General features: G+C 68.4%; 49 protein-coding genes, 1 pseudogene and 1 riboswitch (1 of these 51 cut by a window edge). Of the genes and pseudogenes, 29 read left to right on the forward strand and 21 right to left on the reverse strand.

Going from position 1 to position 56,368, the window contains the following annotated elements:
• Window positions 1-141 precede the first annotated feature (141 nt).
• Window positions 142-582, reverse strand: a complete 441-nt coding sequence (locus ACOJUJ_RS10350) for a hypothetical protein (protein ID WP_420126793.1) — start codon at window positions 580-582, stop codon at window positions 142-144.
• A 214-nt stretch (window positions 583-796) separates the two neighbouring features.
• Here ACOJUJ_RS10350 and ACOJUJ_RS10355 point away from each other — a divergent pair, with 214 nt between their 5' ends.
• Entirely contained in the window at window positions 797-1,327 is a 531-nt protein-coding gene (locus ACOJUJ_RS10355; RefSeq protein ID WP_420126794.1) for a phosphoribosyltransferase, read from the forward strand.
• A gap of 77 nt (window positions 1,328-1,404) precedes the next feature.
• On the opposite strand, the gene ACOJUJ_RS10360 is transcribed toward ACOJUJ_RS10355, so the two are convergent.
• From ACOJUJ_RS10360 to ACOJUJ_RS10375, 4 genes are all read right to left on the reverse strand, one after another.
• Window positions 1,405-3,072, reverse strand: a complete 1,668-nt coding sequence (locus ACOJUJ_RS10360; RefSeq protein WP_420126795.1) for a M56 family metallopeptidase — start codon at window positions 3,070-3,072, stop codon at window positions 1,405-1,407.
• Between the two features lie 2 nt (window positions 3,073-3,074).
• On the reverse strand, window positions 3,075-3,467 hold the full coding sequence (locus tag ACOJUJ_RS10365) for a BlaI/MecI/CopY family transcriptional regulator (protein ID WP_420126796.1): 393 nt from the start codon (window positions 3,465-3,467) through the stop codon (window positions 3,075-3,077).
• 166 nt (window positions 3,468-3,633) lie between these two features.
• A complete protein-coding gene (locus tag ACOJUJ_RS10370; protein ID WP_420126797.1) occupies window positions 3,634-3,828 on the reverse strand; it encodes a hypothetical protein in 195 nt (64 codons plus the stop codon).
• Window positions 3,803-4,465: a hypothetical protein gene (locus tag ACOJUJ_RS10375; protein ID WP_420126798.1), complete on the reverse strand. Its 663-nt coding sequence runs from the start codon at window positions 4,463-4,465 to the stop codon at window positions 3,803-3,805. The genes ACOJUJ_RS10370 and ACOJUJ_RS10375 overlap by 26 nt, the downstream gene beginning before the upstream one ends.
• Window positions 4,466-4,549: 84 nt before the next feature.
• Between ACOJUJ_RS10375 and ACOJUJ_RS10380 the strand changes: the two genes are divergently transcribed.
• Window positions 4,550-4,705, forward strand: coding sequence for a hypothetical protein (locus tag ACOJUJ_RS10380; RefSeq protein ID WP_420126799.1), 156 nt, complete (start codon window positions 4,550-4,552; stop codon window positions 4,703-4,705).
• A gap of 75 nt (window positions 4,706-4,780) precedes the next feature.
• On the opposite strand, the gene ACOJUJ_RS10385 is transcribed toward ACOJUJ_RS10380, so the two are convergent.
• Window positions 4,781-5,740 carry a toll/interleukin-1 receptor domain-containing protein gene (locus ACOJUJ_RS10385; protein ID WP_420126800.1) on the reverse strand — a complete coding sequence of 320 codons (960 nt, stop codon included), beginning with the start codon at window positions 5,738-5,740 and terminating at the stop codon, window positions 4,781-4,783.
• A 391-nt stretch (window positions 5,741-6,131) separates the two neighbouring features.
• Between ACOJUJ_RS10385 and ACOJUJ_RS10390 the strand changes: the two genes are divergently transcribed.
• The 10 genes from ACOJUJ_RS10390 to ACOJUJ_RS10435 all read left to right on the forward strand — a co-directional run bounded on the left by ACOJUJ_RS10390 (window position 6,132) and on the right by ACOJUJ_RS10435 (window position 19,438).
• Entirely contained in the window at window positions 6,132-6,914 is a 783-nt protein-coding gene (locus ACOJUJ_RS10390; RefSeq protein WP_420126801.1) for an SDR family oxidoreductase, read from the forward strand.
• A gap of 336 nt (window positions 6,915-7,250) precedes the next feature.
• The gene (fadJ, locus tag ACOJUJ_RS10395; protein ID WP_420126802.1) at window positions 7,251-9,428 is read left to right on the forward strand and encodes a fatty acid oxidation complex subunit alpha FadJ; all 2,178 of its coding nucleotides are present in this window, start codon (window positions 7,251-7,253) and stop codon (window positions 9,426-9,428) included.
• Window positions 9,425-10,414 carry an MBL fold metallo-hydrolase gene (locus tag ACOJUJ_RS10400; RefSeq protein WP_420126803.1) on the forward strand — a complete coding sequence of 330 codons (990 nt, stop codon included), beginning with the start codon at window positions 9,425-9,427 and terminating at the stop codon, window positions 10,412-10,414. Before fadJ ends, ACOJUJ_RS10400 begins: the two co-directional genes overlap by 4 nt.
• A 370-nt stretch (window positions 10,415-10,784) precedes the next feature.
• A complete protein-coding gene (locus ACOJUJ_RS10405; protein ID WP_420126804.1) occupies window positions 10,785-11,228 on the forward strand; it encodes a CoA-binding protein in 444 nt (147 codons plus the stop codon).
• A 312-nt stretch (window positions 11,229-11,540) separates the two neighbouring features.
• Entirely contained in the window at window positions 11,541-12,251 is a 711-nt protein-coding gene (locus ACOJUJ_RS10410; protein ID WP_420126805.1) for a cytochrome c3 family protein, read from the forward strand.
• Window positions 12,252-12,287: 36 nt separating this feature from the next.
• Window positions 12,288-15,470, forward strand: coding sequence for a molybdopterin dinucleotide binding domain-containing protein (locus tag ACOJUJ_RS10415; protein WP_420126806.1), 3,183 nt, complete (start codon window positions 12,288-12,290; stop codon window positions 15,468-15,470).
• A gap of 1 nt (window position 15,471) precedes the next feature.
• The gene (nrfD, locus tag ACOJUJ_RS10420) at window positions 15,472-16,902 is read left to right on the forward strand and encodes an NrfD/PsrC family molybdoenzyme membrane anchor subunit (protein ID WP_420126807.1); all 1,431 of its coding nucleotides are present in this window, start codon (window positions 15,472-15,474) and stop codon (window positions 16,900-16,902) included.
• A complete protein-coding gene (locus ACOJUJ_RS10425) occupies window positions 16,899-17,417 on the forward strand; it encodes a DUF3341 domain-containing protein (protein ID WP_420126808.1) in 519 nt (172 codons plus the stop codon). The genes nrfD and ACOJUJ_RS10425 overlap by 4 nt, the downstream gene beginning before the upstream one ends.
• Window positions 17,404-18,096, forward strand: coding sequence for a c-type cytochrome (locus ACOJUJ_RS10430; RefSeq protein ID WP_420126809.1), 693 nt, complete (start codon window positions 17,404-17,406; stop codon window positions 18,094-18,096). Before ACOJUJ_RS10425 ends, ACOJUJ_RS10430 begins: the two co-directional genes overlap by 14 nt.
• 13 nt (window positions 18,097-18,109) lie before the next feature.
• Window positions 18,110-19,438 carry a hypothetical protein gene (locus ACOJUJ_RS10435; protein ID WP_420126810.1) on the forward strand — a complete coding sequence of 443 codons (1,329 nt, stop codon included), beginning with the start codon at window positions 18,110-18,112 and terminating at the stop codon, window positions 19,436-19,438.
• 285 nt (window positions 19,439-19,723) lie between these two features.
• Here the strand turns inward: ACOJUJ_RS10435 and ACOJUJ_RS10440 are convergent, their stop codons facing one another.
• From ACOJUJ_RS10440 to ACOJUJ_RS10450, 3 genes are read right to left on the reverse strand one after another with little or no spacing between them, the layout of a single operon-like run.
• Window positions 19,724-20,761: a hypothetical protein gene (locus ACOJUJ_RS10440; RefSeq protein WP_420126811.1), complete on the reverse strand. Its 1,038-nt coding sequence runs from the start codon at window positions 20,759-20,761 to the stop codon at window positions 19,724-19,726.
• The gene (locus ACOJUJ_RS10445; RefSeq protein WP_420126812.1) at window positions 20,755-21,732 is read right to left on the reverse strand and encodes a PKD domain-containing protein; all 978 of its coding nucleotides are present in this window, start codon (window positions 21,730-21,732) and stop codon (window positions 20,755-20,757) included. The genes ACOJUJ_RS10440 and ACOJUJ_RS10445 overlap by 7 nt, the downstream gene beginning before the upstream one ends.
• Window positions 21,729-22,652 carry a hypothetical protein gene (locus tag ACOJUJ_RS10450; protein WP_420126813.1) on the reverse strand — a complete coding sequence of 308 codons (924 nt, stop codon included), beginning with the start codon at window positions 22,650-22,652 and terminating at the stop codon, window positions 21,729-21,731. The genes ACOJUJ_RS10445 and ACOJUJ_RS10450 overlap by 4 nt, the downstream gene beginning before the upstream one ends.
• A 345-nt stretch (window positions 22,653-22,997) precedes the next feature.
• Here ACOJUJ_RS10450 and ACOJUJ_RS10455 point away from each other — a divergent pair, with 345 nt between their 5' ends.
• The 4 genes from ACOJUJ_RS10455 (at window position 22,998) to ACOJUJ_RS10470 (ending at window position 26,638) form a co-directional block, all read left to right on the forward strand.
• A complete protein-coding gene (locus ACOJUJ_RS10455; protein ID WP_420126814.1) occupies window positions 22,998-24,161 on the forward strand; it encodes a L,D-transpeptidase family protein in 1,164 nt (387 codons plus the stop codon).
• Window positions 24,161-24,943: a PHP domain-containing protein gene (locus ACOJUJ_RS10460; protein WP_420126815.1), complete on the forward strand. Its 783-nt coding sequence runs from the start codon at window positions 24,161-24,163 to the stop codon at window positions 24,941-24,943. Before ACOJUJ_RS10455 ends, ACOJUJ_RS10460 begins: the two co-directional genes overlap by 1 nt.
• A 69-nt stretch (window positions 24,944-25,012) precedes the next feature.
• Window positions 25,013-25,612 carry a hypothetical protein gene (locus ACOJUJ_RS10465; RefSeq protein ID WP_420126816.1) on the forward strand — a complete coding sequence of 200 codons (600 nt, stop codon included), beginning with the start codon at window positions 25,013-25,015 and terminating at the stop codon, window positions 25,610-25,612.
• A 138-nt stretch (window positions 25,613-25,750) separates the two neighbouring features.
• Entirely contained in the window at window positions 25,751-26,638 is an 888-nt protein-coding gene (locus ACOJUJ_RS10470; protein ID WP_420126817.1) for an RNA methyltransferase, read from the forward strand.
• 304 nt (window positions 26,639-26,942) lie between these two features.
• Here ACOJUJ_RS10470 and ACOJUJ_RS10475 read toward each other — a convergent pair whose 3' ends face one another.
• A complete protein-coding gene (locus ACOJUJ_RS10475) occupies window positions 26,943-28,406 on the reverse strand; it encodes an ATP-binding protein (RefSeq protein ID WP_420126818.1) in 1,464 nt (487 codons plus the stop codon).
• A 189-nt stretch (window positions 28,407-28,595) separates the two neighbouring features.
• Window positions 28,596-29,477, reverse strand: a complete 882-nt coding sequence (locus ACOJUJ_RS10480; protein WP_420126819.1) for an alpha/beta hydrolase — start codon at window positions 29,475-29,477, stop codon at window positions 28,596-28,598.
• Between the two features lie 149 nt (window positions 29,478-29,626).
• Between ACOJUJ_RS10480 and ACOJUJ_RS10485 the strand changes: the two genes are divergently transcribed.
• From ACOJUJ_RS10485 to ACOJUJ_RS10495, 3 genes are all read left to right on the forward strand, one after another.
• Complete coding sequence (locus ACOJUJ_RS10485; RefSeq protein ID WP_420126820.1) at window positions 29,627-30,874, forward strand: exo-beta-N-acetylmuramidase NamZ domain-containing protein; 1,248 nt, start codon at window positions 29,627-29,629, stop codon at window positions 30,872-30,874.
• Entirely contained in the window at window positions 30,871-31,647 is a 777-nt protein-coding gene (locus ACOJUJ_RS10490) for a CTP synthase (protein ID WP_420126821.1), read from the forward strand. Before ACOJUJ_RS10485 ends, ACOJUJ_RS10490 begins: the two co-directional genes overlap by 4 nt.
• Before the next feature lie 443 nt (window positions 31,648-32,090).
• Window positions 32,091-33,323, forward strand: a complete 1,233-nt coding sequence (locus ACOJUJ_RS10495) for a DUF1624 domain-containing protein (RefSeq protein ID WP_420126822.1) — start codon at window positions 32,091-32,093, stop codon at window positions 33,321-33,323.
• Between the two features lie 247 nt (window positions 33,324-33,570).
• On the opposite strand, the gene ACOJUJ_RS10500 is transcribed toward ACOJUJ_RS10495, so the two are convergent.
• From ACOJUJ_RS10500 to ACOJUJ_RS10510, 3 genes are all read right to left on the reverse strand, one after another.
• Complete coding sequence (locus tag ACOJUJ_RS10500; protein ID WP_420126823.1) at window positions 33,571-34,794, reverse strand: type II toxin-antitoxin system HipA family toxin; 1,224 nt, start codon at window positions 34,792-34,794, stop codon at window positions 33,571-33,573.
• Window positions 34,781-35,101, reverse strand: coding sequence for a helix-turn-helix domain-containing protein (locus ACOJUJ_RS10505; protein WP_420126824.1), 321 nt, complete (start codon window positions 35,099-35,101; stop codon window positions 34,781-34,783). The genes ACOJUJ_RS10500 and ACOJUJ_RS10505 overlap by 14 nt, the downstream gene beginning before the upstream one ends.
• A 200-nt stretch (window positions 35,102-35,301) precedes the next feature.
• On the reverse strand, window positions 35,302-37,353 hold the full coding sequence (locus ACOJUJ_RS10510) for a PAS domain S-box protein (RefSeq protein ID WP_420126825.1): 2,052 nt from the start codon (window positions 37,351-37,353) through the stop codon (window positions 35,302-35,304).
• A gap of 339 nt (window positions 37,354-37,692) precedes the next feature.
• Here ACOJUJ_RS10510 and ACOJUJ_RS10515 point away from each other — a divergent pair, with 339 nt between their 5' ends.
• From ACOJUJ_RS10515 to ACOJUJ_RS10525, 3 genes are all read left to right on the forward strand, one after another.
• A complete protein-coding gene (locus ACOJUJ_RS10515) occupies window positions 37,693-38,088 on the forward strand; it encodes a Fur family transcriptional regulator (RefSeq protein ID WP_420126826.1) in 396 nt (131 codons plus the stop codon).
• Window positions 38,089-39,103: 1,015 nt separating this feature from the next.
• The gene (locus tag ACOJUJ_RS10520; protein ID WP_420126827.1) at window positions 39,104-39,703 is read left to right on the forward strand and encodes an SRPBCC family protein; all 600 of its coding nucleotides are present in this window, start codon (window positions 39,104-39,106) and stop codon (window positions 39,701-39,703) included.
• A 637-nt stretch (window positions 39,704-40,340) separates the two neighbouring features.
• Window positions 40,341-40,823, forward strand: a complete 483-nt coding sequence (locus ACOJUJ_RS10525; protein ID WP_420126828.1) for a hypothetical protein — start codon at window positions 40,341-40,343, stop codon at window positions 40,821-40,823.
• Between the two features lie 88 nt (window positions 40,824-40,911).
• Here the strand turns inward: ACOJUJ_RS10525 and ACOJUJ_RS10530 are convergent.
• Window positions 40,912-41,259 (reverse strand): annotated as a pseudogene (locus ACOJUJ_RS10530) (phosphomethylpyrimidine synthase ThiC); the annotation flags it as partial.
• 26 nt (window positions 41,260-41,285) lie between these two features.
• Between ACOJUJ_RS10530 and ACOJUJ_RS10535 the strand changes: the two are divergent.
• Complete coding sequence (locus ACOJUJ_RS10535) at window positions 41,286-41,771, forward strand: hypothetical protein (protein ID WP_420126829.1); 486 nt, start codon at window positions 41,286-41,288, stop codon at window positions 41,769-41,771.
• Window positions 41,758-42,987 carry a M48 family metalloprotease gene (locus ACOJUJ_RS10540; RefSeq protein ID WP_420126830.1) on the forward strand — a complete coding sequence of 410 codons (1,230 nt, stop codon included), beginning with the start codon at window positions 41,758-41,760 and terminating at the stop codon, window positions 42,985-42,987. The genes ACOJUJ_RS10535 and ACOJUJ_RS10540 overlap by 14 nt, the downstream gene beginning before the upstream one ends.
• Before the next feature lie 162 nt (window positions 42,988-43,149).
• On the opposite strand, the gene thiC is transcribed toward ACOJUJ_RS10540, so the two are convergent.
• From thiC to ACOJUJ_RS10560, 4 genes are all read right to left on the reverse strand, one after another.
• Window positions 43,150-44,925: a phosphomethylpyrimidine synthase ThiC gene (gene thiC, locus ACOJUJ_RS10545; RefSeq protein ID WP_420126831.1), complete on the reverse strand. Its 1,776-nt coding sequence runs from the start codon at window positions 44,923-44,925 to the stop codon at window positions 43,150-43,152.
• Window positions 44,926-45,104: 179 nt separating this feature from the next.
• Window positions 45,105-45,204, reverse strand: a riboswitch (TPP riboswitch).
• 76 nt (window positions 45,205-45,280) lie between these two features.
• On the reverse strand, window positions 45,281-45,613 hold the full coding sequence (locus tag ACOJUJ_RS10550) for a hypothetical protein (RefSeq protein ID WP_420126832.1): 333 nt from the start codon (window positions 45,611-45,613) through the stop codon (window positions 45,281-45,283).
• Window positions 45,614-45,727: 114 nt separating this feature from the next.
• Entirely contained in the window at window positions 45,728-46,252 is a 525-nt protein-coding gene (locus ACOJUJ_RS10555; RefSeq protein WP_420126833.1) for a hypothetical protein, read from the reverse strand.
• An 89-nt stretch (window positions 46,253-46,341) separates the two neighbouring features.
• The gene (locus ACOJUJ_RS10560; protein ID WP_420126834.1) at window positions 46,342-47,763 is read right to left on the reverse strand and encodes a thiol-activated cytolysin family protein; all 1,422 of its coding nucleotides are present in this window, start codon (window positions 47,761-47,763) and stop codon (window positions 46,342-46,344) included.
• A gap of 274 nt (window positions 47,764-48,037) precedes the next feature.
• Between ACOJUJ_RS10560 and ACOJUJ_RS10565 the strand changes: the two genes are divergently transcribed.
• Window positions 48,038-49,138, forward strand: coding sequence for a BTAD domain-containing putative transcriptional regulator (locus tag ACOJUJ_RS10565; RefSeq protein WP_420126835.1), 1,101 nt, complete (start codon window positions 48,038-48,040; stop codon window positions 49,136-49,138).
• Window positions 49,139-49,851: 713 nt separating this feature from the next.
• On the opposite strand, the gene ACOJUJ_RS10570 is transcribed toward ACOJUJ_RS10565, so the two are convergent.
• The gene (locus ACOJUJ_RS10570) at window positions 49,852-51,144 is read right to left on the reverse strand and encodes a hypothetical protein (RefSeq protein WP_420126836.1); all 1,293 of its coding nucleotides are present in this window, start codon (window positions 51,142-51,144) and stop codon (window positions 49,852-49,854) included.
• Between the two features lie 317 nt (window positions 51,145-51,461).
• On the opposite strand from ACOJUJ_RS10570, the gene ACOJUJ_RS10575 reads away from it, so the two are divergent.
• The 3 genes from ACOJUJ_RS10575 (at window position 51,462) to ACOJUJ_RS10585 (ending at window position 55,214) form a co-directional block, all read left to right on the forward strand.
• Entirely contained in the window at window positions 51,462-53,072 is a 1,611-nt protein-coding gene (locus ACOJUJ_RS10575; protein ID WP_420126837.1) for a SpoIID/LytB domain-containing protein, read from the forward strand.
• A 692-nt stretch (window positions 53,073-53,764) separates the two neighbouring features.
• Window positions 53,765-54,049, forward strand: a complete 285-nt coding sequence (locus ACOJUJ_RS10580) for a hypothetical protein (RefSeq protein WP_420126838.1) — start codon at window positions 53,765-53,767, stop codon at window positions 54,047-54,049.
• 313 nt (window positions 54,050-54,362) lie between these two features.
• Window positions 54,363-55,214 carry an HNH endonuclease gene (locus ACOJUJ_RS10585; RefSeq protein WP_420126839.1) on the forward strand — a complete coding sequence of 284 codons (852 nt, stop codon included), beginning with the start codon at window positions 54,363-54,365 and terminating at the stop codon, window positions 55,212-55,214.
• A gap of 145 nt (window positions 55,215-55,359) precedes the next feature.
• Here ACOJUJ_RS10585 and ACOJUJ_RS10590 read toward each other — a convergent pair whose 3' ends face one another.
• Window positions 55,360-55,911, reverse strand: coding sequence for a hypothetical protein (locus ACOJUJ_RS10590; RefSeq protein ID WP_420126840.1), 552 nt, complete (start codon window positions 55,909-55,911; stop codon window positions 55,360-55,362).
• Window positions 55,912-56,279: 368 nt separating this feature from the next.
• Here ACOJUJ_RS10590 and ACOJUJ_RS10595 point away from each other — a divergent pair, with 368 nt between their 5' ends.
• Window positions 56,280-56,368, forward strand: the 5' end (the start) of a protein-coding gene (locus tag ACOJUJ_RS10595; RefSeq protein WP_420126841.1) for a hypothetical protein. It continues 532 nt past the right edge of the window; the window shows 89 of its 621 coding nt (coding positions 1-89); the start codon lies at window positions 56,280-56,282; its stop codon lies off the right edge, out of view.

The raw sequence follows: 56,368 nt of genomic DNA on the forward strand, positions 1-56,368 counted from the left end.
ATCCCGCTCGACGACCTTGGCCGCAACACCCCTCCCCCGCAGTTTGGGGCAGGGGTCGCCGGCCGGTGCGAGGAACGAGCAAAAGGCCCGGCGGGGGAGAGGGCCCCGCGTCGCAGACGCGGGGCGGCCCGGGCGCGGCCCCTACGATCCGTTGCTCTGCTTGACCAGCAGGTCGTACGAGGCGCGCTGGGCGGGGGTGAGCTTGGGGGGGATGCCGAGCACCAGCGCGGGGCGCGACGCGTTCTCGGGCAGGTGCAGCACCATGGATTCCAGCGGCACCGGGCGCGCGTAGTCGCGGGCGCGCCCGCCGCCGTCGATCTGCACCGTGCGGCCAGGGACGGTCAGCGACGCCAGCATGCGCCCGTACTCCAGCCATTCCGCCACCGGGTCCGACCCCTCATCCGCCACCGTGGGGATCAGCGTCTCCTCGAAGTAGCGCAGCGCGCGGCGAAACCCGTCGGGGCTGCCGGCCTTGAGTTCCTTGAGCTGGTCGCGGTAAAAGGTGCGCGGGTCACGCGCGCCCGTCTGCTTGAGGGCCTGCTCGAAACGTGCGTCGGCTCGTTTGCGGAGATCGTCGTTCATGGCGCCATTCTACGCCGCGCCCGCCCGCCCCGCCACCGGCGGTTCACGAACTTCGGCTCCGACCCGGACGGCCGGATGCGCAGAGTGCGGTGGGTGGCGAGGGGGAGATGTGCGGGTGCCGCAAATGTTTGCTGTCGCGCCCGGAATGCATCTTGTATCGTGCACCTCCCCCCGCGCAACCGCGCCGTCCGCCGCCTGGGAAGGGACCACCGACATGCCCGGATTGATGTTTCCGCCCGCCTCGCCGCCTCTGGGTGCCACCGCCGGCACCTTTGAGCTGTCGTGGGAGCTTTTCGGCGAATTTTGCCGGGCGCTGGCCGTGCGCGTGTCCCGCGACTACCGGCCGGACCTGGTGATTGGCCTGGCGACGGCGGGGGTGATGCCGGCGGCCACCGTCGCCACCATGCTGCAGGCGGACTTCGAGGCCATGAAGGTGACCCGCCGCGAGCGGGGGCAGGTGGTGCACGCGTTTCCGCGGGTGCTCTCGCCCACGCCCGTATCCGCGCGCGGACGCCGCGTGCTGATCGTGGACGAGATCACCACCAGCGGCGACACCCTGCGCCTGGCGCTGGCCGCCGTGCGCGAGGTGGGACCCGCGGAGGTGCGCACCGCCACCAGCTTTGTGCGCCCCGGCGGCTACCGCCCGGACTTCTTCTCCATGGAGACGGAAGCGCTCATCGTCTTTCCCTGGGACCGCGAGGTCATCCAGGACCACCAGCTGGTCACGCCGCCCATCTACGCCTGACGGCTCTCTGTCCCGGATGGAAAACGATGAAGGCCGCCCCGGGCAACGGGGCGGCCTTCATCATTCAACGGCAGAGGCTACTGGATCATCCCGCCGTGGATGCCGGGGCTCAGCTGGCGGCGGGCGGTGGTGTCATCCTCCATCAGCCCGCCCAGAATGCGCAGCCCCGGATCGACCGGGCCGCCGCCGCCTTCGGGCTCCACGTCGGCGCGCGCGTTGCGCGGGCGCGGGGCCGGCGCGGCCGATCCGGTGGGGACGCGCGGGCGCGTGGGCGCCTCGCACTCCGCGTCCTCGCACGGCCGTGCCGCCACGCGCGCGGCGTTCTGCCGGCCCGCGTACTCGTCCAGCGCCAGCGCCGCGGCGTTGCGGACGCGCGCGTCGGTGTCCGTCATCGACCGCACCAGCGAGCCGACGACCGGGCCGCCGTCCATCTGCCCCAGCGCCGCCACCGCGCTGCGGCGCACGTCGGGATCCACGTCGCGGGTGGCACGGATGAGCGCCGTGATCACCTGCTCGTCCGGCGGTCCAAAGTTGGGAAAGCGCTTGTTCTGCGCCGCAGTGCCGCGGTCCGCCGGCGGAGGCGTGTCATCCTGCACCCGCACGTTCAGGCTCAGCTGGCTGTTGGGGAGCGGAACGCTCACGGTCCCGGGCTCGGCGGCCGGCGCCTCGTGCACCGTCCACTCCAGCCGCGGCGGCGGAGGCGTGGCGGCCACGGGGCCGATCCGCGTCGGCGCGTCGGCCGGCGCCTCGAAGCCTTCGGGCGACGCGGCGGCCAGCGGGAACAGCGCCACCGCCGCGATGCCGCCCGCCACCAGCGCCGCACGGCCGGGAACGGCGCCGCGGTCGCGGGCCGTGTCCAGCACCGCCAGCACGCGGCCTTCCAGCTGGGAGCGGCGCGCCATCGCCACGGCTGCGGCGGCGGTCAGCGGGCGCGGGCGAAAGGACCGGGCCACCTCCAGCAGGTGCCCCGCGTACTCCGACGCGCGCGTCCCCGCGCGCAGCACGCGGTCGTCGCACGCCTGCTCGCGCTCGATGCGCATCTGCCGCGCGGCCCACCACACGCCCGGATGGAACCAGTACGCCGCGCAGCACAGGCTGGCCAGCGTCTGCCACAGGCAGTCGCGGCGCGCCACGTGGGCAAGCTCGTGCAGCAGGACGACGCGCTTGCGCTCCGCCGTCCACCCGTCCGCGTCGGCCGGCACCAGCACGGCGGGCTGCAGGATCCCCCACGTCATGGGCATGGCGGCGCCGTCGGCGCGCAGCAGGTGCACACGGTCGCGCAGCCCCAGCTCGCCCGCGGCGCCGTTCATCCGCTCCAGCCACTCGCCGTCCGTCACCCGCCGCGCGCCGCGCGCCATCACGCGCACGGCCAGCATGGCCAGCCCGTAGCGCCCCAGCGTGGCCACGGCGCCCGCCGTCCACACCAGCAGCACCAGCGTACTCCACGGGATCCCCGCCGGCCCGGTGTCCGCCGCCTGCGCCGCCGCCGCGCCCGCGGGCCCGTCCAGCGACACCACGCGGACGAACGAAAGCTCCCACTCAGGGATGAGCAACGATGCCGCGGGAAGGGCCAGCATGGCGCCCAGCGCCAGCGCCCACACCATGTGCCGCGCCGCGGGCGATCCGCGCCGTAGCGCCAGCGCCACCAGCGCGGCGGCCACCAGCAGCAGCGTGCCGCGGGCCACCAGCCACAGGGCGGGGGCCAGCCAGGGCGCGGCCACGGTCGAGGGAAGCGGCAGGTCCATCGTTACCTCCCCTGGACGCGTGCCTGCTCGATGAGGTCGCTGATGCGGTCCAGCTCGGCGTCGGACAGCTTGTGGTTGTCCGGGTCCAGCAGCGCGGCCACGGCGGCCTCGGTGCTTCCGCCAAAGAAGGTGCGCACCATGTGGGTGAGCGCGTTGGTGCGCGCCGACTCGCGCGGCACCATGGGCAGGTACAGGTAGCGCGGGCCGTCCTGCTCGTGCCGCAGGTGGCCCTTTTCCTCCAGAATGCGCATGAGCGCGCGCACGGCGCTGTAGCTGGGCGGATCGGGGATGCGCTCCAGCACGTCGCTCACGGCGGCCTTTCCGAGGCGGTAGACCACGTCCATGATCTGCCGTTCACGGCGGCTCAGGTCGGTTGCAGCGGGTTTGGTGAGCATGGGGGTGTGATGGATCGTTTTGCTAAGGTTCTAGCACTTGCCGAAGGTTCATACTCCGGCCCCCGCAAGTCAAGGCTGTTGAGATGAACCGCCCGCGGATGCTCATCTCCCCCCAACGAAGAAGCCCCCGTTTGCGCGGGGGCTTGGGCATCGGGAGCCGGCGCACTCAGGCGGCCGAGGCGTTCGCGGCGCGGATTTCCGCCAGGCGCACGCGAAGGCGCCGCTCGTTCTCACGCTTCCTCCGTTCGGCGCCATCGAAAGCCTCGTGGAACCTGCGGATCGTCTCATCATCAATCCGGCAGGCCAGAGCCTCTCGGTGCAGGTCCGCCATCAACTCAGCCCGGGCTTTCTGCTTCGCCATCAGAGTGCACTCCTGTTGCTTTGGCGATCGCCGCAACCCTGGCGGCTAGTCTGTTGTGATCCAGCGTGAGCCGGTCGACCACCTCTCGAAGCCAGGCGATCTGCCGGTCGCGCTCTTCGTCGTTCTCGATGTTCGTGCTCAGCCGCTCTTCCCATTCGACAGCCAGGCTCGTGCCCGCCGCGCCCACCTCGCCCCGCTTGAGCCGTCTCGGAGGCTGGCTCCACTTCATGTGCCGCAGAGAGTGGACCACGCGGATCGCGCTCCAGATTCCGCACATCAGCAGGAACAGGGCGAGCGTCAGAAATACGATAATGAGAGCGAGCCGGGCGGGGAAGAGCACCCAGTCGGCAGCGAACAGCCTTTCTGATACCGATTTGCCCGCTTTCGCGCTGTCGCTCCGTGCGGCCTCGGCTCGCGCTGCGGCGGGTGGAGCGATGGGCGGCGCCGGCGCGGCTTTCTGGGTGGTGGGCGCGGCCTGGGTTTGCGCGGCCGCGGGAGTGGCGGGCGCGATGCAGATCACCAGGCAGGCGAGCAGGGCGGCGAAGCGGGACCGAGGCATGTGAACAGAGCATACATGAATTTCGCCGCATGCGCCAGACTGTCCATTTTCGATTGAGGTGAGCACCGATTGCGCCACAGGCGGATCGTGCGGAATGCTTGTACGCCGTCTCAGCGAGACGCAGTACGATGCGCCTCCGCCGACGTCGCGGAGCGCATCGGAATGGCGCCGGGGCAGAAGAACGTGGTGATGCGAGCCGTCATCCGCGACTTGGTGCGCACCGTCACCGTCACCAGCGCCGAGGCCAACGCCCTGCGCGACGCCGTCTACGCCGCGCTTCACGAGCAGCGCCTGGCAGTGGCCTACCCCTCGGCGTGAGCGGACGGAATCACCCGGAACGCAGACGGGGAGCGGCACGCCACGCCGCTCCCCGTCATTCCTTCGATGGATGGTCTACCGCTTGAGCGCGTCCTCCACCGCCCGGGCGACGTCATCGAGCACCTTTTCACGGTTGGCGCGGCGCATCTGTACGAGCGGCTTCGACGGGTCGTTGACGGACTGGAAGCGCGACAGGCTCTCCATTCTCTCAAACCGCGAGGGGCTGACGATTACGGGCAGGATGATGGTGCCCTCGTCCGCCGCGGCCTTGAGCAGCGGCGGCAACTCGTCCGTGACGATGAAGTCGGAGGCCAGAAAGTCCGCGCTGATCAGCAGGATTGCGATCTTCGCCGCCGCCAGCGCCGCACGAATCTCCTCGCGCCAGGGCTCACCCGGCTTCAGGCGCGTGTCGTCCCACACCTCGATGCCCTCACGCTGCAGCGGCCTGAGATGCTTCTGCAGGCGCTCCAGCCACTCCGCGTCCGCGTGGCTGTAGCTGATGAACACGCCCTTGCGCTGGCTTGCAGCCGCAGCAGCAGTTCTCGCAAGAGGGGTTTGTGCAGACGCTTGCATACGAGCGAGACGCTTTTTCCGACCTCGTCGGAGTTCATCGGCAAGTATCCCCAATAAAGTCGGCTGACTTTTTTCGCGTTTGATCGGCACGGGAGCGGCACTGCCATGTGTGGCTGTTCCCGGGATTTCTTCAGGTGGGATCAAGCGCAGCAAGCGTGCGGCGACGGACTTCAGCTTTTCAGGGTCGCTGTCGCTGATCCACAACTCCGCAGACTCCGGCGCGGTGGTTTGAAAGCCCCGTGCCAGTGCTGCGGCTGCTGGTCCGGGTAAATCATCGGGTCCGGCGCCCAAGATTGGTGCTGAGAATTTCGCGTATCGTTGTAACTTTGCGATCCATCCCAGCTTGCTTCCGATCTCCTCAATGATCGATTCTGGTGATGTATGCCCGGCTATAACGGTGGCATATGCGACAGCTCGATAATTCGGGTTCTCAGAGGGGAGCAGGATGACGGTATCTCTCATCGCTCCTGGTAAGGGGAGTCCGGCCTTCGTGATTTCCTGCCGCATCTCTGGCGTCACCACTCCACTCACGGAGCACGGGATCACAAGCACATCACACTTATCCTCAAAGATGCTTCCCAAGCGGTAATCGACGCGTGCACGCATTTAGATTCGGAAACAGAACAGGATACGGGAGTTCCGGTGAACGCTCCAGTGTCGCCCTGTGACAGCGTGGCACGCAAGGTTCAACGGTTGCTCGAGACGCATGGAACCGGACACCTCATTGATGTAGGTAGTATGCGCGTGCTGAGCGGCGCTCATAATTTCCAGCATTTGCGCGGGTTTTCGCGACGGTTAGATTGCTCGCCACGATCATCCCCATCGCACCGGATCACGCCGAACGAGGGCACGAATGCGCACCGTACGCGAGTTGTTCGACCTTACCGGGAGGGTGGCGCTGGTGACGGGCGGGGGACGCGGACTGGGCGAGCAGATTGCGCGCGGGCTGGCGCAGGCGGGTGCGGCGGTGGCGGTGGCGTCGCGCAGCGAAGAGGCGTGCGCCGAAGTGGCCCGCGAACTGACGGACGAGTACGGCGCCCGCACCCTGGCGCTGCGGATGGACGTCTCGTCGGAAGACGACGTGCGGGCGGCGGTGGAGCGGGTGGAGGCGGAACTGGGCCCCATCGACCTGCTGGTGAACAACTCCGGCACTTCGTGGGGCGCGCCGGCCGCGGAGATGCCGGTGGAGGCGTGGCGCAAGGTGATGGAGGTGAACGCCACCGGCGCCTTTCTCTGCTCGCGCGAGGTGGGAAAGCGGCTGATCGAGCGCGGCGAGCCGGGAGCCATCCTGAACGTGGCCTCCATCGCCGGACTGGCGGGCACGGCGCCCGAGGTGCTGGACGCCGTGGGCTACAGCGCGTCCAAGGGCGCGATCATCGCGTTCACCCGCGACCTGGCGATCAAGTGGGCGCGGTATGGCATCCGCGTGAACGCCGTCGCCCCCGGCTTCTTCCCCACCAAGATGACGAAGGTGGTGCTGGAGCGTGCGGAAAAGCTGGTCGCCCGCAGCGTCCCCCTGGGCCGCACCGGCGGCGAGGACGAGCTGATGGGCGTCGCGCTCTTTCTTCTCTCGCCCGCGTCCGGCTATGTGACGGGCCAGGTTCTGGCGGTGGATGGCGGGCTGATGGCGCAGTAGGGAAGTGCGTTAGTACGTAGTGCGTGAGTGGTTCTGTCATTCCGGAGGGCGGGGTGATGTCGTGCGCGCCGATGCCTGACCTGTAGCGGACGCGCAGTCGCCTGGGATGCCGCACACCGCCACGCCGCCGAGTCCACGAAGGTGGACTTTGTGTAGTTGTTGCAGCGAATTCATTCGCCCTTGCAGTCCCGGCGGCACACAACCCGCCGCAGCGCGTTCTGTTCTCAACGCATGACCCATGCTGGCCGAAGCAGGCTGAGGACTGCCGAGCCACCGGCCCGAGCAGGCGAAAAGACACACCGTGACCAACCCGAAGATCCGCAAGGGGAGAGCGTGATGGCAACGATCCTCGAAGAAGAGCGCCAGACGGCCCAGGGCGCGCCGGTGCGCATGGAGATCAGGGACGGGCTGGCCGTGGTCACCCTGAACGACCCCGCCCGCCCGGTCAACGTCATCTCCGAAGGCATGCTGCGCGAGATGGGGGAGATCCTGGAGCGGCTGGAGAACGGCGAGGGCGGCGTGCGCGCGGCCGTCATCGTCTCCGCAAAGAAGGGGACGTGGATCGCCGGCGCCGACATCGAGGAGTTCAAGAACTTTGCGGCCCCCGCCGACGCCGAGGCCGCCAGCCGCGCCGGCCAGGAGATGCTGGACCGCCTGGAGCAGCTGCGCATCCCCGTGGTCGCCGCCATCGACGGCGCCGCGCTGGGCGGCGGGCTGGAGACGGCGCTGGCCTGCACCTACCGCATCGCCACCGACTCGCCCAAGACCAAGCTGGGCCTTCCCGAGGTGCAGCTGGGCATCATCCCCGGCGCGGGTGGCACGGCGCGGCTGCCGCGGCTCATCGGGCTGCGCGCGGCGCTGGACCTGATGCTCACCGGCAAGCAGCTGGATGCGCGCCGCGCCATGAAGGCCGGCATCGTCGACGAGGTCGTCCCCCAGACCGTGCTGCTGGAGGTCGCCAGCCGCCAGGCGATGGCGCTCGCGGCGAAGAAGCTGCAGCCGCGCGCCGCGCGCCGCTCCGGATCGCCCGAACGGCTGGAGAACCTGCTGCCCATGCGCAAGCTGATCTTCAGCAAGGCGCGGCAGGGGGTGATGGAAAAGACGCACGGCCTGTATCCCGCCCCGCTGCGCCTGCTCAAGGTCATCGAGGCCGGGCTGGACAAGGACGTGCGCGCCGCGCAGGAGATGGAGGCACGGGCCTTCGGCGAGCTGGCGGTGACCCCCGAGGCACGCTCCCTCGTCCACGTCTTCTTCACCAGCACCGAAGCCAAGAACGACGTCGGGCTGGGCGACGACGTCAAGCCGAAGAGCGTGGACCAGATCGCCGTCGTGGGCGCCGGCTTCATGGGGGCGGGGATCGCGGCGGCGTCGGCGGAGAACGGCATCCGCGTGCGGTTGAAGGACGTAAAGCCCGAGGCCGCCGCCAAGGGGCTGCGCACCGCCCGCGAGTCACTGATCAAGCGCGCCAAGCGCAAGAAGATGCGCCGCTTCGAGGTCACCAAGCTCGTTGACCGCGTGCAGCCGACCACGGAGTACAGCGGCTTCCACGCGTCCGACGTCGTGGTCGAGGCCGTGTTCGAGGACCTGAGCCTCAAGCACCGCGTCATCAAGGAGATCGAGGAGCACGCGGGCGAGGGCGTCGTCCTGGGCTCCAACACGTCCACGATTCCGATCACGAAGCTGGCGGAGGCGTCCGCGCGTCCGGACCACGTGATCGGCCTGCACTTCTTTTCCCCCGTGGAAAAGATGCCGTTGGTCGAGATCATCACCCACGAGGGAACGGCGGACTGGGTGACGGCCACGGCGCACGCCTACGCCAAGAAGATCGGCAAGACGCCCATCGTGGTGCACGACTCGCCGGGCTTCTACGTCAACCGCATCCTCAGCCCGTACATGGCCGAGGCCGCGCTCCTGCTGCAGGAAGGTGTGCGGATGGAGGAGCTGGACCGGGCGATGACGGAGTGGGGATTCCCCGTGGGCCCCGTCACCCTCTACGACGAGGTGGGCCTGGACGTGGCGCAGAAGGCCGGGAAGATCATGGCCGAGGCCTTCGCCGACCGCATGGGCAACCCGCCGACGGTGATCGACAAGATGGTCGCGGACGGGCGCCTGGGCCGTAAGAACAGCAAGGGGTTCTACACGTTCGGGGAGGATGGAAAAAAGCAGGGGCCGGACGAGGCCGTCTACGCGCTGATCGGCAACCCGCCGAAAAAGGAGACGCCGCGCGCCGAGCTGCAGGAACGCCTGGGGCTGATCATGGTCAACGAGGCGGTGCGCACGCTGGAGGAAGGCGTCCTTCGCTCCGCCCGCGACGGCGATGTGGGCGCGGTGTTCGGCATCGGATTTCCCCCGTTTCGCGGCGGCCCGTTCTGGTACGTGGACGTGACCGGCGCGCAGACGGTGCTGGACCGCCTGCGCGCGCTGGAGCAGCGGTTCGGCGCGCGGTACCGGCCGGCGAAGCTGCTGGAGGAGATGGCGCGCGACGGCAGGAAGTTCTTTCCGGACGCCGCGTGAACGCCGCCGCGGCCCCGGTGGAGGTGGCGCCGGGCGTCCACCGCATCTCCGTCCCCCTCCCCTTTCCCCCGCGCGAGGTGGCGGCGTGGGTGATCGAAGGGGATGACGGGCACGTGCTGGTGGATACCGGCATCGACACGCCCCCCGCCCGCGGCGCCCTGCTGGACGCCGCGACGGAGATCGGCGTGACGCCGGAGTCGCTGCGGCACGTGATCCTGACGCACGCGCACATCGACCACTACGGCCTGGCGGGCCCGGTGCGGGAGTGGAGCGGCGCGGCGGTTTCCATCCACGAGCGCGAGGAGGAGCTGGCCACGCGCTGGGTAAAGGGGTGGAAGGACGATCGCGCCGTCGTGGCGGAGAGCTTCCGCATGAGCGGGATTCCGGGGGAGCTGGCGGATGCGCTCCTGGCCGCGTCCGACCGCATCCACGTGCGCTACGAGCACTATCCGCCCGACACCCTGCTGCGCGGGGACCGGGGCCCGCTCCCCGGTGGCGGCGGATGGGAGTGGATCCTGACCCCGGGCCACTCGCCGGGGCACGTGACCGTCTACCATCCGCGGACGCGCATTTTGATCGTGGGTGACCACGTGCTGCCGCGCATCTCGCCCAACATTGGCGCCGACCTGTACGCGGAGAACCCGCTGGCGGACTACCTTGCCTCGCTGGGCCGCCTGCGCGAGCTGCCGGTGAACCTGGTGCTCCCCTCGCACGGCGAGCCGTTCGAGGACCTGGCCGGCCGCATCGACTGGATCGTCACGCACCACGAGGAACGCACCGCGCAGACGCTGGACGCGCTGGACGAGCCGCGCACCGCGTTCGACGTGACGCTGCGCCTGTTCCCCGACCTGCCGCCGGACAACTTCCTGCACGCCCTGCGCGAGGCCCGCGCGCACCTGATGTACCTGCGGGGGCTGGGCGCCGTGGAGCGGGACGTGCGGAGGGGCCTGGAAGTGTGGCTGAGGCCCTCCCCCGGCGGCGCCTGAGAGCGCGCCACCCCCTCCCGCAAACTGCGCGGGAGGGGGGATACACGGCACAGGATCCGGGGCGCTTCGGGAAGTTGGGCACGGGTTGGTGAGCTCCCGCGTCTGCGACGCGGGGCCCTCTCCCCCGCCGGGCCTTTTGCTCGTTCCTCGCAACGGCCGGCGACCCCTGCCCCAAACTGCGGGGGAGGGGTGTTGCGGCCAGGGTCGTCGAGCGGGATCGAAGTTCTCCCCTCTCCGTGAGGAACGAACGGGGAGGGGCCGGGGGAGGGGCACCGCGGGCGCAGTCCGATGCACGTCGCCGAGCCTCGTACCCGCACTTTCGTACTTTCGTACTCTCGTACTTCTTTTCGCACTTCCCCCGGAGGACTCGATGGAAGAAAGCTGGCGCGACAACCTGGTCACCACCGAGCAGGGGATCGCCGAGATCATCCGCAACAGCAAGCGCGTGGCGGTGTTGGGGATCAAGACGGAGGCGCAGTCGGGGCAGCCGGCGTTCTACGTTCCCGAGTACCTGCACCGCGCGGGGGTAGACGTAATCCCCGTCCCGGTCTACTATCCCGACGTCACCGAGATCCTGGGCAAGAAAGTCTACCGCACCGTGGCCGACATCCCGGGCGAGGTCGACCTGGTGGACGTCTTTCGCCGCGGGCAGGACGTGCCGCCGCACCTGGACGACATCCTGGCCGCAAGGCCCAAGGCGGTCTGGATGCAGAGCGGGATCCGCAACGAAGAGGCGGCCCGGCGCCTGGCCGAGGCCGGCATCAAGGTGGTCCAGGACCGCTGCCTGATGGTGGAGCACCGCCGCCACGCATGAGCCGTTTTAAGGCGCAGCTCTGATTGAGAAGCATTCTCAACGGATTTCTGAAGAAGATCCGTGTCGGGGCGCGCTTTGGGCCGGCTTCGTAAGTATCGTTCTACCAAGCAGTTGCCGCCTGTAGGGGAAACACCTACAGGGAGTGAGGACAAACCTGATGTTGCCGCTTGCCCGCCCCCGTGTTATATGGGGGTGCTCCGAACGGCGGACGGGGTTTTCCTGACCCGCGAGAGCCGGCGCGAGAGCCGCGCGCGGACAGGCCTGTGAAGGCCTGCCGCTCGCGGCACATGGTATTCTCCGTTCAGGCAGATGATGACCAGAGCTCTTCGCATCGCAGCGCTGGCGCTGCTCCCGCTTGCAGCGGCCGGTTGCCGCGACTACAAGCCGGCGCCCCCGCCCGAGCAGCCCATCGCGTTCTACCACAACGTGCACGCGGGGCCGGTGGACAAGGGCGGCAACGCCATCCCGTGCATGTACTGCCACTACACGGCCGACCGGTCGGTGGACGCGGGCATTCCCAGCGTGCAGCTGTGCGTGGGGTGCCACGTGCCCGGCAGCAGCGCGCCCACCGCGCTGCGCGGGCAGGCGCAGCTGGCGTTCCCCAAGGTCAAGGCCGTGGACGGGCGCCAGGACAGCGCGTGGTACAAGGAAGGGCTCAAGCTGGTGAACTACTGGAAGAACGGGGAGGGAATCCCCTGGGTGCGCATCCACAAGGTCCCGGAGCACGCCAAGTTCCCGCACTACACCCACGTAAACGTGGGGCTGGAGTGCCAGACGTGCCACGGCCCCGTCGAGGAGATCGAGGAGATGTACCAGTTCTCCTCGCTGCGCATGGGGTGGTGCATCGACTGCCACCGGGGCAACATGGAAATTTCGGCCAAGGAAGAAGCCGCCGTGCAGGCCCGCTCCACCTTCATTCGCCGCTTCCGCGCGCTGAGCCAGGCGGGTGGCGACGTGCGCGGGCAGCAGGCCACCTATCCCAACCAGCGTGCGTCCACGGACTGCATGGTCTGCCACTACTGATGCGGCGGCCCGAAAGAAGGATGGCGAGGAGACAGCATGTCTGACGGAATGAAGAGGCGCACCTTTCTCAAGGTGCTGGGCGCGTCCGGGGCGGCGACCGCGACGGTGGGATGCTCCACCCGCGAGGTCGAAAAGCTGATCCCCTACACGGTCCAGCCCGAGGAGATCGTCCCCGGCGTGCCTACCTGGTACACCAGCACCTGCCGGGAATGCCCGGCCGGCTGCGGCATCCAGGTAGAAACGCACGAGGGGCGCGCCACCAAGGTGGAAGGCAACCCGCTGCACCCCATCAGCCACGGCAACCTGTGCCCTCGCGGCCAGGCCAGCGTGCAGGGGCTCTACCACCCCGACCGCTACACCGGCCCGTCGGTGATGGAGTTTGGCGTGGACCAGCCCCGCGCGGTGTCGTGGAGCCAGGCCGAGCGGGTGGTGGCGGAGGAGATCCGCCGCGCCCCCCGCGGCAGCGTGGTGTTCCTGACCGGCGAGTACCGCGGCACCATGGACACGCTGGTGGACCAGTTCGCCGCCGCCACCGGCGCGCGGCGGGTGCGCTACGCGCCGCTGGAAGACGCGCCGCGTGACCTGGACTTCGCCAACGCCGACCTGCTGGTGTCGTTCGGGGCCGACTTCCTGGAAACCTGGGGGTCGCCCGTGGACTACGCGTGGCAGTTCGCGCAGATGCACGGCTACCGCAACGGCCGCCGCGGCCGCTTTGTCTGGGTGGGCCCGCACCGCCCGCTGACGGGGCTGAACGCGGACCTGTGGATCCAGACCCGCCCCGGCACCGAGGCGCTGGTGGCCCAGGCGCTGGCCGGCGGCGACGTGAACGCGGTCGCGCAGCAGACGGGCGGCACCGAGGGCGCGCAGGAGCGCGCGCGGGCGCTGCAGACGCTGCAGCAGTGGTGGGGCGAGTCGGCGCGCAAGGTGGCGCTGGGCCCGGGCGCCGCGGTGCAGGGCCCCAACAGCGAGGCGCTGCGCCAGGCCGTCGCGGGGCTCAACGGCCGCGGCTCGCAGCCGGCGGCGGACCTGCGCCCGATCCAGCAGCTGGTGCAGCAGATGAACGCCGGCCAGGTGAAGGTGATCCTGATCGACGCGCAGAACCCGGTGCACTCGCTCCCCGGCGGGCTGAAGTTCGCCCAGGCGCTGGCCAAGGTGCCGGTGCGGGTGAGCCTGAGCACCTTCCCGGACGAGACCAGCAAGCTGGCCACGCACGTCCTGCCGCAGAGCCACTTCCTGGAGCGCTGGGACGACTACGTGCCGCGCGACGGGGTGTTCGAGCTGGTGCAGCCGGCCATGAAGCCGGTGTTCAACACCAAGGCGGCGGGCGAGATCGTCCTGGGTATCTCCACCGCGCTGGGGCTGGCCCCCACCACGGCCGGGGCCCCGGCGACCACCTGGCTGGACTACCTGCGCGCCGCCTGGGCGGGACGCGCCGGATCGCAGGAGGCGTGGCGCGGCGCGCTCAAGCGCGGCGGCGTGTACCCGGAGTCGGCCACGGCCACGCAGGCCTTCGGCTTCACCACGCAGGACCAGGCGACCGCCGCGTCGACGCCGCAGCCCGCGGTCGCGGCCGCCGGAGCCGCCGCGGGAACGACGGTAGCCGCCGCGCCGGCCCAGCCGGTTCCGGCCCCGGCCGTCCCCGCGCCGCCGCGCGCGGTGGCCGCGGCCACCTACCAGGCGCCCACGTACGAGGGGCCCCAGGACGGGCTGCATCTCGTGGTCTACCCGTCGCTCCGCTTCTTCGACGGGCGCACGGGGAACCGGCCCTGGCTGCTGGAGCTGCCGGATCCGGTGGCCAAGGTGTCGTGGGACTCGTTCGTCGAGATTCACCCCGCCACGGCCGAGGCGCGGGGGATCGCGCAGGGTGACGAGCTGGAGATCACCTCGCCGCACGGAACGATCAAGACGCGCGCGTACGTGTACCCGGGCGTGATGCGCGACACCCTGGCCATCCAGATGGGCCTGGGCCAGGAGGGCGGTGGCCGCTGGACGGAGGGGCTGGGCGCCAACCCTATGAAGCTGCTGGGCTCGCTGGACCCGGCGACGGGCGCCGCGAACCACGCCGGCGTGCGCGTCTCCATCCGCAAGACGGGCGAGCGCAACGTGCGCCGCGCCTTCCCTCAGGGGCTGGTGGAAACCGGCGTGCGCGTGCAGCATGACCGCCGCATCGCGCAGGCGGTCGGGTTCGCGGCGCTCACCCGTCTGGACCAGCACGGGCCGGGGATCATTCCCGGCGAGGACCAGCACATCGAGGAGCTCAAGGGCTCCGGCGGCTTCGTTCCCGAGAAGATGCAGACGGACCCCGCGTCCGGGTATCCGCCTCCGGGAACGGAGTACGGCGAGTACATCGACGGCGACACCCGCTGGGGGATGGTCGTCGACCTGGCGCGGTGCATTGGCTGCGGCGCCTGCCAGATCGCCTGCAGCGCCGAGAACAACGTCCCCGTCGTGGGGCCGACGGAAGTGCGCAAGGGACGCGAGATGTGGTGGCTTCGCATCGAGCGCTACTTTGGCGTGAGCCGCAACCCGGACGAGGCGCTGCGGGACGACGCCACGGACGACGTGCGCTTCCTCCCCATGCTCTGCCAGCACTGCGGACAGGCGCCGTGCGAGCCGGTGTGCCCCGTGTACGCCGCGTACCACACGCCCGACGGCCTGAACGGGCAGGTGTACAACCGCTGCGTGGGCACGCGCTACTGCGCGCAGAACTGCCCGTGGAAGGTGCGCGTCTTCAACTGGTTCACCTATGAGTTCGCCGAGCCGCTGAACTGGCAGCTGAACCCCGACGTGACGGTGCGCGAGAAGGGCGTGATGGAGAAGTGCACCTTCTGCGTGCAGCGCATTCACGAGGCGGAGCGCAACGCGGCGGCCGAGATGCGCCCCGTGCGCGACGGCGAGGTGGTGCCGGCCTGCGTGCAGACCTGCCCCACCGAGGTGTTCGTCTTCGGCAACTTCAGCGACAAGGACAGCGCGGTGTCGCACGCGGCGCGCACCAACCGCGGCTACCGCGCGCTGGGCGAGCTGAACACGCAGCCGGCCATCGTCTACCTGAAGAAGGTGACCTGGAACGAGCCGGAGAACGGCGGCCACGAGCCGGTGGCGCACGGCGCCGGCGCGGCCGCGGACCACGGCGAGACCGACCACGCCGAGGGCGCCAACGCCAAGGGCGGCGGCACCGAGAACATGCCGCAGGGCGGCCAGAGCGAGGGAGGCCACTGAGATGGCGACGGAGACTGAAAACACCGTGGTCCGCTCCAGCTTTCACCCGGACGTCGAGAGCTACGAGCAGGTAAACCGCGACGCCATGCGGCTGCTTACCCCGCCGGGCAAGGGGTACCTGGCGCTGCTGGCCATGTCGGTGATGCTGGTGGGGCTGCTGGTCACGGCCGAGCTGCACAACATCATCTACGGCCTGGGGATGATCGGCGACAACTGGGCCGTGATGATCACCACCTTCGTGTTCTGGGTGGGTATCGGTCACGCCGGCACGCTGATCTCCGCGATCCTGTACCTGTTCCGGGCGCCGTGGCGGCAGGCCGTCTACCGCTTCGCCGAAGCGATGACGGTGTTCGCGGTGCTCACCGCGGCGCTGTTCCCGCTGCTGCACATCGGCCGGCCCTGGTTCTTCTACTGGCTGCTGCCGCTGCCCAGCCAGCGCCACATCTGGCCCAACTTCCGCAGCCCGCTGCTGTGGGACGTGTTCGCCGTGACCACGTACCTCACGGTGAGCTCGGTGTTCTTCTACATCGGCCTGATCCCCGACATCGCCGCGGCGCGTGACAGCACCACGCACCCCATGCGGAAGAAGGTCTACGGGGTGCTGTCGCTGGGGTGGCGGGGTACGGACCGCGAGTGGCGCCACTTTACCCGCGCCTACCTGTTCCTGGCCGCGCTGGCCACGCCGCTGGTGCTTTCGGTGCACTCGGTGGTGTCGTGGGACTTCGCCGTGTCCATCGTGCCGGGCTGGCACACCACCATCTTTGCCCCGTACTTCGTGGCCGGCGCCATTCTTTCGGGCGTGGCCATGGTGGTGACGCTGATGGTGCCGGTGCACAAGATCTTCCGGCTGGGGGCGTACTTTACCCCCGTGCACTACGACCGGCTGGCCAAGCTGCTGCTGCTTACTTCGTGCATCGTGGGCTACGCCTACGGCATGGAGTACTTCATGGCCTACTACTCGGGCGAGCTGTACGAGCGCGACGTGTTCTGGGACCGCGTGACGGGCGACTACTGGTGGGCGGGGTGGTCGATGATCACCTTCAACGCCTTTGTCCCGCAGCTGCTGTGGATCAAGAAGATCCGGCAGAACCTGAACGCGTTCTTCATCATCTCGGTGTTCGTGAACATCGGGATGTGGTACGAGCGCTTCGTGATCATCGTCCCGTCGCTTTCGCACAGCTACGAGCCCTGGAAGTTCTGGAACCTGCACATGACGTGGGTGGACGCGTCGCTGCTGCTGGGCTCGTTCGGCTGGTTCTTCATGTGGTTCCTGCTGTTCCTGCGCTACCTGCCCGGCCTGTCGATGGCCGAGATCAAGGAGGTGCTGCCGCCGCCGATGAAGCACCACGCGCCGGAGCACCACGCGCACGACGAGGCCCGGATGGTGGCGGAGACCCTGCCCACCGGCTACAAGGAGTGGGAGGTTCGATGAGCAAGCTGCGCACGGGTGTCCTTGGGGTCTTTCCCCACATGGACACCGCCACGACGGCGATCCGCAAGCTGCGCAAGGAAGGCTACCAGCTGACGGTGTACTCGCCCACGCCGCGGCACGAGGTTGAAGAGGCGCTGGGGGTCAAGGAAAGCCCCGTCCGCATCTTTACCCTGGTGGGCGCCTTTACGGGGACGGCGGCGGGAACGGCGCTGGCCACGTGGGCGTCGATCGACTGGCCGCTGGTGGTGGGCGGCAAGGAGATCATCTCGCTGCCGGCGTTCAGCGTGATCATGTTCGAGCTTACGATTCTGCTGGGCGCGCTGAGCACGGTGGCGGGGCTGTTCATCCTGGGCCGCATTCCCCACCTGGGGCCCGCCGAGGCGCCCATGTACCACCCGTCGTTCACGGCGGGCAACTTTGGCGTGTTCGCGCACGCCCCCCGCGACCGCTACGGCGACGTGCAGCGGATCATGACCGAGAGCGGTTCGGAGGAGGTGCTCGTTGACCAGCGCTAACCTGGCGCGGGCGGTGGCGTTCACCGCCGCGTTCACGATCTCGGGCGCCTGCACCGACTGGGCGGGGTACGACCTGGACCGCGCCTCGGGCGCGGTGCCGGCGTTCAGCACCATGCGCAACGACGTGTCGCCGGACCCGTACCAGATGCCGCGCGAGCCGGTGCCGGGAACGGTGCCCGCGCAGCACCCGCTGGGCGACGTGCCGGCGCCGTACACGCAGGCGGACCTGGACGCCGTTGCGGCCGGCTTTACCAACCCGCTGCCGCGCAGCGCGCAGGTGCTGGCGCGCGGCAAGCTGCAGTACGACCGCAACTGCTCCGTCTGCCACGGCGCGCTGGGCGACGGGCAGGGAACGGTGATCAACGCGCAGAGCAAGTTTCCGTACGCACCCGCGCTGAACGCCGGACCTTCGCAAGCGCGGTCGGACGGCTACATCTACGGGGTGATCGACGTGGGCCGCGGCCTGATGCCGCCGTACGGCGCCCGCATCACGCACCTGGACCGCTGGGCCATCGTGCACTACGTCCGCCAGCTGCAGGGCTCGCTGGAGACGCGCAACCCGCCGCCGGCGGTGTCGCCGGTGGGCGCGCGCGTCGACTCCGTCCCCGCGGTGGAGCCGCAGCCCAGCGCGACCCAGCCCGCGACGGTGAATAGCCGTCCCGGCAGCACCGTGCCCTGACCGCAAGCGAGAGATGGCTCACGATACGTATCCGCCGCGCGACCTGCCGTTGCGCTTTGCCGCACCCTCGGCCGCCGCCACCATCGGCGGGCTGGTGCTTGCGCTGCTGGGCGCCGTCACGTTCTTCCTGGTGCCGCGCGAGCGGGCGTGGAACGCGTTCCACTTCAACTGGATGTTCTGGTCGTCGGTGGCGATCGGAATGGTGATGTTCGCGGTGGCGCTGCACCTGACCAACGCCCGCTGGGCCTGGTCCATCAAGCGCTTTCCGCTGGGCGGGGTGGCGTTCCTTCCCGTCTCGCTCATCCTGTTCCCCATCATGCTGTTCGGGGGGCGCCACACCTACTTTCACCACTGGCTGCCGCACGAGGCGGACGGGCACGTGGTGAACCCCATGGCCGGCGACGCCATTCTCGAGGCCAAGGCGGGGTGGCTCAACTTTCCCTTCCTGTTCGGCCGCGACCTGGTGGCGCTGCTGGTGCTGTTCGGGCTGGCGACGCTGTTTGCCTACCACCAGCTGCGGCCCGACGTGCACGGGCTTGACCGGGCGGGGCGGCGCGGGTGGCCGTACAGCTGGCTGGGGCGGGGCATCACGGGCGACATCAACGCGGTGGCGGCCGATTCGTACCGCCGCAACCAGAAGATCGGCGTGTTCCTGGCGCTGGCGTTCGCGTTCCTGTGGGGGCTGATCGCCATCGACATCGGCATGACCACGCTGCCGCACTTCTTCAGCACCATGTTCCCGGTGGCGTTCTTCATCAGCGCGTTTCACAGCGCGCTGGCGATGACCATCGTGATGGTGGTGATCCACCGCCGCTCGCTGCGGCTGCACGAGTGGATCACCGAGCGCCAGTTCCACGACATCGGCAAGCTGCTGTTCGCGTTCGCCGTGTTCTGGATGTACATCAACTGGTCGCAGTACGTGGTGATCTGGTACGGCCTGCTGCCGCACGAGCAGGAGTACTTCATCCGCAAGTTCAACGCGCCCTTCGGACCCGTCGTGGTCGCGGTGGTGATGATGATCTTCGTGGTGCCCTTCTTTGGCCTGCTGCCGCGCAGCATCAAGAAGATGCCGGAGATCCTGGCCGGGTTTGCGGGGCTGGTGCTGCTGGGCCACTGGCTGGAGCGCTTTCTCCTGGTGACGCCCAACATCTTCGACAACCTGACGGCGCTGCCGCTGGGGCTGGCGGAGATCGGGATGGCGCTGGGCTTCGGCGGGCTGTTCGTGGCGTGCTACACCTGGTTCCTGCGCACCTTCCCGGTGCTGCCGTCGCCGGTGTCGCTGGCGGCGGTTCCAAGCGGCTTGGTGAACGTCGGCGCCCGCGGCAAGGTGGTCGAGGCCTGATCGGCGGATGCGGGACCGGCTTCGGCCGGCTCCGCGCGACGGATGGAATGACAGACGATCCCGCGGCTTCCGGATGGAGGCCGCGGGATCGGTCGTTTGGACTGGGTCCAGTAAACCGCAGGTGTCATGCGGAGGGGCGCGGAGAACTTTCTATCCGTGTCTCCGCGCCTCCGCGTGAGGTACGTCCCTGTGGTGCGTCGGATCAGTCTCTCCGTCGCGATTCTTCCTCTGGCGGCGCTTGGATCGCGGCGGCCGTCGATCAGCAGGGCTCTCCGCCTCTCGCGCTCAGTTGCTTCCGGACACCACGGTGACTTCTTCGAACACGGTGGGCTGTCCTGCCAGGATGGGGAGTTGTACCGGCTCAACCTGGTCCCCGTCCGGGCGCAGGCCGCCCGTCGCCAGCAGGGTTGGCTGCTCGGCCGCCGGGATGAAGAGCAGGCGGCCCCCCTCACGGCCCAGGTAAAGCTCCCGGACCTCTGCGGTGCGGCTTCCGGACAGCGTCCGCACGCGCACGGTTCGCTCCAGGGTGAGCTTCCATGCTCCGCCCAACGGCCCCCGGTTCCACCCGGTCTGTACGAATTCAGGAACCTCGCTCACCCGGAATCCAGTCAGCCCGTACACGTGCGCGACCGCCGCCTCGGGCCAGAGCGGCGCCATTACGTCCCGGCGCGCGGTGTCGATGGGAAGCCCCCGTTCGTAGAAGTCCGCGCCGCTTTCTATTGGACGATCCAGCCGGCCATCGGGACGAACTCCGACATTCGTATTATACGCCGAAACGGCTATGTTCATCCGGTGGCGACCCTCCGAGCCCAGGCGCACCAGGTAGTACGGTCCGAAAATGCGCCGGAATGCTCCATGAAAGCCGTCGGGGAAAAGCGCGTAGGGTGTGCTCTGATACAGTACGCGGGGATCCGCCTGAAGCTTTCTGTAGTCGAATGAGTGGCCGTGCTGCTGCTGCCACTCGTTCTCCAGCACCGGCCCAAAGCTCAACGCGAACGACATCGCGAGTTCGCGTGCGCGTTCCGCCGAAATTATGGGCTCGGTGGACGGAGCCGTGGGCAACGAGTATGAAAACAGACCATCCTGGTCCAGATTCGCGGCGGCGGCACCGGTAACGAATGGACGCACGTCCAGAGGTTCCGTGGGGTCGGTGATGCCGCGCTCGCTGCAGCCGCCCAGCAGCACGCTCGCGGCGAGCAGCGGTTTCGCTACCCACCGGGCGAAGCCATCGGCGTGCCGGAAGCGTGCGGAACGACCTGCCCGCTCGCGCGCGCGCGCCCTGCCGGCAACTCTGCGGAAGAATCCAGGGTTCGCCGTCAGCACGCGATCGCTCCACTCGGACACGTGGCTTGCACCCGCACCGTCTTCGTCATCGTACCCACCTCTCCGTTAGTATCCTGCGCGTTCACCCTCAGCACGTACGACCCAGCATCGAGATACCCGTCGAACACCGGGCCGCTTTGGATCAAGTAGTCATCGACGTACCAGTTGTACGTGTAAGTACCCGTGCCGCCTCGCGCCCCGGCGGTCCACTTCACAACGTCGCCCTCGTACATCGTCGAGGGTCCCGTGATGCTCGCCTGTACTCCGCCAACGTTGACCGCCAGAACCGCAGCCACCGTGCTCCAGGTCTGGTCGGTGACTTCTACCCGCAGATCAAAGTCTTGCGTTCCGACGGTTGCCGAGTATGAAGAGCCGCTACCGACATGCGTGCCGTCACGGTACCAGGTGTACGCAAACGCGGGGTAGCCCCCGGAAACGGGCGCCGTCCAGGTGTGGGTGGTACCAGACAGGGGCACGATTTCGCCCACCAGCCTGGTGGAAAGGTTTGTCTGCTGATAGGTAAGCTTTGTCTTGCCGTTGGCACGGGCGCCCGTCGAGATGTTGAACGCCTCGAAGGTAGCCGTGTCATGATCGGCAAACGTTCGCTTGCCAGTGGCCGCGGTATACTCGGCCCTGGGTTCTGCGAAACCGGCGCCCGCCCCGATCAGGAAGGGTACCGACTCCTCTGACACCTTCTTTCCGGCGGAGTTCTTTACCACGACTCTGGCGACATTCACGTCTGACCCGTTGAAATCCCAGATGCGCGCGGCCGCAAATTTTGTTTCCGTTCCCGGGCTTGCAAGCGGGATCGGGCATTCGGCAGGAATGACCAGCTCATAATCCAGATTGTACATGTTGCTGCTGGGGCTTGCGCCGATGATTGGGCAGTTTTTTACGTAGCTCTGCCCGCACGCCGCCAGCCCCCAGACCGTGATGGCGCCGCACGCGGCTTCAAGGAGAAAACGTCTCATTGGTCGGGCCCTCCGGGCATGACGTCGACGGCTTCGAACGAGACTGTTTCCCCCGCCAGGATCGGCACGTCAACCGGATCGATTCGGTCATCCGGTGTGTTCGCGATGGCGCCCGTCCGCTCGCTGCGGGCGTTGCCCCGAACCGCCGTCATCAGGCGCCTGCTGCGCACCGGCCCCACGTACAACTCTCGGACGCGGTGCGTGCTCCCTTTCCCGCGTGCCTGCACAGGGACATCCCGATCCAGCGTGAGCTTCCACACAGCTGTCGCTGGGTGGTAGGGCATGCCAAGCCTGACCAGCTCGGGGGTGCTGGTGACGCGGGCGCCGGTAACGCGACCCACTTCCTCAACAGCAGCCTCGGGTGACACCAATCGGAACTCATCCTCGTTCGCTGGCAGCCCCATCGAGAAGAACTCCGCACCGCTTTGGACCGGGCGGCGCACCAGTCCCTTTTCATCGATCCGGGCCTCCTCGTTGTACGCGGCGACGGTGATCAGGAGCACGGGATGCGAGCCTGAATAGAGGGTGACGAGGTAATAGGGGCCGTACGTCCGGGCAAAGGCAGGGTGATACCCGTCCGGAAACTTTCCGTACGGGGAGCGCGCGAAGAGGATGCGCCCGCCCACGCGCAGGCTGGCCAGGTCGATGGGTCCGCCCCTGTCCTGCTCCCACGCCCGGTGAAGTGACGGTCCCCACGTCCGGACGGACGCGAGCGCCAGCTCGCCAGCGCGTTCAGCACTGATGATGGGCCGGTCGCCGGGCGCGGAAGGTGCCGCGAGGACGAAGCGCCCGTCCGGCCCCAGACTGGCCGCTGCAGTCGCCGTGACGAAGCGATGGGTGTCCGTAGGCGCCGGAGTCAGGCCCCCTACGGTCGATTCCGTCGCCTCGCACCCCGTGAGGATTGTGACGGCGATCGCCAACCCGGAAATGCTGTGGATGCGGCGTGACGGGCAGGAAAGGATTGGAGAACCGCATTTTCGCATGGAGTCTCCGAGGATCGTCGCCTGGAAGGGATGGAACTATGCAGGCGCACGTTAAAGGCGTTCCCGTGTATCGTCAATTATTCTGTTCTGCCGGATCCGTCTTCGTTGCGTCCCGCTGCTACCGGTGCACATCCTGTCGCGGCGCGGGCGGAACCGCTATCCTGTTTCCTTGAACGGACCTTTGCGCGCGCGTGGCGCAGGGGTTGCAAACCATGGCGCGGGTGCGGCTTCGCTTCTGGATGCGCGCCGCACCGCGTCCCAGAGATGTACATCCACCGAAACATGCGATTCAATTCCTTCGCGCGCCTTGCTCCCGCGCTGGCGGCCCTGCTGCTGGCGGCGTGCTCGGCCGTGGGCGGCGGTGCCGGCGGGCCGGCACCCGCGGAAGACCCGCGCATTAGCGCCCCCGCGGCCGAGGGGCCGCCCGTGCGCCGCGACCTGAAGTACGTCGTGGTCGACGTGGACGTGAACGAGCTGCGCTACATGGACGGTGAGCGGGTGCTGTGGCGCGCGCCCGTGGGCACCGGCACCGGCTTTCGCCTGACGACGGAGCGCGGGCGCAACTGGCAGTTCAACACGCCCAGCGGCACCATGTACGTGCAGTTCAAGGAGCAGAACCCCACCTGGTTCATCCCCGACTGGTGGTTCATCGAGAACAAGCGGCCCGTGCCGCCCCTGGAATCGCCGGAGCGGCGCCAGGAGGGCGGGCTGGGCGCGGCGGCCGTCTACCTGGGCAACGAGATCGCCATCCACGGCACCGACAAGCCCGAGCTGCTGGGCCGCCGCGTGTCGCACGGCTGCATTCGCCTGTCCAACGAGAACGCGCTGCGGCTGTACCACAACGTGCAGGTAGGCACCCCCGTCATCATCGTCGGCAACCCGCCGGTGCTGGGGGAGCAGCCCGACAGCGTGGCCGCCTTTACCCGCCAGGCGCGCCGCGTCCCCACGCCGCCCAACCCGCTGGCGCGGGTGGGGACGCAGGCGCTGCTCACGCGGCTGGACCGCGAGCTGGCCGCGCCCGACACGTCGCACGCCTGGGTCAACACCGCGCACACGCTCATCGGGCGCGGGCTGGGTGAAGACGCCATTGCCCTGCGCGGGCTGCTGACGCGCGCGGGGCAGGCGCGGGCCGGGGTGCGGCGCGAGGAGTACGCCACCTTCCTGGCGGACGCGTTCTCCCGTGGCTCGCTGCGGGTGGTCGTCTCGCTCAACCGCATCCCCGAGGAGGCGCGCGAGCGGGCGGCGCGGGAGATCGTGGAGGCCACGATGGAGATGTGGCACGGCGAGCTGGACGAGCCCACCACCCCCTGGCCCACGCGCCGCCTGCCCAAGTCGCGGCTGGGGCCGGAGGGGCAGGCGGGGTGGACGGCGATCGAGGCGGCGGAGGAGGCGTACCGCGCCCGCTACCGTCCACGCAGCGCGTCCACCGTCGCGCGGGGCGGGTGATGGCGGATTCCGTACCGGAAAGCTCGCTGCTGGGCCGGCAGGACCTGCACGTCCACACCACCATGTCCGACGGTTACGTGCCGCTGGAGGAGCTGGTGAGCATCGCGGCGGAGCGGGGCGTGCAGATCGGCGTGGCCGACCACATCTCGCGCCGCAACCTGAAGCGCTTCGTGAGCGACGAGGCGCGCGTCCGCCGCTACCTGGACGCCGTGGAGGCGCAGGACGTGTTTGTGAGCGGCGAGTTCTGCTGGTGCGACAACTACTACCGGGAGCTGCCGGACGAGGTGATGGCGCGCTTCGACTACCTGGTGGGCTCCAACCACGGCTTCGAGCTTCCCGGCGGCGGGATGGGTTCGCCCTGGTGGGAGCAGCTGCCGCCGGAGTGGAAGGAGCGCCCGCGGGAGCTGATGGACGTGATGGTGGACGAGCTGTGCCGGATGGTGCGCACGATGCCGATCCAGATCGCCGCGCACAGCACGCTCACCCCGCCGGCGCTGTTCGACCTCGAGGGCGACGTGGACGCGTGGTGGACGGCGGAGCGGGAGGACCGCTACGTGGAAGCGCTGGCGGAAAGCGGGGTGGCGCTGGAGATCAGCAACCGCTACCGTCTCCCGCACGACCGCCTGCTGGGCAAGGCGCTGCAGGCCGGGGTCCGGTTCTCGCTGGGGAGCGACGGGCACGGGCGCGACCAGGTGGCGCGGCTGGAGTGGGCGGCGGACACGGCGCGGCGCGTAGGGGTGACGGACGCGGACCTCTTTGTCCCCGAGCGGCGGCGGCGGTAGTGGGCGGCGGATGGAATCCAGGCGACGTTTCAGATCGGACAAACCGGCATACAGGGGAAGGGGGGCTCGATGGCCAGCCAGGACGACGAGGTGGGGGGACCCAGGCCGCGTGACCAGTGGGCGCGTGAACAGGAGAGGGCGCTGGAGCGCGTCCGCGAGCCACACCGACCCGGCGCGCTGGAAGCCGAGGCGGGGCCGGAGCGGCACGGGCCGTCGCAGCAGCTAACGCGCGAGCCGCGGCAGTCGCGCGGCGGGGGCGGTGACGGCGACGCGGCCCTGCGCCGCGACCCCGGGTCCATCCGCGCGGAAGACACCGAGCCGTACATCGGGCTGCAGTACGTGGCGCGGCTCTTCAAGATCGTGGCGATGATCGTGATCGTCGCCATCATCGCCGAGGTGGTGGCGGGGCTGATCTACGAGGGGATGGGCGCCGGCTTCAACCTGCTGGCCGAGGTCATCCAGGGCGGCGTGCTGGCGGCCATGCTGTGGGGCGCCGGCGACCTGACGCTGCTGTTCATCGACGTGGGCCACGACGTGCGCGCCGCGCGCGTGCTGCTGGGCCGCATGTCCGCGCGCATGGGCGTGAACCCCGGGGACCTGATGCCGCACCGCGAGCGCGACGAGGACGACGTGCGGCCGGCGCCGCGCGGCATGCAGGGCAGGGACTAGGGAACGGGAAACAGGGAATCGCGGGATTGCGATCTCGCGTTCTCCGCCGCGACGAGGCATTCATTCCAGGCGGGGTGGATGCCTCGCGCACTTCCGGCGCAGATGCATCGCACCGATCATCCCACGGATGGAAGACACGTGAGCCAGACGGACGAAGCGGGCGGGATGGACCAGGCGGCCGAGGACGCCGCCGACAGCGCGGCGCGGGCAGCGCTGGAGGGAATCGTCGTGGTCCTGTGGCAGACGCAGGACTACGTGAACATCGCCGGCACCGTGCGGGCGATGAAGAACTTTGGCCTGTCGCGGCTGCGGCTGATCGAGCCCGTGAAGTACGATCCGCACCGCATCGAGGGGATCGCGCACGACACCGAAGACATCGTGCAGCGCATCGAGACGCACGATTCGCTGCTTTCCGCGCTGGGCGACTGCTCGTACGTGGTGGGGATGACGGCGCGCTCCCGCCGGGCCAAGCGCGCCGTGGCCCGGCCGCGATCGCTGGCGCCGGAGCTCCTGTCGCGCGGGGCTGAGGCCGTGGCGGGTGAGACGGGGCCGGTGGCGCTGCTGTTTGGCCGCGAGGACAAGGGGCTCAGCAACGAGGCGCTGGACCTGTGCCACCGCACTTGCATCATCCCCACCAGCCAGCACGCGTCGCTCAACCTGGCGCAGGCGGTGCTGGTGATGGCGTACGAGTTGTGGATGGAGGCCCAGGGCCGCGACCAGGCGTTTCGCCCGCCGCGCCGCGAGGCGCCCCCCGCGCGCATCGAGCTGCTTGAGAAGCTGTTCGAAGACGCGGAGTCGGCGCTGTGGACCGTGGACTTTTTCAAGAGCCGCCAGGCGGAGTCGGTGATGCGCACCCTGCGCGAGGTGGTGCGCCGCGCGGACCCGGACGCGCGCGAGGCCGGTCTGCTGCGCGCCATCTCCATCGAGGTGGTGAAGCACGCGCGCCGCACCGGCAGCCTTCCCCCCGAAGGCGACCCCCGCGACTTTCGCCACGCCGACCCTGCCCAGAACCCGCCGAAGCCGTAGCCGTGTGTCCAGGACGCGGCGGGCTCGTGATGATGAGCGCCGCCGCGTCTGTGGAGGTTCGCGCGCCGCGATTTGTCATTTCGAAGGAGGCGTCAGCCCGGACTGGCTGATCGTCGCGCCCGCGGGCGTAGCATCAGCGCGCTGCCACCTGTCTTTGGATGGAACTGAGAATCTGATGGGGGCACCGGCCGGTGCTCCCCGCGCTGCTTCTATCATTCTGGATAACAGCCTGTGTATGCGAAGCAATACAATCGTGTTTGTATACAAACACGATTGTATTGCTCAGGTCGGTGCGTGTCGGACTTCAGGATGCCGGTTGAAAGACGTCCTTGAGCGTCCACAGGTACACCTCTTCGCGGGACGCACGTGCGGCTTCGGCGAACCGGTCGGTGAATCCGGACGCGGCCACGTACAGCAGCGGCGATTCCGAGGCAGAGGCCGCGTGTGCCCAGCCCACGCCCGACTGCGACAGCCGGCCCAGCATCTCCAGATGGCGCGTGTGTACGTCGACATCCACCGGCTTCTTGTACCACTTGATGGCTCCCGTGAGCACCCGCCCGTCCAGCAGCGTGCTCGCGATGTCGATCTCCAGCGGCTCTCGATGGCGGTCCACGCCTTCCCAGCGGCCCCATTCCCGAACCAGCGGAAGGTTCAAGGGCGCCTGCAGCCGGTAGTACGCCTCTTCGACCATGCTCTCGAAGATCAGGCCCATGTACGAGTCCAGATTGGGAGCCACGTGCTGCTCCCACACCGCACCCGCGTTCTGCGTAGCCAGTGCGCTCTCCAGCGGTGCCACAAACTCGTAGTAGAAGCGAAAGGCCGGGTCGGCCACACGGTAGCGGAACGGTTCCTTGGCCTTGGCTCCCAGGTTGCGCCCTGACCGCACGTAGTCCAGCGCCATCAGCCGGTCCAGCTTGTCGCGAAGTGCCGTGTCGGATTCCAGCCCGGCGCCCTGCGCGATCTCGTTGAGCTCCGTGCGGCCTTTTCCCACGGCCCGCAGGATTGCTACGTATTTCTGGATCTCCCGCAGCCCCTGCTCCTGGAGCAGAGCGGTCTGCACGAGCTCGCGAACCTCGCCGGCGGGGTTCAGCATGAGGGCCACCGCGTTTTGCGCCACCGTGCGCCGCGGGTCCACGGGGGTCAGATAGCGCGGCGTGCCGCCAAAGACGCCGTACGCGTACGCCCGCTCCCGCAGATCGGTGTATCCGGCGAGTTCCCCCGCATGCCAGTAGTTGAACGGACGCAGCTGGCACTGCCATGCGAAGCGCCCGTAGAGTGGTGAGCCTCCCTCGTTCAGTGCCTCCAGGGTTCGCACGGCCGAGCCGGCCAGCACCAGCACGAACGGGCGCCGCGGGCGGCGCATCTCCCAGGCGGCGTTGAGTTCCGAGGCGACGGTGTTCAGTTCCCGAGGGTTCTCCCCCAGGTACTGAAATTCGTCGAGAGTGATGACCAGCGGTTCCGGCGAGCGGAAATCCAGCAGCAGCCGAAAGACGCTGCGCCAGGTAGGATAGTCTTCCGCGTGAATTTCCTCACCGGACCACTCCGCCAGGGCGGCGATCAGTGCCTCGCGATTCTGCGTGGGGGTGGTTTCTGCGGCGGTAAAATAGAAGCTGGGATTTTTGTTTCCCCAAGCGCGTCCCAGCAGGTACGTTTTGCCCACGCGGCGGCGGCCATACATCAGCACGAGCTTCTGCTCGCCCGCCGCCAGCAGGTCGCGCAAATGCTGCTGTTCAGCCTCGCGGTCTACTATCGCATCCGGATCTCGCATCAGCACGCCGGGAGAGCATCGTGAGGAATACAAACACGATTGAATACAAACGTGTTTGTATTAGAAATAATACTAAAGTTGAGCTTTCTCAGCAACAAGAGTGGTGATGTGCTCGCGAATCCCTGCCGTCCAGACGTGAGCGACGGCAAGGCAAAGGAGGCGTACCGATTCTGGTTTTGAGCGCCGACTTCACCACGCTCCACCAGCATCAGCACCGGGAAGCCGGGTGATGCGCTCTTCGACCAAGCGCAGGAAGACGGGGAGGCGGCGATCCCAGAACTCCCAGGTGTGGGCACCGGGCACCTCGTGGTACTCGTACGCCAGGCCGCGCGCCTGCATCGCCTGCACCAGCGTGCGGTTGCCGGCGGTCAGACGGTCCGCGGTGCCGGTGTCGATGTAGAAGTACGGCGCATTGGCGACGTTCGCGGCGTCCGCCAGCGCCACCAGGTCGTTCTCCGCCCGTGCGGTGCCGCCGACGGGTCCGAATGCGTCCATCACGGAGGCGTAGCCCGTGTCCGCCGCCGCCAGCGGGGCGGCCGAGAAGCTGCCGACGAGTGAAAAGCGGCCCGGATACTTCAGCCCCAGTTTGAGCGCGCCGTAGCCGCCCATGCTCAGGCCCCCCACGTAGCGCGCCTCCCGGTACGTCAGCGTCCGAAAGTGCAGGTCGATGTAGGCGGGGATCTCCCGCGCCACGTACTCCTCGAACTTCTCCTCCGGACGGGCGGCGCTGTTGGTGTACCACGAGTTCCCCGCATCGGGCAGGACGACGATGAGGGGGAGCCGCGCGGTGTGGACCAGGAGATTGGTGCGATCCAGCCAGTTGCGGTGCCCGCCGTCGTGCCCGTGCAGCAGGTAGAGCACGGGATAGCGGCGCGCCGCCGCATGGTAGCCGGCGGGGAGCACCACGACGGCGTTGCGCGGGGCAGGGAGCGAGCCGGGAATGGAGACGATCCGTACCCGCGACGTGTCGACCGGAGCGAGCGACTGCGCGTGTGCTGTGGCGGAAACGCCGGCGGCGAGGGCGGCGAGAAGAGCCACCGCGAGCCGCGGCTGGCGTAGGGCGTGGAGCATTGAGAATCCTTGCGACGGGGTGGGGCCGGACGCCTGACGCAATAGAGATGCTGTCCGCGCCGGCAGCAACCGCGGGGCGCCGGGGGTTCCGCCCGCGTGCCGGTGCTGGTATCGTCGTCCATGCCCTTTCCGCACGCACGCGAGAGACGATGAAGACGCTGCTTTCCGCCCTGTTGCTGCTGGCCTCGTGCACGCAAACGCCGGATCCCGTGCCTCCGCGGTCCGCGGGAACGACGGCGCGTGAAGAAGCGGGGGCGGTGCTCCCCGGCATCGAGACGTTTCTGGCCGACGTGCCCGCGGCGCTGCGGGGCAAGCGGGTGGGCCTCATCACCAACAACACGGGGATCGACCGCGCGCGGACGCCCGACATCGACCTGATCGCGCGGCACCCCCACCTGCGGCTGGTGGCGCTGCTGGCGCCGGAGCACGGAATCCGCGGCAACGTCGAGGCCGGCGAGCACATTCAGGACGAGACGGACGCAGGCACGGGCGTCCCCGTCCACTCGCTGTACCAGTCCGAGGACCGCGGCCCCACGCCGGAGATGCTGCGGGACGTGGACGTGCTGATCTACGACCTTCAGGAGGTGGGCGGCCGCACCTGGACGTACGTATCCACCATGGCGCTGTCGATGCAGGCCGCCGCGCGAAAGGGGATTCCGTTCGTGGTGCTGGACCGGCCCAACCCGATCGGTGGTGAGATCGTGGAAGGGGCGCTGCTCGATCCCCGCTTTACGTCGTTCGTGGGGATGTACCCGATCCCCGCGCGCCACGGGATGACGGTGGGCGAGCTGGCCACGATGTTCAACCAGGAGCACGGGATCGGTGTGGAATTGATCGTGGCGCGGGTGGCCCACTGGCGGCGCGGGCAGTGGCAGGACGAGACCGGCCTTCCCTGGGTGAACCCGTCGCCCAACCTGCGCTCGCTGGCGGCGCTCACCAGCTATCCGGGATCGGTCTACTTCGAAGGCACCAACATCACCGAGGGCCGGGGCACGGACCGCCCGTTCGAGCAGGTCGGCGCGCCCTGGCTGGATGCGCCGCAGGTCGCCGCGGCGATGAACGCGCGCGGGCTGCCGGGAATCCGCTTCGAAGCCATCACCATGCCCGTGCTACCCACCGCCGCCAAGTTTCCGGGGCAGACGATCCCCGCCATCCGCTTCGTCGTCACCGACCGGCAGGCGTACCGGCCCGTGCGCACCTCGCTGCTGTTGATCAACGAGATCCGCCGGCAGCATCCCGCTGATTTCGCCTGGACGCGGACCATCGACCGGCTCACGGGCTCGGACAGGGTGCGGCTGGCGATCGAGGGCGGTACGCTCCCCGCGCTGCTGGAAGAGTGGGACCGCGAGGCCGCGGCGTTCGCGGAAAGCCGCAAGCGCTTCCTGCTCTATCCGTGAGCGAATCCATCGATCCTGTTCGGGAGGAGAGCGTGCCCATCGAGATCCGCGTCGGCCTGATCGGCGACCACGACCCGGCCGTTCCCGCGCACCATGCCATTCCGCGCGCCCTGGCCCTCGCCGCGCAGGCCGCGGGCGTCGCGGTCGCGCACGAGTGGGTAGCCACGGAGCAGATCACGGACGATGCGCGCATCTCGGCGTACGACGCGCTCTGGTGCGTGCCCGCCAGCCCGTACCGCAGCACGGACGGCGCCCTGCGCGCGATCCGCTTTGCCCGCGAGCAGGGGCGTCCGTTCCTGGGCACGTGCGGCGGATTTCAGCACGCGGTGCTGGAGTACGCCCGCTCGGTGCTGGGCTGGGCAGACGCCGAACACGCGGAAACCAGCCCCGACGCCACGCTGCTGGTAGTGACGCCGCTGGCGTGCGCGCTGGTGGAGGCGCAGGGTGGCGTGCGCTTTTGGCCGGATTCGCGTCTGCGGGCGGCGTACGGCGCGGACGAGGCGGTGGAGGGCTACCGCTGCCGCTACGGCCTGAACCCGGCGTTCCGCGACGCGCTTACCGCCGGCCCCCTGCGCGTCGCCGCGGAGGACGAAGCGGGAGACGTGCGCGCGGTGGAACTGGATGGGCATCCGTTCTTTGTCGCCACGCTCTTTCAGCCGGAGCGGGCCGCGCTGCGCGGCGAGGTTCCGCCGATCGTCACCGCATTCGTCCGGGCCGCGGCGGACGCTTCCCGGCTCGCGCAGGCGGAGCGGCCCGGAGCCGTGGTCGCCTGAGAGAGCGGTGCTAGCCCCTCCCCGTGATCAGTCATCCTGAGGAAGGCGCCGTGTTGTATCTTGCTTGTACCACATACTTCGGCGCCGAGTGAAGGATCTTGCCAGCAGAACCGTGGGGCTAGATTCGGGGCGTGTAGCATGCCCCTCGCGAGCGGAAAGAAGGTCCTTCGGTCGCGCGCAAGCTGTTCCTTGACTTCTCGTTGCACGTGGTGCGCTCCCTCAGGATGACACCGCTTCGGTTCGTGGTTCGAGGTTCGGCAACATCCTCTGACGCGGAAAGATCGAGCGGGAAGCCCGCGGTCCCTCATCAATCCATTACAACATCGGTACAAAGGGCAAACCACGGCCGCGCCCGCGTCGCACATCATTCATCACGGCGACCTGCCCGAATCGGCATCCGGATCCTCCCGCCGCGCGCCCGCCCGCATCCCCACATCATCCGCATGGCGACCGAAACCATGATCCCCGGGCCGCTGGCCGCCCCCGCCGCCGCGGCTGCCCCCGCGCGCCGGACGCGGATCGACAGCGTGGACCTGCTGCGCGGCGCCGTGATGGTGCTGATGCTGCTGGACCACACGCGCGAGTACGTGCACCGCGACGGGCTGCTCTTTGATCCCACCGACCTTTCGCGCACCACTGTCGTCCTCTTCTTCACCCGCTGGGCCACGCACTTTTGCGCGCCGGCGTTCGTGTTCCTGGCGGGCACGGGCGTGGCGCTGCAACTGGCGCGCGGCAAGCCGAAGCGGGAGATCTCGCGATTTCTGCTGACGCGCGGCACGTGGCTCATCGTCCTGGAGTTCACCGTCGTCCGCTTTGTGATCACGTTCGACCTGGACTACGCGGCGTTTCCTGGGATGCTGCAGGTAATCTGGGCGATCGGGGTGGGGATGATGGTGCTGGCGGCGCTCATCCACCTGCGCACGCGGTGGATCGCGGCGATCGGGATCGCGATCGTGGCGCTGCACAACCTGACCGATCCGCTGGCCGTCGGGCCAGACCCGGACGCGGCCGGCACGCTGTGGATGGTGCTGCACCAGCCGGGGTTTGTCCAGGTGTTTGGGGCGCGGCTGCTGGTGCTGTATCCGGTGCTCCCGTGGATCGGGGTGCTGCTGTGCGGATACGCGCTGGGCCAGGTGTACGGGTGGGATGCGGAGCGGCGGCGGCGCCTGCTGGTGCGGCTGGGCCTTGGGATGGTCGCCGCCTTCATCCTGTTGCGCCTGACGAACCTGTACGGGAACCCGTTCCCATGGTCGGCGCAGAAGAACGCGGCCTTCACGGCGCTGTCGTTCATCAACACGCAGAAGTATCCGCCGTCGCTGCTATTCGTGCTGATGACGCTGGGGCCGGCGCTGCTGATCCTCGCGTGGGTGGAGACGACGCGCCGGGGCCCGGTGGGAAGGGTGCTGGTGACCTTTGGCCGCGTGCCGCTGTTTTTCTACGTGCTGCAATGGGTGGTGGCCCACGGCTTTGGCCTGCTGCTCTCGCTGGCCGCGGGCAAGCCCACGAGCCACTTCTTCGGCATGCCCGGCTTTACCCCGCCGCAGCCCGGCGCCGGATTCAGCCTGGCCGCCACCTACCTGTGCTGGATCGCGGGCGTGGCGTTGCTGTATCCCCTCTGCCGCTGGTTCGCGGGCGTAAAGCAGCGGCGCAACGAGTGGTGGCTGAGCTACCTGTGATCCCGAATCCGGAAAACAACATCGGAAGGTACAGAGGGACGGAGAACAGCCAGAGGAACAGAGATGATCGGCGTTCCTCCTCTGTTCCTCTGGCTGTTCTCTGTTCCTCTGTATTCTGACCTCAGTTTCCTGTAGTCCGATGTGAGGTGAGGCGTTTTGCGGGATTTGGTATGATCCCGAGTCATCTCTTGTTTCTCGCAGACCCGGGTGAGCCATTCTCCAGGATAAAAGGAAGTCGGCCACGTCCTTATCCGGCACGCGTGTTGAGAAGACGCCGGATCTGCTGTGCGGATTCCGCCGGCACGCCGGTGGTAGTCGCGAACCGCGGCCACTCCGCCACCGCGCCGCGCACCTGCGCGATGATCCCCTGCGCAATGCGAGCATCCACGTCGCACAACTCCGCGACGCGCAGCATGTGGCGGTCGCCGGGACGCTCCGCCTCACCTGCGACGTCCATGGTATGCTGGCGTCCGGGCCCTTCGGAAAAGATCAGGTCGTACGCCGGCGCCAGCTTCCATTCTCCCGTGCGCTCCATGAGAAAGGAGAAGTTTTTCACGTGATCGTCGCGGTTGTGCGCCACCACGTTGAACGCCATGCGCCGGAACGCCTTCTCCACCTGCCGCTGATCCCGGGTGAGGGCTCGCGTGGTCCGCAGAAAGCCCTCGTAATCCATGGATGAAACGCGGTGGCTTGCGTGGAACAGGCCGCCCAGGCTGTGCATGTGAAAGCGGGCTTTCCCGCGCCGGTCGAACCGTTCCGCACCAAAGTACCGGCCCCCGTCCGGCGTCTCGAACAGGCGCGTGTAGGGCATCTGGAGACCCGCCGCCGCGGCCATCAGCGCATACGCCGCCTCCACGGCACCGGCGTGCGGGCTGTCTTCCCCCGCCGTGAACTTCACGATGAAGTGCCGATAATCGTCCGGCAACTCGGCCGTGCCCGCGATCATGCGCCCATCGTCTCGCACGCCGACCAGCACCTTGGGACGTGCGCCTCCCGGAGAGCCGCCCGCGATGCGGAGTGCGGGGAGCACATCGTCCGCGCTTCCTTCCAGCACCCGTTCGGCTTCGCGCGCCAGCACACCCAGATCCACCTCCAGCGGCCCGGTTTGCGCGTCGGGATCGGGCGGATGGTAGGTCAGCGCGCCCATCCCCCGTGTCCCGATGTACGCCAGGCGATCCAGGGGTGAGATGCTGGCGATGGCGAGCCCCTGCCGTTTGAACTCGCGGTCCATGAGCAGCAGCCCCCAGCTGTCCGGCAGCGAATCGTCGAACGCGCCAAAGAGGCGCCCGAACTCCCGGTCCACGTGCTCGATGAGCCCGGCTCTCGCCGGAAGCTTGAAGGGAGAGAGGGGGAGGGGCGATTTCAGGAACGCCGCATCGTATTCGAAGTAGATGCGGCGTTCCTCTTCCGCCAGCGTGCCGACGACGGACTGCTCGCCTCCCCAGTCCAGCCGAACCTCAAGCGTCCGCACGTTCCCGCCTTCCGCGCTTGCGGGTGGGGTGCTGTGTGCGCTGCGCCAGCTCGGCGAGCGACTGCGCGGGGGGAAGCGCAAAGATCTGCTCGAAGCCGGCCCGGGCGTTCAGGACCACGGCAACCCTCAACAGCCGATCCAGAGAAATCCGGCCGGTGCGCTCGAAGCGGCGATAGGTGGGCAGGGTCAGGCCGGACCGTGAGGCCAACTCCTTCTGCGTCCACCCGCACTGCAGGCGCAACGCACGCACGCGCCCGGCGAGCAGGCGCGCGATCTCGGCCGGCGTGAGAAGGTCAAGTGGCAACATGTTGTTGCTTACGGATCAAAGCGATGGCGTAGCGCTAACATATTATCACTTCACCACTGCCGGAGCAACGCGGCTCGCCTCCGTACGGACTCGCGTTGCACACCCCGATCCGCTTCTATCCGCCCACCTGTGCCTGTGTCTTCGTGGCGGAACGCCTTTTCAGCAGCTCAGGGTCGAAACGTCACGCATCTTCAACACCCTCACACCTCCAGCGCCGCGTCCACGGCGGTCAGGAACTGGTCCACATCAAAGGGCTTGGTCAGGTAGTCGCGCGCGCCGGCGGAGCGCAGGCGGTCTACGCGGCGGGTGGTGGCGTCGGCGCTGATCACCAGGACGGGGATGTCGCGGGTGCGCTCGTCGTCACCCAACTCGTGCAGCACCGTCTCGCCGGAGATGTCGGGCAGGTGCAGGTCCAGCAGAATGAGGTCGGGCCGGTGCTCGCGCGCCAATTGAAGCCCCAGCCGCCCCTGCAGCGCCGGGATCAGCTCGATCTCCGGCCGGTCAAAGAGGATGGTCTCCACCAGGTCCAGGTTGGCCAGGTTGTCTTCCACGTACAGGATGGTGCGCGCGGGCCGCGCCACCCGCTCCGGCCGCGGCATCTCCGCCCGGCCGGGCTCCAGGCTCTGGCGCGGGCTGGACGTCAGGGGAAGCTCTACCCAGAAGGTGCTTCCCTCGCCCACCGTGCTTTCCACGCGCAGCTGCCCGCCCATCACCTCCACCAGCCGCCTGGAGAGCGCCAGCCCCAGCCCCGTGCCCTCGATCCCGGAGCGCTCGGCCCCCAGCCGCGAGAACGCGACAAACAGCTCGCCCAGCCGATCCGCGGGGATGCCGGGCCCCGTGTCGCGCACGCCCAGCGCCAGGAACGGCTTGCCGTCCGTTCCCTCGGCTGGCTGCGCGAGGAACTGCACGGCTCCCCCGGCGCGGTTGTACTTGATGGCGTTGGAAAGCAGGTTCAGCATCACCTGCATCAGCCGCTGCTGGTCGGCGTGGACGTAGGCGTCGGTGCCGTGTGGGGCGTGCACGGCCAGCTGCACCGGGCGCTGCTCGGCCGTGGGGCGCACCAGGGCCAGCGCTTCGTTCAGCAGCGTGGCCACGTGCACGGGCTCCAGCGAAAGCTGCTGCTGGTTCGCCTCGATACGGGCGATCTCCAGCACCTCGTTGATCAGGTTGAGCAGGTGGCGGCCGGCCTTGAGAATGTGGTCCACGCTGCGCGACTGCTCCGGCGGCAGGCCGTACCGCTGCAGCAGCTGGCCAAAGCCCAGGATGCTGTTCATGGGCGTGCGCAACTCGTGGCTCATCCGCGACAGGAACTCGCTCTTGGCCCCGTTGGCCGCCTCGGCCGCTTCCTTGGCCTGCTTCAGCGCCTGCTCGAACTGCTTGCGTTCGGTAATGTCGCGCACGGTCCAGATGCGCCCGTACACCTCGCCCTCCTCGCTGCGAAGCGGCGACGAGTAGCGGTCCAGCACGCGCCCGTCCGCCAGCGGCACCTCGTCGCGGTACACCGTGTCAAAGTCGCCCCGCAGCCGCTCGATGGTGCCGTGGTACGCCTGGGGATCCCTGGCCTGCAGGCACACCCACTGGAACATCTCCACGCAGCGATCCGGCGCCTGCAGCTCGTCCGGCACGTTGAAGATCTCGGCGTAGCGCCGGTTCATGCTCAGCACGCGGCTCTCGTGCGAGACCAGGATGCCGTCGATGGCCACGTGGTTCTGCGCCTGCAGCAGCGTGGTCTTGAAGCGCAGGGCCTCTTCGGCCTTGCGGCGCTCGGTGATGTCGGTCATGAAGCCGGCGAACACCTTGCGCCCATCGGACACGTACTCGCCAAAGTTGATCTCCACCGGGAACTCGGTGCCGTCGCGCCGCATGGCGGGCACCTGCACCCCCTGCCAGGGAATGCTCCGCTCCCCCGTCAGCAGGTAGCGGCGGGTGCCGCGCATGTGGCCCTCGCGCAGCCGGTGCGGCATAAGCACCGTGAGCGGCTTGCCCACCATCTGCTCCGGCCGGTAGCCAAAGATCCGGCTCATGGCGGGGTTCACCGCCAGGATGGTGGAGCTGGAGTCGATGATGACGACGCCGTCGGGATCGGCCTCCACCAGCGCGCGGTACCGCTGCTCGTTCTCCGAGAGCGCGGCGCCCACGATCCGGGCGTCTTCCAGCTGCCGCTCCAGCTCGGCGATGCGCGCGTGCAGATGCGCGGCGTCGTCCGGCGATCCGGTGCGGGCGGCGGGGGGCGTGAGGTCGGTCTGGCTCATGGCTGCTCAGGCGGACGCCGCGGAAGCAGTGCGGGGGGTTCCACCGCGCCGGGTCCGGCGGGTGCATTGTTTCGGCGGGGATTCGCCGGGCGGCGTCGCGGTCATCCTCCCGCGCGCCACGCTCCGGCGAACCGGAAGGATAGGGGAGACGGGGCCCGAGAACAAGCGGGTTCTACCGCCCCGCGGCAGCGGGAAAGCCGGCGCGGAAAGCATGGGGGCGGCGCGGATTTCGCGGCCGGATGGCGCCGGATCGGGAACGGGCCTCGTGAGCTCTCCGCGACCCCGCCGCCGGTGTTATATTCTCCCTGGCAAACCGTTCCTCCTTATCGTCAGAGACCGATGGCCGCCGGACCACGACTGGGTGAGCGCAACACGCGCCAGAGGGAAACCATCATCGAGGTGATCCGTGCAGCCGAGGGCCCGCTCACGGTGCCCGAGATCGTCGAGCGTGCGCAGCAGCAGGTGCCGGGGCTGGGGATCGCCACCGTCTACCGGACCATCAAGCTGCTGGGCGAATCCGGCCAGGTGCAGACGGTAATCCTGCCGTCGGGCGAAACGCGTTACGAATCCGCCCAGCTGGGCCATCATCACCACTTTCACTGCCGCGTCTGCGAGACGGTGTACGACATGGAGACGTGCCTGGTACGCGTGCCGGAGAGCCGCAAGGTAGACCAGGGCTTCATCGTCGAAAGCCACGAGCTTACCTGCTACGGCGTCTGCCGCAACTGCGCCTGATCTTGCCTCCGGGGACCGCGTAAGGTTGTGCGCCGGGCCCAGCTTCTAGTCGATTCTGATACCATCTCCGGGATTTCGATGTGCGTGAGGGGAACGATTTTCACGCGGAGGCGCGGAGAAAACAGAAGAGGCGCGGAGGGAACGGCCAAAACGCCTCCGCGCCTCATCAGTTCCTCCACGCCTCCGCGTGATGCTTTTCCGTCGTTCCTCTGATTGTACGACGAACTGCGAGAAATGGTATGATAATTTGTTTTCTTTGGATGTCGTGAAGCTGTTCTCGACCGCGTCTCGCGTGCTTTTCATCCGCCGGCCCTCCCGCGCTTTTCGCGCTCCTCTACCTGCTGCTGGCGGCAGGCGGGGGGAGGCGCTGCAGCACGGTGGCGGAAGCGACGTGGCGGCGGCGCACCCCGAGTCGCACTATCACGCACCGGGCGACGGCAACACCGGCTGTCCGCCTTCCCCCCACGACGAAACCATTGCCCGGCGTGCAAACTGGCCGGGCTCCGCTTTCTCCCCACGCAGCCCCGCGACACCGAGTTCGCCAGTGTCTGGACGACCATCCGGACACCCCTCCGCTGGTGGCGCGCCCCCTTCCGGCGTATCGCTCGCACGCCCCGCCCAGCCTCCGAACTCCACCTCTCGGCTGACGGCTCCGTCCCGGAGCTGAACCCGGCACACCGTCGCGCGCCCCGGCGTCGCGGCGGGATCTGATCGCGTCCGCGCACTCCGCGCCGCGCTGCAGCCGAACCGCCGGACCTCCAGACGAACCGAATTGAACCGGTGCGCGGCCGGTGACGCTTCCGTGTCCGGAAGCGCCGCGGCTTCCAACCTTCTGGCGGTCATCCGCCATCCCACCTGCACTCGTCGGAAAGACGAGAAGCCAGCGCCGGCCGGACCGCGCGCGCGGAGGGCTACGTACCTATGGGGCTAATCTCTGTGGGTGCATCGGTCGGCCTGTGTGGAGGCATCCTTTCATCCACGCCTCCGCACCTAACACCAATCTCACCGAGGCTCCATGCGCTACACCCGTTCCATCCTTGCCACGTCCCTTCTCGCCGCCACGCTCGCGGGCTGCCTGTCACCCATCGACGCGGACCCGGCCGCGCGCGCGGGCGTTGAAATCTCCGCCACCCACAGCGCCACCCAGCCGCCCGTCTCTACCGTGACGCCGCGCCCGGACGGCGGCTTTCGCTTTGTGAGCACGGCCGTGCTGGATGCTCCAGAGGGTGCCGCGTGGGCCAAGATCGGCGACATCCGCAAGCTGCTGGAGATCGCCCTTCCCGCGGCGACCGGTTTTCAGTGGCTGGACGGCGGCAACCTGGCGCGTGTGCCGTCGCGCTACTCGTTCCAGGCGCTGGGCGCAACGGTGGTGGAAGAAATCACCCGGCGGGACGTACAGGAGAAGGTGTTCGGCTACCGCGTCGTCTATCCGGCGCTCGGCCTGCAGAGCTACACGGCGACGATCACGCTGGACGCGGCGGACAACACGCACACCGTCATCACGTTCAGCCGCGACATCACCTTCGCCGATCCGTCGGCGGTGGGCACCTGGGCCGCGCTGTTCGAGCAGGAGATCGCGGACATCCAGGCGTACTTCGCGAACAACCCGCACTGACGGCACGGGCCTGTCCCGCAACGCGGAACGGCTCCCGGAGCGGCCGCTTCGGGAGCACGATCCCCGGATGAAACCGGCCCCGGCGAAGCACTCGCCGGGGCCGATTGCGTGCCGTGCGGGAATCGATTTTCCGTGCGCCGCGGCTGTCGTTCCGGGTCGCGCTCAGCGGAACTCGGAGGATGTTTCCACGGCGCGTTGTCGCACACGTGCGGACGCGGATGTCATACCATCTCTCGGATTTCGATGTGCAGTGAGGGGAACGGTTTTCACGCGGAGGCGCGGAGAAAACAGAAGAGGCGCGGAGGGAACGCCAAAAACGCCTCCACGTCTCATCAGTTCCTCCGCGCCTCCGCGTGACGTTTTTCCGTCGTTCCTCTGATTGCACAACGAACTGCGAGAAATGGTATCACATCGCGAGGTTCGCGGGCCTGGGTGCAGATGAAACGGATTGCCGGCGTCTGCGCCAGGTTGCCCCGATTTTGCGATCCACGGCCGCTGGAACAGCCGTTCGGGTAGGTCGCCGGCCCGTCGCTGCCGCGTGATGGCGCCGGGCCGTGCAGGTGCGGCGCCACGTCAAAATCCAGAATCCGTGAGGTTGCGTGTGACGCTGATCCGTTGCGGGGAGTGTGGTGGAACCATGTCGGACACGGCGGCCGCCTGCCCCCACTGCGGGGCACCGGCCGCGGCCGCGTCTGCCGGCCTTCCGGCGGACGGGCGGAGCCGCCGCCACGGGGTAATCGGCAAGCTCTACATCGTCCTGTGCTACCTGGGCGTGGTGATGTTCGCGTTCACGGCGCTGACGATCCTGGTTCTGCCGCTGACCAGCGAGCCGCGCATCCGCGAGACGGCGGAGCCCGTGCAGGTGACGCTGGCGTTCGGTGCGGTCGTGCTGCTGCTGATTGCCTGTGCGCGCGGCGTGCGGCGCTTTCGCCGCTGGGGATGGTGGCTTGCGACGGGCGTCTCGGTGCTGGCGGTGCTCTCCTGCATCGGCGTGATGCTGATGCCGACGGAAGCGGATGCGGCCAGCGTCCGCACGGGCGCGCTGCTGGTCATCGCGTTCCACGCCGTGTTCCTGGTGTACTTCTGGTCGCGCCGCCGCGACTTTGGCATTGGCACCTGAGGGAGAGCCGGACAGCGGCCACAAACGCGCGGGGAGCACCAGCCGGTGCTCCCCGCGATCGTTCCACCAGCCGATTGAAAGCCAGTCGTCAATCCGCCGCGACAGTCTCCTCCGCATCCGCGTGGACGACGTCCGCCGGCAAATACACCTCGCTGCCACGCTGGCGGAACTCGGCGGACTTGGCCGCCATGCCGGCTTCGATGGCGTAGGTGGATTCCATCCCCAGCGTGGCGGCGTACTCGCGGACGTCCTGGGTGATCTTCATGCTGCAGAACTTGGGGCCGCACATGCTGCAGAAGTGCGCGATCTTGGCGCCCTCGGCGGGCAGCGTCTCGTCGTGGTACGCCAGCGCGGTCACCGGGTCCAGCGCCAGGTTGAACCGGTCGCGCCAGCGGAACCTGCGAAATCCGGCAGAGGTGTCCGACGATTGGTGATGCACCCCAGCGGAGGAATGCGTCGGCCATGATGGATGAAGCCCAAGAGCTCGCGCTGATTCGCTCGATCCTCGTGGACACCTTTCCCGAGGCGAGCCAGCGTGTAGGAAAGACCAACCTTAACGACATCGTCAGGCGTCGCGGACAGGTGCGGATCGCACCTATGATCGGGGCGTCGAACCTCGACTGGACGGTCGCGCTCTCCCTGCTCGCGAGTTCGGCCACCATTCTGAGCCACTGTCTCATCGTCACCCGGAACAATCTCGATCCGAGGGAGGACGGCAGGACGGAGTGGAACATCCACTTTCACCAGACGAGCGAGATTCACCAGGAGATCCGGATCGACCGGGTTGAAGGAGGAAGCCGCGTCAGCGTGGGGAATGAGATCGAATTCGTGGTTCCCGCGGAGCTCGCCGACCAGGTGGACCCGGCCACGCTCGACAGGCTCATCGCGGCGCTCGTCTCGCATCTGGCCGCGAACCGCCAGGGGAGCCCCTCCCGTGAGACCAACTGAACCCGCTTCCCGGATCGTCTCCGCCCTGCGGACTACCTGGGCCACCCTCTGGCTTTTCGTCATTCCGAAGGATCTGTGGTCGTTGCTGGTCGTTTGGCCCACGGTCTTTCTCTCCGTGGTGAGCTACTTGTGGGAACCCAGCGGCTTAGGGGTGCGGCTCATCCTCCTGACCGTGGTCTGGGATGTCACGATGGGGTTCTGGCTGATGGTTTCGGCGATGAAGGCCTCCCGGGACGCGTTGGCCGCCACGGTGGTCGGCCTTCAGGATTGCACGTACACCAGGATCGGCTGGGACCATATTCTGAGTGGCGACGACGCTTCGATGATCGACCAGGCGAGCCTGATCAGCTTCATGGCCCGGCAGGGGCTGCCGTACGACCACCTGAAGGACGTCAGGTTCTTTCGTGTCGACATGGGAGAAAGCGGTGTGATTCCCGGCGGGCTCGGCGTCTTCAACGTCCCGTTCATCGAGGGTGTGGTCCTGGTGCGAGATGATCCCAGGGATGCCGGGGTCGAGGAGCGCTTCTGTCTCTATCACGAGCTGGGGCACACCCTGGGCAGTGAGTTCGTCGTCCAGTCGGCGTTGCGGAAGGGCGTCACGCTTCCGTTTGTGGCACTTCTACTGGCGGCCACCGCCGCGCACGTCACCCGTACGACGCTCCTCGTGTTCGCCATGTGCCTGGTGGCCCTTTCACTGGTGCGCTCGGTGCTCGCGAGGCGGAGGAAGACCCAGCGGGCGATCTTCGAGATGAAGGCGGACCAGTTCGCGATCGGGTTCCTGGACGAAGAAGAGCGGCGGTACCTGCTTCCAAAGATCGAGTCCGTGCTCCCCCAGGATCGCGATCTTTCGCCCCTGGAGCACCTGACGAGGGTCGGTGCCGCACGGACCCTGCTGGAAACCGGTGTGTCCCCCGCGCAAACCGATTGGTCCATATCAAACGGTGCATTCTTCTTCGAGACACAACTGCCGGCCCTGAACCTGGGCGCATGGATGATCCTGCTGGCGAGCTTCATCGGCGCGCCGGCGGCCGGGCTGGTGTACGGCTTTCAGTGGCTCATCGTCGCGGCCGTCGTAGTGGGGATACTTCGATATGCATTGTACTACTGGAAAGGCATTGTGTTGGAGTTGATCTTCGTCCGGCGCGTAACGTGGCAGGATGGAAAGTTCCGGCTCCGTACGGGACCCCCCGTCCCGGAGTCGGCTCTCACGATGTAGAATCGGAAGAGAGCTGCCCGGCCTTTCAACGGGCGGATGCGCGAAAAAGGCGGGGGGCACCGGCCGGTGCCCCCCGCGCCGTCATCAGCCAACATGCCGTCGATTGCCAACGGAATCGTTGTCAACGCGCGTGCTGGGCACGCGGCAGTGTGATGAGAACCATCAATCCGCCGCGACCGTCTCCTCCGCTTCCGCCTCCGCAGTCCCGACATCCGTCCGCAGGTACACCTCGCCGCCGCGCTCGCGGAACTCGGCGGACTTGGCCGCCATGCCGGCTTCGATGGCGTAGGTGGATTCCATCCCCAGCGTGGCGGCGTACTCGCGCACGTCCTGGGTGATCTTCATGCTGCAGAACTTGGGGCCGCACATGCTGCAGAAGTGCGCGATCTTGGCACCCTCGGCGGGCAGCGTCTCGTCATGGTACGCGAGCGCCGTCACCGGGTCCAGCGACAGGTTGAACTGGTCGCGCCAGCGGAACTCGAAGCGCGCCTTCGAAAGCGCGTTGTCCCACTGCTGCGCGCGCGGGTGGCCCTTGGCCAGGTCCGCGGCGTGCGCGGCGATCTTGTAGGTGATCACCCCCGCCTTCACGTCGTCGCGGTTGGGGAGGCCCAGGTGCTCCTTGGGCGTCACGTAGCACAGCATGGCCGTGCCGTGCCACCCGATCTGCGCCGCGCCGATGGCCGACGTGATGTGGTCGTACCCCGGCGCGATGTCCGTCGTCAGCGGCCCAAGCGTGTAGAACGGCGCCTCGTCGCACCATTCCAGCTGCTTGTCCATGTTCTCCTTGATCAGGTGCATGGGCACGTGGCCGGGACCCTCGTTCATCGTCTGCACGTCGAACTCCCAGGCAATGCGGTTCAGCTCGCCCTGGGTGCGCAGCTCCGCGAACTGCGCCTCGTCGTTGGCGTCGTAGATGCTGCCCGGCCGCAGCCCGTCTCCGAGCGAGAAGGCCACGTCGTACGCCCGCATGATCTCGCAGATCTCGCGGAAGTGGGTGTACAGGAACGATTCCTTGTGATGCGACAGGCACCACTTGGCGATGATGGATCCGCCGCGCGAGACGATCCCCGTAAGCCGGTTGGCCGTCATCGGCACGTAGCGAAGGAGGACGCCGGCGTGGACGGTGAAGTAATCGACTCCCTGCTCCGCCTGCTCGATCAGCGTGTCGCGGTACAGCTCCCACGTCAGCTCCTCCGGCACGCCGCCGACTTTCTCCAGCGCCTGGTAGATGGGCACCGTGCCGATGGGGACCGGCGAGTTGCGGATGATCCACTCCCGCGTCTCGTGGATGTTCTTGCCCGTAGACAGGTCCATCACCGTGTCGGCGCCCCACAGGGTGGCCCAGCGCAGCTTCTCCACCTCGTCCTCGATGGACGAGCGGACGGCGCTGTTCCCGATGTTGGCGTTGATCTTCACCTTGAAGCCGCGGCCGATGATCATCGGCTCCAGCTCCGGGTGGTTGATGTTGGCGGGGATGATGGCGCGGCCGCGGGCCACCTCCGATCGAACGAACTCCGGATCCATCCCCTCGCGCAGGGCCACGAACTCCATCTCGGGCGTGATCTCGCCGCGCCGCGCGTAGTGCATCTGCGTCACGGGTCCCGTACCCCGCAGCGTGGGCCGGTGCAGCGCCTCGGGCATCTCCACCTGCTGCGCGCCGGGGAGCGGCCGGTACGTGCGTGCGGCCGCCACCACGTCGCCGCGATCCAGGATCCAGTCCAGCCGAAGCGGCCGCAGACCGTGGCGTACGTCCGTTCCCACCGGGCCGCTGGTATCGTACACGCGCAGCGGGGGCTCGCCGCCGCTCAGCACGATCTCGCGCATGGGGACGCGGATGCCGTGGCGCCCTTCGACGTACACCTTGCGGCTGGCGGGGAACGCGTCGCCGTAGTCGGCGGCGGGGGTGGCGGGGGGCTCGGGGCGGGCTCGATGGATCATCTGCGTCTCCGTGGACTGCTGCGGGAGAGGGACGATCCGGGTCACGATGGATGGGAGAGAGACGAACCCCGCCGGGCGCCAGGCAACGAAAAAGGCGCCACGCCGGGGATCCGGGGTGGCGCCTGGACGGAATACGGTCCTCCGGCCCTGTTCGAGGGCGCGGCGGATGCGGATTCCGTCCGTGCGACACGCCGCGCTCCCTACGCCGGTGTGAACCGGATCAGGTTCCAAGGGACTGTCTCAACTCCGCGCACGCGCGAAGTACCCCTGGCGGCTTGCTCGTTCAATGTAACCGGCCGGTGGCCCGGGCACTAGGTTCCGGTGGGTGCGCGCCGCGGGCCTCCCCGTCCGCGAGCTACACGTTCGTCAGGTCCGGGTGCTTGGGGAACCCGTTCGGGGGAACCGGCTGCCCGGCGCTGGCGGTGGCGTTCCCGCGGAAGTAGAAGAGGTAGCACGGGTAGGTGCCCAGACCGGGGAGCAGCTTCGCTTGCACGTAGCTCCCCCCGTCGTAGGTGCCGTCCTTCGTCACCTTGATGATGATGTTGTGCTTCTCGGATTCGCGAATGAAGAACTGGTGGCAGTGGTCGAAGCAGGGAAACGCGTCCTGCACCAGCAGGTACACCTCGCTGGGGCCGGACAGCTCGGCGTAGGCCACCCGTTCGGCGTGGCTCTCCTTTGACTTCGTCAACCCGCGCACTTCTCCCACTGCCTTCTTGACCAGTTTCCATTTCTGGTCGGCGAGTACATAGCCCTGCGTAGTCGCGCTCATTCCGGGATTCTCCTGTTGTTGCTCGTTGGGTGGTCAGGGGGCCTGCTGCGCGATCCACGCGGACGTGATCTGCCTTGCGGTGGCCGGGATCTTGGTGTTCGGGGTCGTTTGTGCGGCCAGCGGATGGCGCCACCCCGTCAGCGGCTTGTGGCCCTCCCGCGCCGCGTCATAGACGATTCTCCAGTCGCTCATGAGCCGCGCGCAGCACCAGCACGCCGGTTGCGAGGCGTAGATTTCGCGCCCCCGCAGCGCCGCGATCGCCTGATGGACGGACTGATGGTTTTCAAGGATCTCCTGGGCGAGCCACGCCCGGATGATCAGCACTTCGGCGTGGATTCCGGTCGCTTCCCCTTTGGTCCACAGGGGAAGCCCGGGGATGTCCTGGAAGGCAAAGTCCCGCGCATCCGCCATGTCACCGCCAAAGCCGAATTGCGTGGCGAGCTGAACCAGGGCATTCAGCTGCGGGTCCCAGTTTCCGTTCTGGGTGACCGCCATGGCGGGATGAAAGCCGAGGGCGGACGTCTTCTTGGTATCCGTGTACAGGTCCTGAAAGCTCATGTGACAACTCCTCTCGCTCGTGGACGACGAGACAGGCGTCCGGCGCCGGGCGGACCTTCCAGGCGTCCGCCCGGCGCCGCCACGCCGCCTCAGCAGTGGTTGTCCCAGCCGCGGTTCAGGGTGGTTCCCGTGATCCGGTAGCACTTGTTGGTGGGTCCGCTCTCGGTGACGTTGATCGCCTCGCCCCACGGGTCCCACACCAGGCCGGTCATGGCCAGTCCGCGGATGCGCAGGTTGCGGGCGTCACCGGGAAGGTCCAGCTGCTGGGTAAAGCCGGCCGTCTTGTTTCCCGACTCCCACTTCCTGTCCTGGTAATTCAGGTTCTCGTCCGGCTCCTGCCAGGTGACCTCGAACTTGCCCACGTACCCGCCGGCGTGCCGCAGCCGGATAAAGCCGTTGGGGTGCTCCCGCTGCTCGATCTCCGTGTAGTCCGTCGTAAAGCCCATGGTGGCCACCTCGTTGTCCCTGAGGAAAGCCGTCACGTACGAGATGGGGGCGCCGGGGTTGTCGCGGCGGTAGGTGGCGTCGCGGGTGATGTAGTCGCTAAGCCGGTGCAGGTCCTGCGCGTTCCCGGAAAAGCTCGCCGAGCTTTCCGCGCCGCCGCCGATGGCGACCGCCGTGATGCTGAGGTCGCTGAACTCGTCGGAGAAGCCGCCGCCCGCGTTGGCGCCCACCTCCACGCCCTTCATCATCTGCTGAAAGCTGGCCTTGAGGCTCGCGTGGCTGCGGCGGGCCGACGACTCCACCCTCAGCATCAGGATGCGCCCGTAGTCCACGCTGCGGATGTACGCCGGCGGGTGGGCCGCGCTGACGGCCCGGCGCACCTCTTCCAGCGGCACGTCGGGGGCAAACACGTCCGACGGGCGGTTGGGCGCATCCATGGTGACCGTGTAGAAGACCTGCTTGAAGAACGCCAGGATGCTCGTCCTGCTGCGGTCGTGGCCCGCGTCCAGCTGCGCCGAGGCGCCGCCGCCGGCCCAGTCGGCGCTGAAGCCCAGCTCCAGCGCCACCTGCTGTGACGAGAAGGCGGCCTCGACGTTGACGATGGACCGCGCCGCGTTCACGTATCCCTGCGACGCGGGGTTGGCGTTCCACTCCTCCAGCATGGCGTTCAGGGTGTCCTGCACCGAGGAGTGCGACACGTCGTCTACCCGGCGACGTCCGTTCTGCAGGCCGGGAAGGTCCACGGACAGGGTCATCGGCCCGCGCGGCAGCGATACGGGGGTGGGCTGGCCGTCGCGAAGCCGCTGGTCCACGCGCACCAGGGCACCGGGGTAGATGACGCCGGCGGTGGGGCGCAGGATGACGACGTCCGACAGGTTCCTGCGCAGCGAGCGCTCCGTCCGGGTGGTGACGATGACGGCGTTGTTGGTCCGCTCGCGCCGCGCGGCCGGCGCCTTTTCGACGCTCCCTTCGCGCTGCACGGAAAGCAGGACGGCGGGATCGTACTCGAGCGAGCGGATGTGCTCATCGATGGCCCGGCGGTCGGTGGGGGTGATGGTCTGTTCCATTGTCGTTTTGCGGTAGTGGTTGTGGCGTAGCTGTGTGGCACGGCGTGATCGCAGGCCCGCCGTGCGTCCTGGTACTTCCCTCTTTCCGGCGTGAACCGGAGCCCGGGGGGGCGCGGCGCGCCCCGTTTTCCACCTCCTTCCGGTGTGCGGCGATGACGAACGCTCCCCGAAGCCGGGGGCGGTTGCGTATCCCCGCCGGCACTGGCCGTTGGGGGAGCCGCGCACTAGGATGCGGAAAGTGAGTTCCCTGGCTCTGCCCTGTCTCTTCCATCCGATGTTCCGCCTTCATCTGCTTGCCGGCTCCGACCTTCTGTCGCCCGCCGGGGCCGCGGTGCACTCGGTCGTCGCCCAGCCCAAACGGTTCGCCCTTCTCGCTTACCTGGCCCTTGCCGCCCCGCGCACCTTTCACCGGCGCGATACGCTGCTCGCCATGTTCTGGCCTGAACGGGATGAGAAGCACGCGCGCAACGCCCTGAGCAAGTCGCTGCACTACCTGCGCGCGTCCCTGGGCGCGGGCGCGATCCTCAGCCGCGGGGCGGACGAGGTGGGGATGAGCCGCGAGCGCGTGTGGTGCGACGCGGTGGAGTTCGAGGAGGCGCTGGCGGCGGGTGAGGCGGAGCGCGCGCTGGAACTGTACCGGGGAGACCTGCTTCCGGGGCTTCTGCTGGACGATGCGCTGGAGTTTGAGCGCTGGCTGGCGAGGGAGCGGGAGCGCCTGCGGACGCGCGCCGCCGACGCGGCGCGCGGCCTGACGGAGCGCGAGGTGGCCGCGGGGCGGGCCGACGAGGCGGTCCGCTGGGCGCGCCGCGCCGCCGAGCTGGCGCCGCTGGACGAGGGTGCCGCGCGGGCGCTGATGGAGCTGCTGGACCGCAACGGCGACCGCGCGGCCGCCCTGCTGGCCTACGCCGAGCTGGCGCAGCGGCTGCGCGAAGAGCTGGAGGTGGAGCCTGCGCCCGAAACGCAGGCGCTTGCCGAGCGGGTACGCGCCCGCACCGGCTTCGCCGACGCGGCTCCGGCCGGCGGCCGGGGGGCGGGGATCGGCAGGGTGGCGGCGGCGGAAGACCTGCCCCCGGTGCCGCTGGACGGCCGCGCCCCGCACACGCGGTGGCTCAGGGCCGAGATGCTGCACGCCGCGGGGCGCCTGCGCGAGGCGCTGCGGTGGTACGCCACCTTTCCGGAGCCGATCGCGTACGACCTGCCCTACCTGGCCCCCGCGCACCTGCGCAGGGCGGAGATCCACGAGCGCCTGGGCGACCGCCGGGAGGCCGTCTGGCACTACGAAGCCGTCCTGGACATCTGGCGTGATCCCGACCCCGAGCTTCGTCCCGAGCTCGATGCGGTGCGGCACCGGCTGGCGCAGCTACAGGGTGGCTAAGACGACGTGCGGGGGCATCCGCGGTGCGCGTGCGGCCGGAGTGCGGGCCGGTGCTGGCCATCCGGATCGGACCGGCCGGAGCACGGGCGCGGACGCATGGGCTGTGACTGCCCCGAGAGACGACGATCCGAGCCTGGTGGATGGGCCGAGAAAAGGCGCCACGCCGGGGGATCCGGGGTGGCGCCTGGACGAGTTGCGGTCCCCTGGCTCCGGGGTGAGGGCGGTGGATGCGCTTCCGCCGGTGCGACACGCCGCGCTCTCCGCGCAGGTGTGGTACCGAATCCGCGAATACACTCATACCCTTTCTCGCAGTTCGTTGTGCAATCAGAGGAACGACGGAAAAACATCACGCGGAGGCGCGGAGGAACTGATTTGAGGCGCGGAGGCGTTTTGGGCGTTCCCTCCGCGCCTCTTCCGTTTTCTCCGCGCCTCCGCGTGAAAATCGTTCCCCTCACTGCACATCGAAATCCGGGAGATGGTATCATATTCCCCAACTGCAGGTTCTCACGCAGAGGGAGCAGAGGAAGCAGAGAACTGCCTGGGAAATCCCCGCTTTTCTCTGCTTCCTCTGCTCCCTCTGCGTGCAAAATCTTTTTTGGATTCGGTATGAACCGGGCCCGGTTTCAGGGGACCGTCCCACCTCCACGATCTGTGCGGAGTGACCCTGGCGGCTTGCTGTACTCGACGTGACGCTGCCGCGGCGGCGCACCGCGTCAGCGGCGTGTCTCGGCCGCGGTGTGGATCATCACGTCCGCCATGCCCAACCCGCCCACGGTGATCCCCACCCAGAATCCCGGGTCGCCGGTGCCGCGCGCGTGGTGCAGCACGGCCATCGCCGCGAACACGGCGAGCAGCGCGGTCCAGGCGCCCAGCGCCATCCACCAGCGGCCCGGCGGCAGCCGCGGCGCCGTGGTGGGCGGGATGGTGAAGAGGATGGCAAAGATGGCGGCCATCCCCGTGCCCTTGGGCGCGCCCAGGACCCACGCCAGGCCCAGCAGCGCGGCCCCCGCCAGGAGCACCGCCGTGGCCACCGCCGCCACCTTCTGCGCCGTAGCCAGCACGGCGCGCCCCGCCGGGTCGGAGAGCATCAGCAGGTCCGCCAGCGGCTTTGCCGTCCAGGTAAAGACGGCGATGCCGATGACGGCTGCCTGCAGCGGCAGGAGCAGCCACAAGGGCAGGTCGAGTACGGACACGTACGCCAGCAGCGTCACGGCCACGGCGATCGCGACCCACCTCATGAACTGCGGGATCCAGTACACCCGCAGCGCCACGCGCAGAAAGCCGCGGTACAGCGGATTGCGCGCACGCAGCGCCTCCAGCAGCCCGCGCTGCGCGGTCTTTTCCCCAGGTTCGCGCTGCAGCGAGGCGCGAAAGTGGCGCAGCGCCGCGGGCGGGTCGCCCCGGCGCAGCGCGGCCCACCCGGCGTTCGCCTGTACGGCGTGGTCGTCCGGTGCCAGCGCCAGGGCCCGCGCGAAATCCGCCTCCGCCTCCGCGTGCCGCCCCATCCGCGAGCGCAGGGCTCCGGCGGTCATCAGCACGCCGGCGTCGCTCGGGGTGAGCGCCAGTGCGCGCTCGGCGAACTCCAGACCGTCCCGGTACCGCTCGCGGTCCATCATCAGCACCGCCAGGTGCAGCAGCAGCGGCGGCATCTCCGGCGCCAGCCCCAGCGCCAGGCGGGCCGTCTTTTCGGCTTCGATGACGAGACCCTGCCGGCTCTGCAGCAGCGACAGCACGTACCAGCCGGTGGGGAGCACGGGGTCGTACGCCGTGGCCCACAGCGCCTCCTCCATCGCCTCCTTGCGGCGTGCCGGGTCCTCGGCCATGCACAGGGCCAGGTACGCGTGCAGCGCGGCGCTTTCGGGCTGGTCGCGCAGCGCCTTGCGCAGCTCGTCTTCGGCCATGCGGTAGCGGCGCTGCTCCATCAGCACTTGCGCGCGCAAAAGGCCGGGGTGCGTGGAATCCGCCTGCATGGCTACGGCCGGGCAGGTGCGGCGCGCCAGGCGCAAGGGCGAAGCTGCGTCATCGCGGGTCGGAGGAGAAGAAGGGGAGGGGAACGGGCGATCGGGATGGATGAGGACGGCGCCACAAGGTACGTGCGGTGGCGCGGTGGGTCTACCCGAGCAGTGTTGGCAGTACGACGTGACGCGGCTTTTGCGCGCCCGCGCGGAGGTGGATTTCGGGCTTCTCCCCCCTCCAACCGTGTGCCGGGCCGCGTTCGCTCCGGAGGTTGACAAATCGCGAATTTTGTACGTAAGTAGGGGTTCGCCCGGCCGCTTTCCCCCGCGTCCGGAATCCATCCCCTGCGTCCCCCGAACTGGCCTTGATGACCTTCCTGCGAAGCCGGCTCGCCGTGCCGGCCGCCGCGCTGTTCCTGGCGCTGGGCGCCTGCTCCGACATGGACCCCACCGGCCCCGGCGCCCGCGCCGGCGGCCCCTCGCTGGATGAGGGCGTGGCCGCCACCGCGTGGAACGGCAACATCCGTATCGGCGTGATCCCCACGTCCACCAGCGTGACGCTGGGCAGCGCGGCGGACTGGACGTTCACCAACAAGACGACCGGCGCCACCCTCCTTTCCGGCACCGGCGGCGTGTCCGCCACCGTCACGCTCGAGGCGGGCTCGGTAAGCGAGACGCGCTGGCGCCTGCAGGTGATGTGCGGCTCCGCGTCCGCCGTCGCCGCGCAGATCGCGGCCGCGCAGGCGCTGGGGCACCCCACCATGACCGAGGTGATCCCGGCGTGCACGCGGCTGCTGATCGGCAGCTTTCCCGTGAGCGCCAGCTTTACCGAGCGCAACAACTACAAGAACCTGCTCATCTCGCAGGGGCTGGCCGCCGCCGACGCGTTCTGGCGCCAGATCACCATCGTCACCGGCGTTACCCAGTACCGGGTGAACACGGGCTCGGCGCAGGCGGTCAGCAGCGGCCCCGTGGTGCTGACCTCCTCGGACGGGCTGGTAAAGATCGGCACCCTGCCGTACCGCGGCACGGGCGAGGTGGCGCGCAACAGCGCGGGAACGCTGGCCGGCATCAACGAGCTGCCCATCGAGCAGTACCTGTACGGCGTGGTGCCGCGCGAGCTGCCTCCCGTTCCGTACGGCGAGATCGAAGCGCAAAAGGCGCAGGCCGTGGCCGCCCGTACCTACGCGCTCAGCGGTCTGGGCAAGCGCGCGGCCGACGGGTACGACCTGCTGCCCACCACCACCGACCAGGTGTACGGCGGCTACAGCGCCGAGCACCCGGTGAGCAACGCCGCCGTCGACGCCACGGCCGGCGTGGTGGCCGTGTACCAGGGCAAGCTCATCCAGGCGCTGTTCAGCTCCACCAGCGGCGGCTACACGGCCAACAACGAGGACGTGTACAACTCCGATCCCATCCCCTACCTGCGCGGCGTGCGCGACCACCAGCACGGCAACAGCCAGCACGTGCTGGATTCGCTCAAGGCGCACAAGGGCCCCTCGCTGCGCGGCAAGAAGAACGGCGACTTCGAGGCGGACTGGAGCAAGTACCACCGCTGGAGCTTCGAGTGGACGGCGGACGAGATGAGCGACGTGATCTCGCTGTACGCCGGCCAGGACGTGGGCCGGGTGCTGGCCATCAACGTGGTGGAGCGCAGCAACAGCGGCCGCGTGAAGCTCATCGAGTACGTTACCGAGGCGGGTACCTTTGCCGACACCAAGGACCGCGTCCGCACGTCGCTCAAGTACGTGAACGCCGACGGCAGCTTCAGCAGCCTGCTCAGCACGCTGTTCGTCATCGAGCCCATCATCGACCGCAGGACGGGCGAGGTGGAAGGCTTCGAGGCGTTCGGCGGCGGATGGGGCCACGGCGTGGGCCTTAGCCAGACCGGCGCGGTGGGGATGGCCGAAAAGGGCTTCACCTACGAAGAGATCCTGCATCACTACTACCAGGGCATCGACCTGACCACCTGGTACTGATCCGGATTGTCGGATCGGCTCCGACCGATCGAGAACCGCCCGCGGGGACACCTCCCCGCGGGCGGTTCTGCGTTCCGCGAACCTGTCTGCTCCCGGCGGCTCGATGTCATCCTGAGGGAGCGCGCGCCGCAACTCTCGCAACCTCACAAGCTTGCGCGCGACCGAAGGATCTTTGCCGGGTCGCGCCAGGCTCGACCCTCGGGAGCCGTTCACGTCCCTCCGTCAGGCAGAAGGCCCCTTCGGTCAGCGGCCAACCCTTCGCGGGGAATGATACCAGATCCGGCAAAACACCTCACATCAAGTCGGACTAAAGGAAACAGAGGTCAGGATACAGAGGGACAGAGAACAACCAGAGGAACAGAGGAGGAACGCTGATCATCTCTGTTCCTCTGGCTGTTCTCCGTCCCTCTGTACCTTCCGATGTTGTTTTTCCGCATTCGGGATGAGATTGCGGAGCGGCGCCTCCCTCAAGAAGTCAGCGCGTGTAGCCGGTTTAGCGACACCCTCTCATGCTCATGTCAGCCTCAGGAAGTCGGCGTTTGGGAGTTCGGGAATCTACTCTGATCAAGTGAAACACAGGTGATGGCGATGGCGTAGCGCAAACTGTGGCGCAGGGGTATTGCCGCACGTTGCTCCGCATGTCGAACAGGATGACGATAAATCGCAGGCGCAACCGCCGATCCCTGATCCCGATGCTGCTGCGGGAGCGTGCGCCCGCGGTGCTGGTGGTGACCCTGCTGCTCGCGCTGGCAGGATGGTTCATGGTCGGCCACTGGGACCGGCGCATGGAACTCTGTTTGGCCCGGTACGCACGAGCCAGAACTGCCGAAGACACCGCCCGCGTGGACCGCATTGGCTGGAACGTCCGCACCCGCACCGGTTGCGGGGAATCTCGGCGCGACGGTACGCTGGACCGCCACCGCCGGGCGATGGAACGCCGCGCGGCCGCCAGTGCTGATCCGCTCATCGAAAAATAATTCTGTTGTGCAATCGTACTGCACTACATATTGTGGATCATGCCTCCGATCCACGGTCCGGATCGCAACCCGTCGCGCTCTTGCTCAACACTCCGGCGCTGAAACACCTGAAGCAGAAGCGAGGTAGAAGATAGAGACGGACGCGTCGCAGGCGTGTTACATGACGCACGGACATCTGGCATCGAAGTTCCTTATCGTTTCCATCAGGCAGGACCAACATCCCTCGCGCGGCAAGGTCCGCGAGACGGCTGCGTGAGGGCGCACACGGCGGATCTGTCGCAATCCGCCGCCTCCTTTCCCAACGGGAGCCCACGTGCGAGGAAACGGAACGGGCGGCACGCTGCAGCGGGAGCTGGAGCACCGCATCAAGACCGGAAAGTGTGTGTACTGCCGGGCCCCCGCGGCCCCGGACCGACCCCTGACCCGAGAGCACGTCATCCCTCGCGCCCGCGGGGGCCGCAGGAAAGACGCTCGCATCATCGTTCCCGCCTGCGCCGCGTGCAACCAGCGGCGCGGCTGCCAGGAAGTCGTTCTCTTCCTTCTCGCCCGCCCGCGGCGAATCCTGGCGTTTCTGGACTATCTGTCCGCGCTTCCCCCCGAAACCGTTCGCCAGATCGACGTCCGCGTGTTTGCGGAGCTGTACGCCGCCGTGTGGCTGCTGGCGGAAAGCTCCGCCTGCGGCGCCACCTGGCGCGAGCAGCTGGAGCGCCTGTGTGCCGGCCGTCGGCTGCATCGCAGGCGCTACGCGGCGCGGCGCATCATGACGGCGGCGGGCGTGCGCATCGAGCGGGCGCGCGACCGGGCGTCGGTGTTGTCCGGCCCCAGCTGCCCGCTCCCCGGTTCGCTGCCCATGGAGGGGGGGCGCCATGCGGATACCATCGCCCGCGGCCTGGCGACGCTCATCGGCACGCTGGCATTGCTGTGGGATGCGCCGGCGGAGCAGGTGTTCATGGAGCTGGAGCGCGAGCGCAGCCGCGCCCACCGTACCCCCGAAGCGCGACGCCCGGATTCCGGCCGCCAGCCCTACCTGGGCCACGCGGAGGAGGAGGACGAAGACGCGGCGGTCGTCTCGCTGGATGGATGGAAGCGCCACGGGGGCCGCCGCCGGCGCTTTCGTGTAGATGAGCGCGGCGGCCGCGGCCGTCCGCGCGGGAGGGCCGCGTAGGAGTAAGGGCAGGTTCAAGGATCAAGGTTCAGGTGCCCAGTACCGAATCTTCCGGCACTTGAACGTGGGCACCGGGCAGTTCAACAAAGAGGGGCGGCGCACCGTGCGCCGCCCCTGCTCCATTCTCCGTCGAATCACGCCGACGCTACCGCATCGGGCCGTAGTAGTCGCGCCCGTAGCCGCGGAACTCGCGGTCGTAGCGGCCGCCGTACGCGGCTTCGCGCTCCCAGCCCATGGGCAGGTTGCCGCCGCGCCAGGTGCGCGAGCCGCCCTGCGTGCTGTACGCGCCGCGGTAGCCGGTATGGTCCACGATGCGGTCTTCCACGTCCCCGCCAAACGGGGCGTAGTTGGTTTCCAGCCGGTTGGGCTCGGGGTGCACGTACTCGCGGTTGTACCGCTGGGTTACCCGGTTGGGCAGCGCGGGCTGCCCAAAGTAGCCGCGGTCGTATCCCCCGCGCCCATACGTGCGCAGCGGGACGGGGCGCCGCGTGGGCGCCGTCTGGCTGTAGCCGCGCAGGCCGTAGTCGTAGCCGCGTGGCGGGCCGCTGGCGCGGGCCATCGGGTAGTCGCGTCCGTACCCGCCGCGTGCCGCTTGAAAGTCGCCGCCGTACCCGCCGCGCCCCGTCTGAAAGTCGCCTCCGTATCCGCCGCGTCCCGTCTGAAAATCGCGGCTATATTCTCCCCGGTCGTATTGCATTCCGTGCCTCCCTTTGCTGTGCGTCCGGTGCAGGACGGCAGACGAGTGCAATCGACGTTCCGCCGCGATGCTCGTCGGCCGGGCCTGAACCGGGCCGATTGATGCTCATTGCGATTCTCATCCGGCAACGAGCCGTCCGCCCGCGTGAGCGAATGAATTCGCCGCTTGGAAAACGCAAAGTCCGCCTGCGCGGACTCGGCGGCCCGGCCGCGTGCGCGTTCCAAACGCATGCGCGTCCGCATCCGGAACAAACGGGATAGCCTGCAGTCGCCGATGAGAAAGCGAATCCCTGGTACCTGCTGAAGGCGCGGCCCCGTCCCTGCGTACTTCCGCACTCTCGCACTTTCGCACTTTCGCACTCTGGCCCCATGCGGCTGAACGAGCTTTCCCGCGAATTTGAGGCACGCCACTACCCGCCCACGCGCCGGCTGGACCTGCAGGGCGAGGGGCCGGAGAC

The organism is Longimicrobium sp. (assembly GCF_048594345.1).
Taxonomy (GTDB): domain Bacteria; phylum Gemmatimonadota; class Gemmatimonadetes; order Longimicrobiales; family Longimicrobiaceae; genus Longimicrobium.

What these genes read in the sequence shown, in the direction of transcription:
- ACOJUJ_RS10350 (WP_420126793.1), bottom strand. Translation starts at nt 582, where the DNA reads ATGAACGACGATCTCCGCAAACGAGCCGACGCACGTTTCGAGCAGGCC.
- ACOJUJ_RS10355 (WP_420126794.1), top strand. Translation starts at nt 797, where the DNA reads ATGCCCGGATTGATGTTTCCGCCCGCCTCGCCGCCTCTGGGTGCCACC.
- ACOJUJ_RS10360 (WP_420126795.1), bottom strand. Translation starts at nt 3,072, where the DNA reads ATGGACCTGCCGCTTCCCTCGACCGTGGCCGCGCCCTGGCTGGCCCCC.
- ACOJUJ_RS10365 (WP_420126796.1), bottom strand. Translation starts at nt 3,467, where the DNA reads ATGCTCACCAAACCCGCTGCAACCGACCTGAGCCGCCGTGAACGGCAG.
- ACOJUJ_RS10370 (WP_420126797.1), bottom strand. Translation starts at nt 3,828, where the DNA reads ATGGCGAAGCAGAAAGCCCGGGCTGAGTTGATGGCGGACCTGCACCGA.
- ACOJUJ_RS10380 (WP_420126799.1), top strand. Translation starts at nt 4,550, where the DNA reads ATGGCGCCGGGGCAGAAGAACGTGGTGATGCGAGCCGTCATCCGCGAC.
- ACOJUJ_RS10385 (WP_420126800.1), bottom strand. Translation starts at nt 5,740, where the DNA reads ATGAGAGATACCGTCATCCTGCTCCCCTCTGAGAACCCGAATTATCGA.
- ACOJUJ_RS10390 (WP_420126801.1), top strand. Translation starts at nt 6,132, where the DNA reads ATGCGCACCGTACGCGAGTTGTTCGACCTTACCGGGAGGGTGGCGCTG.
- fadJ (WP_420126802.1), top strand. Translation starts at nt 7,251, where the DNA reads ATGGCAACGATCCTCGAAGAAGAGCGCCAGACGGCCCAGGGCGCGCCG.
- ACOJUJ_RS10405 (WP_420126804.1), top strand. Translation starts at nt 10,785, where the DNA reads ATGGAAGAAAGCTGGCGCGACAACCTGGTCACCACCGAGCAGGGGATC.
- ACOJUJ_RS10410 (WP_420126805.1), top strand. Translation starts at nt 11,541, where the DNA reads ATGACCAGAGCTCTTCGCATCGCAGCGCTGGCGCTGCTCCCGCTTGCA.
- ACOJUJ_RS10415 (WP_420126806.1), top strand. Translation starts at nt 12,288, where the DNA reads ATGTCTGACGGAATGAAGAGGCGCACCTTTCTCAAGGTGCTGGGCGCG.
- nrfD (WP_420126807.1), top strand. Translation starts at nt 15,472, where the DNA reads ATGGCGACGGAGACTGAAAACACCGTGGTCCGCTCCAGCTTTCACCCG.
- ACOJUJ_RS10425 (WP_420126808.1), top strand. Translation starts at nt 16,899, where the DNA reads ATGAGCAAGCTGCGCACGGGTGTCCTTGGGGTCTTTCCCCACATGGAC.
- ACOJUJ_RS10435 (WP_420126810.1), top strand. Translation starts at nt 18,110, where the DNA reads ATGGCTCACGATACGTATCCGCCGCGCGACCTGCCGTTGCGCTTTGCC.
- ACOJUJ_RS10445 (WP_420126812.1), bottom strand. Translation starts at nt 21,732, where the DNA reads ATGAGACGTTTTCTCCTTGAAGCCGCGTGCGGCGCCATCACGGTCTGG.
- ACOJUJ_RS10455 (WP_420126814.1), top strand. Translation starts at nt 22,998, where the DNA reads ATGCGATTCAATTCCTTCGCGCGCCTTGCTCCCGCGCTGGCGGCCCTG.
- ACOJUJ_RS10460 (WP_420126815.1), top strand. Translation starts at nt 24,161, where the DNA reads ATGGCGGATTCCGTACCGGAAAGCTCGCTGCTGGGCCGGCAGGACCTG.
- ACOJUJ_RS10465 (WP_420126816.1), top strand. Translation starts at nt 25,013, where the DNA reads ATGGCCAGCCAGGACGACGAGGTGGGGGGACCCAGGCCGCGTGACCAG.
- ACOJUJ_RS10475 (WP_420126818.1), bottom strand. Translation starts at nt 28,406, where the DNA reads ATGCGAGATCCGGATGCGATAGTAGACCGCGAGGCTGAACAGCAGCAT.
- ACOJUJ_RS10480 (WP_420126819.1), bottom strand. Translation starts at nt 29,477, where the DNA reads ATGCTCCACGCCCTACGCCAGCCGCGGCTCGCGGTGGCTCTTCTCGCC.
- ACOJUJ_RS10485 (WP_420126820.1), top strand. Translation starts at nt 29,627, where the DNA reads ATGAAGACGCTGCTTTCCGCCCTGTTGCTGCTGGCCTCGTGCACGCAA.
- ACOJUJ_RS10495 (WP_420126822.1), top strand. Translation starts at nt 32,091, where the DNA reads ATGGCGACCGAAACCATGATCCCCGGGCCGCTGGCCGCCCCCGCCGCC.
- ACOJUJ_RS10505 (WP_420126824.1), bottom strand. Translation starts at nt 35,101, where the DNA reads ATGTTGCCACTTGACCTTCTCACGCCGGCCGAGATCGCGCGCCTGCTC.
- ACOJUJ_RS10510 (WP_420126825.1), bottom strand. Translation starts at nt 37,353, where the DNA reads ATGAGCCAGACCGACCTCACGCCCCCCGCCGCCCGCACCGGATCGCCG.
- ACOJUJ_RS10515 (WP_420126826.1), top strand. Translation starts at nt 37,693, where the DNA reads ATGGCCGCCGGACCACGACTGGGTGAGCGCAACACGCGCCAGAGGGAA.
- ACOJUJ_RS10520 (WP_420126827.1), top strand. Translation starts at nt 39,104, where the DNA reads ATGCGCTACACCCGTTCCATCCTTGCCACGTCCCTTCTCGCCGCCACG.
- ACOJUJ_RS10525 (WP_420126828.1), top strand. Translation starts at nt 40,341, where the DNA reads ATGTCGGACACGGCGGCCGCCTGCCCCCACTGCGGGGCACCGGCCGCG.
- ACOJUJ_RS10535 (WP_420126829.1), top strand. Translation starts at nt 41,286, where the DNA reads ATGATGGATGAAGCCCAAGAGCTCGCGCTGATTCGCTCGATCCTCGTG.
- thiC (WP_420126831.1), bottom strand. Translation starts at nt 44,925, where the DNA reads ATGATCCATCGAGCCCGCCCCGAGCCCCCCGCCACCCCCGCCGCCGAC.
- ACOJUJ_RS10555 (WP_420126833.1), bottom strand. Translation starts at nt 46,252, where the DNA reads ATGAGCTTTCAGGACCTGTACACGGATACCAAGAAGACGTCCGCCCTC.
- ACOJUJ_RS10560 (WP_420126834.1), bottom strand. Translation starts at nt 47,763, where the DNA reads ATGGAACAGACCATCACCCCCACCGACCGCCGGGCCATCGATGAGCAC.
- ACOJUJ_RS10565 (WP_420126835.1), top strand. Translation starts at nt 48,038, where the DNA reads ATGTTCCGCCTTCATCTGCTTGCCGGCTCCGACCTTCTGTCGCCCGCC.
- ACOJUJ_RS10575 (WP_420126837.1), top strand. Translation starts at nt 51,462, where the DNA reads ATGACCTTCCTGCGAAGCCGGCTCGCCGTGCCGGCCGCCGCGCTGTTC.
- ACOJUJ_RS10580 (WP_420126838.1), top strand. Translation starts at nt 53,765, where the DNA reads ATGCTGCTGCGGGAGCGTGCGCCCGCGGTGCTGGTGGTGACCCTGCTG.
- ACOJUJ_RS10590 (WP_420126840.1), bottom strand. Translation starts at nt 55,911, where the DNA reads ATGCAATACGACCGGGGAGAATATAGCCGCGATTTTCAGACGGGACGC.